The organism is Streptomyces sp. NPDC016845, from assembly GCF_044332585.1.
In the GTDB taxonomy this organism is placed as follows: domain Bacteria; phylum Actinomycetota; class Actinomycetes; order Streptomycetales; family Streptomycetaceae; genus Streptomyces.
In genome coordinates this window covers 24,287-79,362 of record NZ_JBIRPI010000023.1, presented here as the reverse complement: position 1 = coordinate 79,362, position 55,076 = coordinate 24,287, and the positions used below count along the sequence as shown (strand labels likewise).

At 72.0% G+C, this 55,076-nt stretch carries 54 protein-coding genes and 1 pseudogene (1 of these 55 cut by a window edge); 25 read left to right on the top strand and 30 right to left on the bottom strand.

Annotation, left to right across the window (positions count from 1 at the left end; translation table 11 throughout):
- Positions 1-545, top strand: partial view of a ParA family protein gene (locus ACH4RC_RS35115; RefSeq protein WP_398208073.1) — the 3' portion only. It extends 382 nt beyond the left edge of the window; 545 of the gene's 927 nt are visible here — the last part of the coding sequence; the start codon falls outside the window, past its left edge; the stop codon is at positions 543-545.
- On the top strand, positions 542-1,174 hold the full coding sequence (locus tag ACH4RC_RS35110; RefSeq protein WP_398208072.1) for a hypothetical protein: 633 nt from the start codon (positions 542-544) through the stop codon (positions 1,172-1,174). Before ACH4RC_RS35115 ends, ACH4RC_RS35110 begins: the two co-directional genes overlap by 4 nt.
- A gap of 31 nt (positions 1,175-1,205) precedes the next feature.
- Here ACH4RC_RS35110 and ACH4RC_RS35105 read toward each other — a convergent pair whose 3' ends face one another.
- Complete coding sequence (locus tag ACH4RC_RS35105) at positions 1,206-2,996, bottom strand: hypothetical protein (protein WP_398208071.1); 1,791 nt, start codon at positions 2,994-2,996, stop codon at positions 1,206-1,208.
- Between the two features lie 1,127 nt (positions 2,997-4,123).
- Between ACH4RC_RS35105 and ACH4RC_RS35100 the strand changes: the two genes are divergently transcribed.
- Both ACH4RC_RS35100 and ACH4RC_RS35095 read left to right on the top strand, forming a co-directional pair.
- The gene (locus tag ACH4RC_RS35100) at positions 4,124-5,755 is read left to right on the top strand and encodes a phage/plasmid primase, P4 family (protein WP_398208070.1); all 1,632 of its coding nucleotides are present in this window, start codon (positions 4,124-4,126) and stop codon (positions 5,753-5,755) included.
- Between the two features lie 148 nt (positions 5,756-5,903).
- Positions 5,904-6,293, top strand: coding sequence for a DUF6009 family protein (locus ACH4RC_RS35095; RefSeq protein WP_361075653.1), 390 nt, complete (start codon positions 5,904-5,906; stop codon positions 6,291-6,293).
- 312 nt (positions 6,294-6,605) lie between these two features.
- On the opposite strand, the gene ACH4RC_RS35090 is transcribed toward ACH4RC_RS35095, so the two are convergent.
- The 6 genes from ACH4RC_RS35090 to ACH4RC_RS35065 form a co-directional block, all read right to left on the bottom strand.
- On the bottom strand, positions 6,606-7,232 hold the full coding sequence (locus ACH4RC_RS35090; RefSeq protein ID WP_398208068.1) for a histidine phosphatase family protein: 627 nt from the start codon (positions 7,230-7,232) through the stop codon (positions 6,606-6,608).
- Positions 7,233-7,260: 28 nt separating this feature from the next.
- On the bottom strand, positions 7,261-8,184 hold the full coding sequence (locus ACH4RC_RS35085) for an alpha/beta fold hydrolase (protein ID WP_398208066.1): 924 nt from the start codon (positions 8,182-8,184) through the stop codon (positions 7,261-7,263).
- Between the two features lie 13 nt (positions 8,185-8,197).
- Positions 8,198-9,436, bottom strand: coding sequence for a beta-ketoacyl-[acyl-carrier-protein] synthase family protein (locus ACH4RC_RS35080; RefSeq protein ID WP_398208064.1), 1,239 nt, complete (start codon positions 9,434-9,436; stop codon positions 8,198-8,200).
- On the bottom strand, positions 9,436-9,678 hold the full coding sequence (locus ACH4RC_RS35075; protein WP_398208063.1) for a phosphopantetheine-binding protein: 243 nt from the start codon (positions 9,676-9,678) through the stop codon (positions 9,436-9,438). Before ACH4RC_RS35075 ends, ACH4RC_RS35080 begins: the two co-directional genes overlap by 1 nt.
- A gap of 54 nt (positions 9,679-9,732) precedes the next feature.
- Positions 9,733-10,311: a GtrA family protein gene (locus ACH4RC_RS35070; RefSeq protein WP_398208061.1), complete on the bottom strand. Its 579-nt coding sequence runs from the start codon at positions 10,309-10,311 to the stop codon at positions 9,733-9,735.
- 67 nt (positions 10,312-10,378) lie between these two features.
- Complete coding sequence (locus ACH4RC_RS35065; protein WP_398208059.1) at positions 10,379-11,047, bottom strand: DUF4097 family beta strand repeat-containing protein; 669 nt, start codon at positions 11,045-11,047, stop codon at positions 10,379-10,381.
- A gap of 329 nt (positions 11,048-11,376) precedes the next feature.
- Here ACH4RC_RS35065 and ACH4RC_RS35060 point away from each other — a divergent pair, with 329 nt between their 5' ends.
- The gene (locus tag ACH4RC_RS35060) at positions 11,377-11,856 is read left to right on the top strand and encodes a hypothetical protein (RefSeq protein WP_398208057.1); all 480 of its coding nucleotides are present in this window, start codon (positions 11,377-11,379) and stop codon (positions 11,854-11,856) included.
- A 10-nt stretch (positions 11,857-11,866) separates the two neighbouring features.
- Here the strand turns inward: ACH4RC_RS35060 and ACH4RC_RS35055 are convergent, their stop codons facing one another.
- Positions 11,867-12,313 (bottom strand): BON domain-containing protein, encoded by a 447-nt coding sequence (locus ACH4RC_RS35055; protein ID WP_398208056.1) that lies wholly within the window; start codon positions 12,311-12,313, stop codon positions 11,867-11,869.
- Between the two features lie 405 nt (positions 12,314-12,718).
- Positions 12,719-13,402, bottom strand: a complete 684-nt coding sequence (locus ACH4RC_RS35050; protein WP_398208054.1) for a ScbR family autoregulator-binding transcription factor — start codon at positions 13,400-13,402, stop codon at positions 12,719-12,721.
- A 163-nt stretch (positions 13,403-13,565) separates the two neighbouring features.
- Between ACH4RC_RS35050 and ACH4RC_RS35045 the strand changes: the two genes are divergently transcribed.
- The 6 genes from ACH4RC_RS35045 (at position 13,566) to ACH4RC_RS35020 (ending at position 19,490) form a co-directional block, all read left to right on the top strand.
- Positions 13,566-14,549 carry a ScbA/BarX family gamma-butyrolactone biosynthesis protein gene (locus tag ACH4RC_RS35045; protein WP_398208052.1) on the top strand — a complete coding sequence of 328 codons (984 nt, stop codon included), beginning with the start codon at positions 13,566-13,568 and terminating at the stop codon, positions 14,547-14,549.
- Positions 14,543-15,676 carry an acyl-CoA dehydrogenase family protein gene (locus tag ACH4RC_RS35040; protein ID WP_398208051.1) on the top strand — a complete coding sequence of 378 codons (1,134 nt, stop codon included), beginning with the start codon at positions 14,543-14,545 and terminating at the stop codon, positions 15,674-15,676. Before ACH4RC_RS35045 ends, ACH4RC_RS35040 begins: the two co-directional genes overlap by 7 nt.
- On the top strand, positions 15,673-16,356 hold the full coding sequence (locus ACH4RC_RS35035) for an HAD family hydrolase (RefSeq protein WP_398208049.1): 684 nt from the start codon (positions 15,673-15,675) through the stop codon (positions 16,354-16,356). The genes ACH4RC_RS35040 and ACH4RC_RS35035 overlap by 4 nt, the downstream gene beginning before the upstream one ends.
- A gap of 238 nt (positions 16,357-16,594) precedes the next feature.
- On the top strand, positions 16,595-17,149 hold the full coding sequence (locus tag ACH4RC_RS35030) for a TetR family transcriptional regulator (RefSeq protein ID WP_398208047.1): 555 nt from the start codon (positions 16,595-16,597) through the stop codon (positions 17,147-17,149).
- A 145-nt stretch (positions 17,150-17,294) separates the two neighbouring features.
- Positions 17,295-18,314, top strand: a complete 1,020-nt coding sequence (locus tag ACH4RC_RS35025) for a LuxR C-terminal-related transcriptional regulator (protein ID WP_398208046.1) — start codon at positions 17,295-17,297, stop codon at positions 18,312-18,314.
- A 159-nt stretch (positions 18,315-18,473) separates the two neighbouring features.
- Positions 18,474-19,490 (top strand): enolase C-terminal domain-like protein, encoded by a 1,017-nt coding sequence (locus tag ACH4RC_RS35020; RefSeq protein ID WP_398208044.1) that lies wholly within the window; start codon positions 18,474-18,476, stop codon positions 19,488-19,490.
- A gap of 19 nt (positions 19,491-19,509) precedes the next feature.
- Here the strand turns inward: ACH4RC_RS35020 and ACH4RC_RS35015 are convergent, their stop codons facing one another.
- A complete protein-coding gene (locus ACH4RC_RS35015) occupies positions 19,510-19,689 on the bottom strand; it encodes a hypothetical protein (protein WP_398208042.1) in 180 nt (59 codons plus the stop codon).
- Between the two features lie 304 nt (positions 19,690-19,993).
- On the opposite strand from ACH4RC_RS35015, the gene ACH4RC_RS35010 reads away from it, so the two are divergent.
- Together ACH4RC_RS35010 and ACH4RC_RS35005 are read left to right on the top strand one after the other, a co-directional pair.
- Positions 19,994-21,175: a LeuA family protein gene (locus tag ACH4RC_RS35010; RefSeq protein WP_398208040.1), complete on the top strand. Its 1,182-nt coding sequence runs from the start codon at positions 19,994-19,996 to the stop codon at positions 21,173-21,175.
- 83 nt (positions 21,176-21,258) lie between these two features.
- On the top strand, positions 21,259-21,999 hold the full coding sequence (locus tag ACH4RC_RS35005; protein WP_398208039.1) for a helix-turn-helix transcriptional regulator: 741 nt from the start codon (positions 21,259-21,261) through the stop codon (positions 21,997-21,999).
- A 75-nt stretch (positions 22,000-22,074) separates the two neighbouring features.
- Here the strand turns inward: ACH4RC_RS35005 and ACH4RC_RS35000 are convergent, their stop codons facing one another.
- Positions 22,075-23,082 carry a TauD/TfdA family dioxygenase gene (locus tag ACH4RC_RS35000; RefSeq protein ID WP_398208038.1) on the bottom strand — a complete coding sequence of 336 codons (1,008 nt, stop codon included), beginning with the start codon at positions 23,080-23,082 and terminating at the stop codon, positions 22,075-22,077.
- A 346-nt stretch (positions 23,083-23,428) separates the two neighbouring features.
- On the opposite strand from ACH4RC_RS35000, the pseudogene ACH4RC_RS34995 reads away from it, so the two are divergent.
- Positions 23,429-24,037, top strand: a pseudogene (locus tag ACH4RC_RS34995) (phage/plasmid primase, P4 family); the annotation flags it as partial.
- A gap of 138 nt (positions 24,038-24,175) precedes the next feature.
- Positions 24,176-24,547: a DUF6009 family protein gene (locus ACH4RC_RS34990; protein ID WP_398208168.1), complete on the top strand. Its 372-nt coding sequence runs from the start codon at positions 24,176-24,178 to the stop codon at positions 24,545-24,547.
- Positions 24,548-24,711: 164 nt separating this feature from the next.
- Here the strand turns inward: ACH4RC_RS34990 and ACH4RC_RS34985 are convergent, their stop codons facing one another.
- Positions 24,712-25,593, bottom strand: a complete 882-nt coding sequence (locus ACH4RC_RS34985) for an ArsR/SmtB family transcription factor (RefSeq protein ID WP_398208037.1) — start codon at positions 25,591-25,593, stop codon at positions 24,712-24,714.
- 64 nt (positions 25,594-25,657) lie between these two features.
- On the opposite strand from ACH4RC_RS34985, the gene ACH4RC_RS34980 reads away from it, so the two are divergent.
- Together ACH4RC_RS34980 and ACH4RC_RS34975 are read left to right on the top strand one after the other, a co-directional pair.
- On the top strand, positions 25,658-27,133 hold the full coding sequence (locus ACH4RC_RS34980; protein ID WP_398208035.1) for an MFS transporter: 1,476 nt from the start codon (positions 25,658-25,660) through the stop codon (positions 27,131-27,133).
- A gap of 57 nt (positions 27,134-27,190) precedes the next feature.
- Complete coding sequence (locus ACH4RC_RS34975; RefSeq protein WP_398208033.1) at positions 27,191-27,763, top strand: TetR/AcrR family transcriptional regulator; 573 nt, start codon at positions 27,191-27,193, stop codon at positions 27,761-27,763.
- A 241-nt stretch (positions 27,764-28,004) separates the two neighbouring features.
- Here ACH4RC_RS34975 and ACH4RC_RS34970 read toward each other — a convergent pair whose 3' ends face one another.
- Positions 28,005-29,186, bottom strand: a complete 1,182-nt coding sequence (locus tag ACH4RC_RS34970; RefSeq protein ID WP_398208032.1) for a pyridoxal phosphate-dependent aminotransferase — start codon at positions 29,184-29,186, stop codon at positions 28,005-28,007.
- A gap of 18 nt (positions 29,187-29,204) precedes the next feature.
- Positions 29,205-29,798, bottom strand: coding sequence for a cysteine hydrolase family protein (locus tag ACH4RC_RS34965; RefSeq protein WP_398208030.1), 594 nt, complete (start codon positions 29,796-29,798; stop codon positions 29,205-29,207).
- 154 nt (positions 29,799-29,952) lie between these two features.
- Between ACH4RC_RS34965 and ACH4RC_RS34960 the strand changes: the two genes are divergently transcribed.
- Positions 29,953-31,836 carry an FAD/NAD(P)-binding protein gene (locus ACH4RC_RS34960; protein WP_398208028.1) on the top strand — a complete coding sequence of 628 codons (1,884 nt, stop codon included), beginning with the start codon at positions 29,953-29,955 and terminating at the stop codon, positions 31,834-31,836.
- 204 nt (positions 31,837-32,040) lie between these two features.
- On the top strand, positions 32,041-32,451 hold the full coding sequence (locus ACH4RC_RS34955) for a cupin domain-containing protein (protein ID WP_398208027.1): 411 nt from the start codon (positions 32,041-32,043) through the stop codon (positions 32,449-32,451).
- Between the two features lie 16 nt (positions 32,452-32,467).
- Here the strand turns inward: ACH4RC_RS34955 and ACH4RC_RS34950 are convergent, their stop codons facing one another.
- From ACH4RC_RS34950 to ACH4RC_RS34900, 11 genes are all read right to left on the bottom strand, one after another.
- Positions 32,468-33,367: a LysR family transcriptional regulator gene (locus tag ACH4RC_RS34950; RefSeq protein WP_398208026.1), complete on the bottom strand. Its 900-nt coding sequence runs from the start codon at positions 33,365-33,367 to the stop codon at positions 32,468-32,470.
- Positions 33,364-33,987 (bottom strand): 3-isopropylmalate dehydratase small subunit, encoded by a 624-nt coding sequence (gene leuD / locus ACH4RC_RS34945; protein ID WP_398208024.1) that lies wholly within the window; start codon positions 33,985-33,987, stop codon positions 33,364-33,366. The genes ACH4RC_RS34950 and leuD overlap by 4 nt, the downstream gene beginning before the upstream one ends.
- 61 nt (positions 33,988-34,048) lie before the next feature.
- On the bottom strand, positions 34,049-35,449 hold the full coding sequence (gene leuC, locus ACH4RC_RS34940; protein ID WP_398208023.1) for a 3-isopropylmalate dehydratase large subunit: 1,401 nt from the start codon (positions 35,447-35,449) through the stop codon (positions 34,049-34,051).
- Positions 35,450-35,655: 206 nt separating this feature from the next.
- The gene (locus ACH4RC_RS34935) at positions 35,656-36,696 is read right to left on the bottom strand and encodes a TauD/TfdA family dioxygenase (protein ID WP_398208021.1); all 1,041 of its coding nucleotides are present in this window, start codon (positions 36,694-36,696) and stop codon (positions 35,656-35,658) included.
- A gap of 2 nt (positions 36,697-36,698) precedes the next feature.
- Positions 36,699-37,832 carry an aspartate kinase gene (locus tag ACH4RC_RS34930; protein WP_398208020.1) on the bottom strand — a complete coding sequence of 378 codons (1,134 nt, stop codon included), beginning with the start codon at positions 37,830-37,832 and terminating at the stop codon, positions 36,699-36,701.
- The gene (locus ACH4RC_RS34925; RefSeq protein ID WP_398208019.1) at positions 37,829-38,872 is read right to left on the bottom strand and encodes an aspartate-semialdehyde dehydrogenase; all 1,044 of its coding nucleotides are present in this window, start codon (positions 38,870-38,872) and stop codon (positions 37,829-37,831) included. Before ACH4RC_RS34925 ends, ACH4RC_RS34930 begins: the two co-directional genes overlap by 4 nt.
- Positions 38,869-39,876, bottom strand: a complete 1,008-nt coding sequence (locus tag ACH4RC_RS34920) for a DMT family transporter (RefSeq protein WP_398208017.1) — start codon at positions 39,874-39,876, stop codon at positions 38,869-38,871. The genes ACH4RC_RS34925 and ACH4RC_RS34920 overlap by 4 nt, the downstream gene beginning before the upstream one ends.
- A gap of 39 nt (positions 39,877-39,915) precedes the next feature.
- Positions 39,916-40,857, bottom strand: a complete 942-nt coding sequence (locus tag ACH4RC_RS34915) for a transporter substrate-binding domain-containing protein (protein WP_398208015.1) — start codon at positions 40,855-40,857, stop codon at positions 39,916-39,918.
- 78 nt (positions 40,858-40,935) lie between these two features.
- The gene (locus ACH4RC_RS34910; protein ID WP_398208013.1) at positions 40,936-42,288 is read right to left on the bottom strand and encodes a methylaspartate mutase; all 1,353 of its coding nucleotides are present in this window, start codon (positions 42,286-42,288) and stop codon (positions 40,936-40,938) included.
- On the bottom strand, positions 42,285-42,752 hold the full coding sequence (locus tag ACH4RC_RS34905; protein WP_398208011.1) for a cobalamin B12-binding domain-containing protein: 468 nt from the start codon (positions 42,750-42,752) through the stop codon (positions 42,285-42,287). The genes ACH4RC_RS34910 and ACH4RC_RS34905 overlap by 4 nt, the downstream gene beginning before the upstream one ends.
- Positions 42,753-42,934: 182 nt before the next feature.
- Positions 42,935-43,843: a LysR family transcriptional regulator gene (locus ACH4RC_RS34900; RefSeq protein WP_398208009.1), complete on the bottom strand. Its 909-nt coding sequence runs from the start codon at positions 43,841-43,843 to the stop codon at positions 42,935-42,937.
- A gap of 897 nt (positions 43,844-44,740) precedes the next feature.
- Between ACH4RC_RS34900 and ACH4RC_RS34895 the strand changes: the two genes are divergently transcribed.
- Positions 44,741-45,097, top strand: coding sequence for a hypothetical protein (locus tag ACH4RC_RS34895; protein ID WP_398208007.1), 357 nt, complete (start codon positions 44,741-44,743; stop codon positions 45,095-45,097).
- A gap of 32 nt (positions 45,098-45,129) precedes the next feature.
- Here the strand turns inward: ACH4RC_RS34895 and ACH4RC_RS34890 are convergent, their stop codons facing one another.
- On the bottom strand, positions 45,130-46,116 hold the full coding sequence (locus tag ACH4RC_RS34890) for a LuxR C-terminal-related transcriptional regulator (protein WP_398208005.1): 987 nt from the start codon (positions 46,114-46,116) through the stop codon (positions 45,130-45,132).
- A gap of 147 nt (positions 46,117-46,263) precedes the next feature.
- Here ACH4RC_RS34890 and ACH4RC_RS34885 point away from each other — a divergent pair, with 147 nt between their 5' ends.
- Entirely contained in the window at positions 46,264-46,788 is a 525-nt protein-coding gene (locus ACH4RC_RS34885) for a hypothetical protein (RefSeq protein WP_398208003.1), read from the top strand.
- Positions 46,789-46,812: 24 nt separating this feature from the next.
- Positions 46,813-47,418, top strand: coding sequence for a response regulator transcription factor (locus ACH4RC_RS34880; protein ID WP_398208001.1), 606 nt, complete (start codon positions 46,813-46,815; stop codon positions 47,416-47,418).
- A 77-nt stretch (positions 47,419-47,495) separates the two neighbouring features.
- Here ACH4RC_RS34880 and ACH4RC_RS34875 read toward each other — a convergent pair whose 3' ends face one another.
- The 4 genes from ACH4RC_RS34875 to ACH4RC_RS34860 form a co-directional block, all read right to left on the bottom strand.
- A complete protein-coding gene (locus tag ACH4RC_RS34875; protein WP_398207999.1) occupies positions 47,496-48,611 on the bottom strand; it encodes a 3-dehydroquinate synthase II family protein in 1,116 nt (371 codons plus the stop codon).
- On the bottom strand, positions 48,583-49,497 hold the full coding sequence (locus ACH4RC_RS34870) for a 2-amino-3,7-dideoxy-D-threo-hept-6-ulosonate synthase (protein ID WP_398207998.1): 915 nt from the start codon (positions 49,495-49,497) through the stop codon (positions 48,583-48,585). The genes ACH4RC_RS34875 and ACH4RC_RS34870 overlap by 29 nt, the downstream gene beginning before the upstream one ends.
- A complete protein-coding gene (locus ACH4RC_RS34865) occupies positions 49,394-51,160 on the bottom strand; it encodes an AMP-binding protein (protein WP_398207996.1) in 1,767 nt (588 codons plus the stop codon). Before ACH4RC_RS34865 ends, ACH4RC_RS34870 begins: the two co-directional genes overlap by 104 nt.
- Positions 51,161-51,261: 101 nt before the next feature.
- On the bottom strand, positions 51,262-52,752 hold the full coding sequence (locus ACH4RC_RS34860; RefSeq protein WP_398207994.1) for a multicopper oxidase family protein: 1,491 nt from the start codon (positions 52,750-52,752) through the stop codon (positions 51,262-51,264).
- A gap of 232 nt (positions 52,753-52,984) precedes the next feature.
- Between ACH4RC_RS34860 and ACH4RC_RS34855 the strand changes: the two genes are divergently transcribed.
- The 3 genes from ACH4RC_RS34855 to ACH4RC_RS34845 form a co-directional block, all read left to right on the top strand.
- A complete protein-coding gene (locus ACH4RC_RS34855) occupies positions 52,985-54,556 on the top strand; it encodes a SagB family peptide dehydrogenase (RefSeq protein ID WP_398207992.1) in 1,572 nt (523 codons plus the stop codon).
- A 189-nt stretch (positions 54,557-54,745) separates the two neighbouring features.
- Positions 54,746-54,916, top strand: coding sequence for a thiazolylpeptide-type bacteriocin (locus ACH4RC_RS34850; RefSeq protein ID WP_361075795.1), 171 nt, complete (start codon positions 54,746-54,748; stop codon positions 54,914-54,916).
- Between the two features lie 37 nt (positions 54,917-54,953).
- Positions 54,954-55,076: thiazolylpeptide-type bacteriocin (locus ACH4RC_RS34845; protein WP_398208167.1), on the top strand; the 123-nt coding region annotated here is incomplete at its 3' end.

Below are 55,076 nucleotides of genomic sequence, written 5' to 3'. Positions count from 1 at the left end.
AAGGCCCGCACGCCTACCTGCGGTTGCTGCACTGCCTGCTGCCGATCGCGCACCAGTACCAGATCATCATTCTCGACACCCCGCCGGAGAACCCGTCCCTGCAGCGGCTCGCCCTGTCGACCGCGCGCTGGCTGGTCATCCCGGTCAAGAGCGACGGCGGCGCGGAGGACGGTCTGGCCCAGATCGGCCTGGAGTTCTCGTACGTACGGTTCGTCAGCCAGCTCAACCCGCACCTGGAGCTGCTCGGCGTGCTGCTGTTCGACACCGGGCGGACGTACACCGGCATCCACGCCGACGTACGGCAGCAGGTGCGCAAGGTGCTCGGCGAGGACGCACACATGTTCAAGCACCTCATCGGACACACGGAGTCGGTGGCGAGGCTCGTCCGCAAGCGAGGGCTGCTCGTGCAGGAGCTGGCCGACCGGCGCAGGGGCGGGGACCGGTCCGTGCCGGAGACTGTCGAGGGCCTGACGGCCGACTATGAAGGATTCACCGAAGAGATGTTCGCTCGGGCTCTCGAGCTGAGGAAGGAAACCGCCGCATGACCCCGCCCAAGGGCAAGAAGCGCACTGACGAGGACGACGAGCAGAGCATGTCCGACCAGGGCGTCGGCAACCTGTTCAGCGGGGGAGGGGCGCCGTCCTCGGCCCTGGCCGGCTGGGCCACCCCGGCACCCGCCGCCGCGCCCGCACCCGTGGCCGCCCCCGTTCCGCAGGCCGTCGCCGCGCCCACCACCGTCATCCCGCAGCCCGCCCGGCAGAGCGCCCCGGAGCCCGCGCCCGAGCCGCTGAGCGACGCGGACACGGCCAAGCCGGTCGGCTTCTACGTCTCGCAGAACGTCGCCGCGCGCTTTCGCAAGTACCGCAAGCAGAACGACATCACGCACACCCAGATCGTGCTGCTCGCCGTCGAGGCGGCCGCCGAGAAGGGCATCGCGCAGGTCGTGCAGGACGCGCGCCGGGAGCCCAAGTTCCAGTCGAAGCTGTTCGCCGTGACGGTCAAGCCCGACGACTCCGATCTGCGCGGCCTCGGCCCGGTGCAGCTGCAGTACAAGCCGACCAGGGCGCAGAAGGGGATCATCGACCAGCTGGTCGCCGAGTCCGGGCTGCCGGACCACACCAAGTTCCTCGCGGCGGTCCTCGACCAGTACCTGCCGGGCCGCCGGGACGCGTGACTTCTCGCTTCTCGACGGATGGCGGGCCGCTCTACACCAGGGCCCCCAGCGGCAGCACCCTCTTGGAGAGTCTGCCGCGCAGTCGGCCCGCCGCCGCGTCGACCTCGGCCTCGGCGAGCCAGTCGGCGGTGACCAGCAGCTCGACGTGTTCGGCGACCTGGTCGGCGGTCAGGGCGCAGAACACGGCGGCCTGGTCCAGGGCCAGGCCGCCCGTCCCGCCGTCCCCGCTGCCGTCCCCGCCGTCGCAGTCCCCGCTGCCGCCGGGCCCGGGGTACGCCAGGCTTCCGTCGAACGAGCTGTGGGCCGCCGTGTAGAGGGCGAGCAGGCGGCACGTGGCGCCCAGCTTCTTCTTGCGGATCTTGCGGTCGCCCACCGTCCGCTGCGCCCACCCCGACAGCCGTGAGCGGGTCGACTTACCGAAGGTGAACGGGCGCGGCTCCGCGGGCAGCAGCGCCGGAACGGTGAAGGACGTCGGATCCTCCGGCCGTGACTCGAGCAGTTCCGCGACGGTCCCGGGCAGCCGCAGCCAGCCCACCTCCACCAGCCGCTCACACACCTGCTCCGCCTCGTCCTGGAGCCAGCCGGTGACGTCCTGCCCGGTGACGTTCCCGGTCCCCGCGCGCGCGGCCCGCAGGGTGAGCAGGAGCACCGCGAGGCGCGCCTCCGCGTCCGGGTGCGGCGAGTTGTCCCGTACGTAGGTGATGACGGACCGCGCCTGGACGGCCTGCCCCCGGGTCAGCAGTCGCTCCACGGCGGGCCCGCCCTCGTCGCCCGCGCCGTCGAAGGGGCGGCCGACCCGGTTCTCGTACATCTCGCGGGTGGTCTGCGCGGCGCTGCTGGCGCGCTCGGCCTCGGCGCGCAGCGACCTGTCGCCGGTGACGTCGGCCCAGGAGGCGAACGCGCGGGCCTTGCGCTCGTGCAGGTGTGCCAGGCGGGCGAGGTCGGGCTCGGCGCACTTCTGGTAGGCGCGGAAGGCGTCGCCGAGTTCGACGAGTTCCACGCGCAGGACGTCGGGCTGCAGGTCGTGCGGCACGGTGCGCTGGGCGATCTTCCCACCGCGCCGCGCGCGCCGGGGCATGCCGGCGGGGGTGGTGCCACGCGCGCGTGGCACGTCGGCGGCGGCTTCGGGGACCGGCGAGGGGGTGAGCGACGGGGTGAGCGAGGAGGTCGGCGAGCTGAACATCGCGGCAGCGGGCGCCGACGCGGCGGGGGAGGCGGGCCGGTGGTCCGAGAAGACGGCCGCCACGCCCTCCCGTGCCGCCTCAGGGCTCCCGGCACTCTCCCGGCCGGGCCCGGGCCCGCTCTGGGCGGTGCGGGCCGTGGGAGGGGCCGTGTCCAGGACCCGGCCGCCGGTCGCGGCGGCGCAGCGGGCGCACGTCTCCGCGATCCGCCACAGCCGCCCGGCCCGGTCCGCGTAGACCGACAGGACCATGGGGCCGCCGCACCGCATCGCCTGCGCGGCGGGCCGCGCTCCCTCCCGGCGGCCGGGTAGCGGACCCGGGTCGGGGGTGTGCCACGCGCAGTCGGCGGCGCGGCAGCCGCACAGGGCGTCGCCGCGCGGGCCGCCGTCGCCGCGGATGTGGGAGAGGTGCTGGTTGACGTGGTCGATCGCGGCCTTGCGGCCCGCCGCGGCGCTGGGCAGCCGCCGGTCGGGGCAGGCCGGACGCGAGCAGGAGAGCTTCACGGTCCCGGCGGCGGGACGGCCGTCGGGGTCCAGGCGCAGCACCCACACCCGCCCGGCGGCGCGGTCGTGCTCACGGTCCTGATCGCGGCCCCGGTCGTCGTCGCCGCGGTCGCGGTCTTGCTGCGTAGTGGCGTCCATCGCCATGTACCTACTCCGAGCTTTGAATGATCAGTTGCGCGGGCGGTCCTCATCATCAGGGACGCCGGTCGCTCCGCCCGCGCCCCTCGCACGGCGCGGGCCCGGCGCGGGGCGGACCCCGGTCGGGACCGCACGGCAGGTCACGCGTTCGAGGTGTACGCCCACGATCTCGGCCCCGTTGCGATATCCGCAGGTCAAGTGGTGCGTCGAGGGAGCTTGCGGGGCTGACGGGGCTGAAGCTCCAGGTTGCGGTGAGCACTGACCCGGCGGTGGCCCCGGGCGTATGCGCACCCGCGCCGATGTCATACGTACGTGGTAACCCGGCGCCACGCCCGCCCTGTCGCGGGGCTGAACGGGGCCGGAGCGGGGCCGAACTGTGCCGAGCCCTTTGGCCCCGCTTCAGCCCCGCCGTAAAACCGCAGGTCAGAGCGGTGCGCCCGCGAGGTGCGGGGCTGACGGGGCTGGAACCTGTAGTTATCAACTGCTCAGAGACTCTGCATATGCGCGCGCGTATATGAATGCTTGTATGACTCCTAATGTTCTGGTCATGCTCTGGTCATGTTCTAGCTGGCTGATAACTACGACCTTCAGCCCCGTCAGCCCCGCACTTCCTTGGGGCACCCCGTCTGACCTGCTACTTTTCCTTCCGGGGCTGAAGGGGCCGAGCCCCGCCCGCGGGCCTGGACGCGTTTCAGCCCCGCGGGTCCACGTGCGGGTGTGGGGCTGAAGGGGCTGAAGGTTCCGACACGCAAAGCCCCCTCCCGCGGGACGCCGCCACCGTGGGCTACGCTCGGGCCGTCAACTTGAAACCTGAGCCCCTTCAGCCCCGTTGATCCCGCAGGCACCCGCCCCGACCAGGACTTCCTTGCCGGGACAACGCCTCCTGTACGCCCCGAACAGCCCGACAAGGACGATCCATTGGCCCGCGAGTCCGCGACACCGGCAACGGTCCCGGACCCCTTCTCCGACGGGCCGACCTCCACGCGCGTCCGCTCCGGGCCAGGCGCTCCCGAACGGGGCGAGCGCGCGCCCACGGATGCGACCCGCACCGCACCCGGCACCGAGTTCGTCATCGAGTCCGCTCTGTCCGCAGGCGCCCAGCGCCCGTTCCACCCCCGAGGACGCTCATGAGCGCCGAGCAGCACATCCGCTTCGACGCCGAAACGGCCGCCGAACAGATCCGCCAGCAGGCGTTCGACTTCGACACGCCGGGCGCGCCCGAGCCCGGCGGCGGCCCGAGCCTGCCCGCCCAGCAGACGGAGGCCCGCCCCGCCACCGCGACCGCCACGCTCGAAGCGGCCCGCGTGGCCGCCGTGTCCGCCCCGGCGGCCGCCCCGGCCCCCGACGGCCTCCTCCCGGACTCCCTCTCCGACCGGGGCAACGCGAAACTCTTCGCCCGCCTCTACCGTGACCAGTTCCGCTATGTCATCGGCATGGGCTGGCACTCCTGGGACACCTACCGCTGGAAGCTCACCGGCGGCGACGAGGCCGCCGTCTGGGCCGCCGGGGACATGGCCGAGCAACTGGCCGAGCACGACCCGAGCGGCCGCTTCACCTCCAGCAAGCTGGCCGCCCACCGCCGCCACTCCGAGTCGACCACCGGCCTCAAGGCGCTGCTGTTCCAGGCCCAGGCCGCCCCGGGGCTGCGCCTGGACCCCGACGTCCTCGACGGCGACATCTACGCCCTGTGCACCCCCGCCGGCGTCGTCGACCTGCGCACCGGCACCCTGCGCAAGCCCGACCCGCTCACCGACATGCACTCGAGGGCAACCGCCGTCGCCCCGCAGAAGATGCCGATCCCGCGCTTCACCCGGTTCCTGACCGACACGTTCGGCGAGGACGACAAGGGCCAGGAAGTCATCCGCTTCCTGCACCTGCTGCTCGGCTACTCGATCACCGGCGACGTGGGCGCGCAGGTCATGCCCTTCCTCTACGGCTCCGGCGCCAACGGCAAGTCCGTGCTGCTCGAAGTGGCCATGCAGATCCTCGGCGACTACGCGAACGCCGCCCCGCTCGGCTTCCTCATGGAGAAGGGCAAGTTCACCGAGCACTCCACCGAGCTGACCGAGCTGCACGGCCGCCGCATCGTCGTGTGCAGCGAGCTCAAGCCCAACGACAAGTTCAACGAGGCCCGGGTCAAGCTGCTGACCGGCGGCGACACCATCACCGCCCGCCGCATGCGGCAGAACTTCTTCACCTTCACCCCGACCCACAAGCTCTGGCTGCTCGGCAACCACCGCCCCGAGGTCGGCACCGGCGGCCACGCCTTCTGGCGCCGCATGCGGATCATCCCGTTCGAGCGCCGCGTACCCAACGAACGTAAGATCGACAATCTCGCCGCCGAGCTCGTCGCCGACGAGGGGCCGGGCATCCTGCAGTGGATGATCGAGGGCGCCAGGCAGTACCTCGCGACCCGCGACCCGCTCACCGGGCCGACCTCCGTACGGATCGCGACCGCCGCCTACGAGACGACCGAGGACCACATCGGCCGCTTCATCAGCGAACGCTGCGTGAAGGGCGCCGACGCCGACCTGCGCGTGGAGCAGAAACTCCTCTACGAGACCTACGGCCGCTGGTGCTTCGAGGAGTCCATCCGGGCCTCCACGCCACGCGCCTTCGCCAGCCGCATCCGCCAGGAGCTCGGCCTGGCCTCACCCGCCGAGATGATCAAAAGCAACGCGTCCAAGCTCTACCCCGGCCTCGCCCTGCTTCCCGAGCTTCCTGACGAAAGCGACATTCAGGCGGGAAAGGCACTGTGAGCACCCCCGGCGCACTGGGAGCGCCCCCCGGCCGACCGTACGATGGAGAGCGCCGCCGTGACCGCGCGCGTCCCGCCCGCGCAGGTCAGAGCCGCTCGCACACCACAAGGACAGGCCGCCGCACGGCCGCCCGGACACAGGAGGCCCGATGAGCGCGATGCCGCAGGAAGGCGATCTCGCCCAGGAGGCCGAGGTCGTCTGGCTCGAGGACCCGGAAGATCTCGACTACGTACGCCAGGCCCTCGACAAGGTCAGGACCCGCAAGGGCAAGCCGCGCTACGAGCGCGACGGCCGCCTCATCGGCTACACCAACCTCACCCCGCGCGCCCCGCGCAGCTCCGACAGCGGCCTCTTCGCCCGCCGCACGTTCTACCTGCTGCCGCACGACCGGCCCAACTGCCCCGAGGACCCCGACTGCCCGTACATCGTCGGCGCGCCCCTCGAAGCGGTCGACCCGAGCACGATCGAGCCCGGCAAGGTCGGCGAGAAGACGGCCCGCTCACAGGGCACCGCGGACATAGTGCCCGCGGGCTCCTGAACCCCCGAATTCGGCCATATGCGGTGAACGCCACCGCCGAGACTGCCCGCGTACAGGGCTTCTCGTGAATCATTTCCCGCCGTCTGTGGGGAAGTCGGGTCGGGGAGGCGCCCATTCCCGGCTAGCGTGGACCTCGCTCAACGTCGCATCCCCCCGTGTGCGACGTTGAGCTTTTTTGCGCGTTACGGCGTCAGGGCGTCAGGGCGTCAGGGCGTCAGGGCGTCAGGGCGTCTCGCCCGGCGCCGCCACGCGGGCCCGGCCCGGCGCGACCGTGTGCAGCGCGGCATCGCCCCGTAGCTCGTCCACGGCCCGTCAGGGCGTGCGGAGCGGAGCGGGGACGCCGGTCCAGCGCAGGTCGTGGGGGAGGTGGCTCAGGTCGTTGTAGGTGAGGACGGCGGCGGGGCGGGCCTCGGAGTAACGGATCACGGTCAGCGCGGCGTTGGCGGGCGTGAAGCCCAGCCAGCGCCAGGCAGGCGCGTCCAGGGCGGCCCGGACCAGCCAGGCGACGAGGAACGCGTGCGTGACGACCAGTTCGTGCCGGGGCGCGTCCGCCTCGGAGCCGTCGACCGGCCCGGTGAAGTCGGCGAGGGCGCGCCGGGCCAGCTCCGCGCCGTGCGCCCGCTCCCGCTCCGTGACCGGGGCGAGGCGGGCCAGCAGGCCGTCGGCCGACCCGGGCGGCAGCTCGTCGCGCCCGGGGACGTGGGGCACGTAGTCCCCGGCCGCCTCGCGCGCGTGCAGCGGCACCCCGTCCAGTTGCCGGGCGACCAGGCGCGCCGTCTCCGCCGCGCGCGGCAGCGGCCCGTGGTGCACGGCCGTCAGCGGTACGCCGCGCAGCCGCCGCCCGAGCAGCCCGGCCTGGCGCCGCCCGGCCTCGGTGAGCCCGCCCTCCTCGGAGACGGCCGCACCGTGCCGGGCCAGATACAGGTAGCGATCTCGCATGCGGGCAGGGACGCCGCCCCGGTGGCCGTCAGTTCCCGGGCGGGCCGGGACGGGCCGGCGCGGCGCTGCGGCTTCGGCGGTCGCGTCGGGCGGTCCGTGGCACGGAGCTCAGCGCGTGCGCGGGGGCCGGAGTGTCGGTGATGAAGGAGGTGACCAGGGCGATGGCGGCGTCCGGGCGTTCCAGCATCATCATGTGGTCGCAGTCGGGGACCCGCAGGAAGTGACTGCCGTCGATCGCCGAGGCGAAGTCGCGCTGCTGCTCCAGGGTGGTGATGGTGTCGTGCTCGCCGCCGAAGACCAGCGCGGGCACGCCCGTGAGGCCGCCGACCGGGTTGCTGTGGGTCCCCAGGGCGTGGCCGAGGAGGTAGTCGCCGTGCGGGCGCCGGGCGACGCGCAGCAGGGAGCGCCGGAAGAAGCGCAGGGCCAGGTCGCGGCGGTGCACGTAGCGGCTCTCGTCCAGGCAGAACATCTCCGCCGCGATCCCGTCCGCGAACCCCTCCAGGTCCCCGGCGGCGACGAGCCGGCCCGCGTCCCGGCCCCGGGCGATCGCCGCGTCGGTCACGCGCGCGGGGACGCCGCCGAGCACGAGCCGCGCGCAGCGCTCGGGGTGGTGCTGCGCGAACCGGTAGGCGATGACCGAACCGTAGGAGTAGCCGTAGAGGTTGATGCGCTCCGCGCCCAGGTCGTCGACGACGGCTTCGAGCGCCGCGTCCAGGAGCTCCACGCCGTGCTCGGGCCGCAGCAGGTCGGAGTCGCCCGCGCCGGGCAGGTCGGTGGTGACCAGGTCCGCGACATCGGTGAGGGCGTCCTCCATCTGCGCCCAGTCGTACATGCCCTGGAACGCGCCGCCGAGCGCGACCAGGGGTTCGGCCGTCGCCGTGCCCGTCCGCACGGTCCGGTAGGCGTAGGACAGCCCGTCCACGGTCAGGGAGCGGACGGATTCCGTGAGCATGCGTTCCTTCACCTCAGGCACGGGCAAGCACGAGGGCTGCGTTGTGGCCCCCGAAACCGAGCGATGTGGACACCGCGCACTCCAGGCGCGCGGGGCGGGCGTTCTTGGCCACCACCTCTACGGGCACGGCCGGGTCCTGCACGTCCAGGTTGACCGTCGGCGGCACCAGCTGCGCCTCCAGGGCGAGCGCCGTCAGGGCCGCCTCGATACCGCCGGAGGCGCCCAGGGCGTGACCGGTCATGGCCTTGGTGGACGTGACGAGCGGGCCGTCACCGAGGACGCGGTGCAGGGCGGCGCTCTCGACGAGGTCGTTCATGACGGTCGAGGTGCCGTGCGCGTTGACGTGGCCGACGTCGGAGGCGGCGACGCCGGCGTCCGCGAGCGCGTCCCGCAGCGCCCGCTCGATGCCCCGCCCGTGCTCGTCCGGGGCGACGGCCGAGCAGGCGTCGTTGGAGGCCCCGTACCCGGCGAGCCTCGCCCGGACGGTGGCCCCGCGGGCGCGCGCGTGCTCGGGGTCCTCCAGGACGAGGAGCCCGGCCCCCTCGCCCACCACGAAGCCGTCCCGGCCGACGTCGAACGGGCGGCAGGCGGCGGCCGGGTCGTCCACGCGCGTGGAGAGGGCCTTCATCCGGCACGTACCGGCGAACACGAGGCGCGACGTGAGCGATTCGGCCCCGCCGGCCACGGCGATGTCGCAGCGCCCGGCGCGCAGCCAGTCGAGGGCGGTGCCGATCGCGTCGCTGCCCGAGGCGCAGGCCGTGCAGACCGCGAGGCTCGGCCCGCGCGCGCCGAGGTCCCGGCACACGCTGCCCGCCGCGTTGTTGGGAACGGTCACCGGGGCGACCTTGGGGGAGACCCGGCGGGGCCCGCGCCCGTCGAGCACGGCCTGCTGCTCGTCGTAGAACCGCAGACCGCCGTGGGCCGAACCGATCACCACGCCGACGCGGGCGCCGTCCCAGCTCTCCGGGGTGAGCCCGGCGTCGGCGACGGCCTCGCGCGCCGCGAGCACGGCCAGTTGGGCGAAGCGGTCCATGAGCCGGATCTCGCGCCCGAGCTCCGTCTCCGGCTCCAGGCCCCCGACCACGTACATGAAGTCGCACGGCAGGTCCCGCAGCGACTCCGGCCTGCGCACGCCCGCGGGCACGCGCGCGGAAGTGACCTCGTTCCAGGTCTCCTTGGCGTTGCGTCCCGCGGCGGTGACGAGGCCGATGCCCGTGACCGCGACGGCACCCGGCCCCCTCGCCCCGGCCATCACGCCACCGCCGCCTTCTCGCACACGACGTCGAGCAACTGCTGCACTGTGCTGCGGGACGTCAGATGCACGTCCTCCAGGTCACAGCCCAGCTCATCCTCCAGGATGAGCCGGAGCTCCTCCAGTTCGAGCGAATCGATGTGCAGCCGGTACAGCGGTACGTCAGGACGTACGTTCTCCGGCGCGAGCCGGAACATCCGCACCAGCAGGTCGATGACATGGTCGGCGGTCGTCTCCAGCAACTGCTGCTCCCTACTCGGCGCTGTAAAGGCTTCTGACTAACTCCCGCCCGCGCGTCAGGCAACGCCCACAAACTCCCGAGCGCCCTCAGGCCCCCGCAAGAACCCTTTCGAGCCACCAGGTTGCGCATGTTCTGGCGAACCGCTTCTCCACATTCGAGAGGGAGTACGGGTCCGGGCCCGGGTCCGCGTACCAGTCGCGAAGACGTAGAGCCGCAGCGTGAGGAACCGTCCGGCACCGGCGAGAGCGGAGGCGCCGAGGTAGACGGCCTGTTCGGTCAGCGCGCCGGGGGAGGGGTGCACGAGGTGCAGGAGGAGGACGGCGAGGCTGGTGGCCAGATAGGCCGCGCTCGCCGACCCGGCCGACTGCCAGTGCTCCCGCAGGCCGGCGCGGCGCCCCTTGGCGAAGGTGAAGCGGGCGTGCAGTTCGGTGCAGAGCAGGGTCGAGACGACGGTGACGGCGGCGTTGGCGACGGCCCAGGGCAGCGCCGCGGCCGCGGCCACCACCGGCACGGCCAGGCTGGCAAGGACCCCGACCCCGCCCCCGAGCCCCACGAACCGTACGAAGGAGGCGAACGCCCCGGGCCCGTCGGGCGCGGCCGCGCGTGCGGACGTCTGCGCTGTCGACGACTTCATGGCGGTGTCCTTCCGGGAACGGGGCGTGGGGAGTGACGGGGGGTGGGGAGTGGGGACGGTGCGGGGGTCAGAGGCTGCGGGCGGTGATGTCGCCGTACGAGGTGGTGGCGCGGACGGTCAGTCCGGGGGTGGCGTCGGCGTTCTTGAGCGAGTTGTGCACCCGGCCGTAGGAGGTACGGGCGTCGAGCGCGGCGGAGACCCCGGGGGCGGCGCCGACGGAGATCGCGCCGGACTCGGTGCGCAGGTCGACCGTGCCCCGTACGCCCTCGGTGACGGTGATGTCGCCGCTGCGCGTCCTTATCTCCGCCGACCCGTCAAGGCGGCCGACGACCACGTCACCCTGCATCAGACTCAGCCGGGCGCCCTCCACTTCTTCCAGGTGGACCGTGGCCCGCGCGCCCTCGAAGTCGACGTCGGCGAGGCGCCCCGCGCTCCGTACGTCGATGTCGGCGCCCCTCGCCCGGACCCGCGACCCGGCCGGCAGCTGGACGGTGACCGTGACGACCCCGCCCGGCCCGAGAAGCCGCTTCTTCGCCTCGGGCGCCTCGATGCGGAGGACTCCGTCGGCGTACTGGACGGTGATGTCCTGCGCCGCCTGCGTGTCGCGGCTCTTGGTCTTGTCCCCGGGCAGGACCCGCACGGCGGTGTCCGCGCGGTCGGCGGCGACGAACTCGACGCGGGCGGCGGGGAGGTCGAGGACGGTGAGGACGGGGGCGGGGGTGTCGAAGGTCTGCATGGCGGGCTCCTCTGCGATTGCGCGTTCCTTGTTTCTGATGATGGAAACGCTACGTTGCGTTCATAGGATTGGCAACGTGTTTATTGCACTTGAGAGCAGTAGCCGCAGGTGAGATGAGGGTTTTTGTTGCAACGAGGGCGGAGCTAACGCAACGACTTCATCGGGATAAGTTGCAATGACTGTGACTGAACGCCACGCGGGGGAAAGAGCAACGGACTTCACGGCCCGGCCACCGCCGTGTCACGAACGTGTCTTGAGCGCACGCACGACGCAACTGTGGTGATCATTTCGCCTGTCCGAGCAGACACGAAGCAACGAGAGGACACACCATGCGCACTCGTAAGATCTCGGCCCTGACCATGACCGCCGTCGCCCTCGGCCTGGCGCTGACGGCATGCGGCAACGGCGGTGCGGACCATGCCTCCGCCTCCGCTCCCTCTTCCGCGAGCAGCCCGGCGGCGGCCACGAGCACGCCGCCGTCCGAACCGACGCGGGCCGACCCGACGCAGGCCGGCACGGCGTCCACCGGCACGTCGCAGGGCACGTCCGCGCAAACCGGCTCCGCCGGTACGCCCGCCAAGGCGGACCTGAAGTGCACGGACCAGCTCGACTACGCGGGCGACCCGCGCTCCAACGCCGAGATCAACTCGATCGGCGCCGATACGGGCACGTGCCCGCCCGTGCGGAAGTCGCCGTCCGACATCAAGTGCACGGACCAGCTCGACTACGCCGGCGACCCGCGCTCCAACGCCGAGATCAACTCGATCGGCGCCGACACGGGCACGTGCCCCCCGGTGAAGCAGAAGTGACGCCTCCGCGTCAGGTCGCCGCCGGAGCGCGCACGACGAGGCCCGCGCAGATGTCGTCGGGGCCGGTCAGCACGGGGTGGTTGGCGGCCAGTAGCCGCCGGACGGCGTCGGGGGTGTCGTAGGCGCGGGCGGCGACGTCCTCGAGCGTCTCGCCGTCCCGGACCGTGAGGAAGCGCGCGGCGATGTCCTCCTGTCCCGCCTCGACCCGGTCCTCGACCTCGGTGACCCCTTCCGTGTTGCCCAGCGCGAGCACGATCCTCTCCTTCTGGTCCTGCATGGCGGAGTCCCCGACGACGACGACCGTGGCCTCCTCGACATACACCCGGAAATGATCGTGCGTCAGCTTCAGCTCCTCGAGTCGCTCCTTGAGCTGCGCGGCCGCCTTGTCCGGCTCGGTCGACAAAGGCACCTTGAGCCGGTGGCCCGCTTCCCGCGCGAACGAGTACATCGTCGTCATACGTTCTCCGTCCTGTGGCGCGGCCCCGTGACACGTGACACGACCGGGACCGCTCCTGCCGGTTCTTCCTCCCACGGCTACCCGGCGACAACGCGTTCTCGCCCCGGACCCTCCCGGAGCCCTCACCCGGGCGGCCGAACGCGGCCGTCGCCCCGCGGCGCGAACGCGCACACCCCGGCCCCGGGCGCCACCATCACCACCGGAACGACGAGCGCGGTGCGCTACGCGGCCAGGACCGCGCCCGGCGAACCGCCGGTCCCGGCCAGGCCCTGTTCGGCCTCGGACACGCCGTCGGTCGCGGCGATCGTGAGCGGTCCGTAGGCGACCGCGGCCCGCGAGGGACGGCGCCCACCGGCCCGTCGGCCGTCAGGTCAGCAGGCGCGCCGGGCCGCGTCCGTGCACGCGTCAGGCCCGCAGCGCGTAGAAGAGAAGCTCGCGGGTGTCGGCCCAGCGCCGCACCAGCTCCCCCCTGCGGTCGAGGCGGGAGGCGATGTGCTGGGTGCCGAAGAAGGTGGCGATCAGGGTGTTCGCCGCGGCGTCCGGCGTGACACCCTCGCGCAGTTCCCCGGCCTCCTGCGCCTCCGCGAGGAGCTGCCGCAGCAGTTCGATCCAGCCGACGTACGGCGTGGGGAGCGTGCCCTTGGGCAGCGGCTGTTCCATCTGGAGCCGTGCGCCGCCCCGGACGATCGGGTCGTCCTGGAAGGTGGCCGCCGTCTGGTCGAGCAGTTCGATCAGGGTGTCCAGCGGGCCGAGCCCCTTGCTCTGCGCGGCCTGGAGCAGAAGTGGCCAGCGGGCGTAGTGCGCCTCGACGACCGCGATGGTGAGCGCTTCCTTGGTGGGGTAGTGGAAGTAGACCGCCCCCTTGGTCATGCCCACTTCGTCCGCGACGTCCTTGATGGACGTGCCCGCGTAGCCGCGCTGGTCGAACAGGAGCGCCGCCGCCTCCAGGACCTGCAGACGGGTCTGGACGGCCCGCTCCTGGTGCAGTTCGGGGCTGCGTCCGGCCCGTGCGGTCTGCCCCTTGGGATGTTCGGGTTCCGGGAACACCGCCCGGCTGTTCCTGCGCTGGTTGTTGCCTGCTGCATTCACCGTTGAGCCTCCTCGCAGCTCTCGCGGACGGGGCGGGTCGATGCTGCCCGGCGCCGAACCGCCATTGCAATATACCTTCCCGTAGGTATATTTTCGACCCGTCAAGTGGTCGCTGACCGGGGGGAGTTCCAGGTCACCCACTTCTTCCAGGGAGGGGAAAGACGTGCTCGACCTTGCCTCACGACTCGGTTCCGTACCGCACCCCAAGGGTTCCACCGGGGTTCACGTCCCACGGACGATGGTCCACAAGACCGCGGACGACGAAGTGCTCCTCGCCTCCGCCGCCCGGATCACCGCGGACCGTTTCGCCGTACGGCTGCGCTGGCCCGACGAGCACCTGCTCCACCACCGCCGCGCCGACGGCACCCGGGATTCCCTGGTCGTCGCAGAAACGATGCGGCAGGCCGGGATCTACCTCTCGCACCGCTTCCACGACGTTCCCGCGGACTACGCGTTCGTCCTGCACCGCTTCGACTTCCGGCTGACCGAGCCGGTGCGCGACAGCGGGGCGGGCGCCGACGCCGTGCTCGACATCCAGGTGCAACGCGAGCCGGGCAACACCAGGCGGTTCCGGATGGAGTCCGTGGCGTGGCTCGTGATCGGCGGTCGCCGCGTCGGGCGGGCGACCATGAAGTGGGACGCGTTCGCGCCGCGGCAGTACGCCGTCATCCGTCACCGGGCGGGCGCCCCGGACCCCGGCCCCTCCGCCGCACCGGCCCCGGCCGGGCTGCGCGCACTGCCCGCCGCGCTCGTCGGCCGGGACCGGGCCGACGCCGTCCTGCTCGCCGAGGCCCCCGCCGCGCCGGGCAGCTGGTGGCTGCGCATGGACACAGGGCACCCCGCCCTGTTCGACCACGCCAGCGACCACACCCCCGGCATGGTCCTCGTCGAGGCGTTCCGGCAGGCCGTCCTCGCCCGGGTGGCCGGGCGGTCCGCCGCGGACTGGACCATCCGTCACCTCGACGTCTCCTTCCACGCGTTCGGGCAGCTCGGCGTGGCGGTCGAGATCGTCACCGAACCCGTCGGGCAGGACGCGTTCCAGGTCGTCGCCCGCCAGGGGACGCGGCCACTGGCCTCGGCCCGCGCCGCCGGGTGCGCCGACGCGACCGGCCCGGCGCCCGTCCTGGCGGGGGCCGCCGCATGCTGAGCGACCTGCACCGTACGCTGACCGCCGCCCGCGAGGACCAGGACCTTCTCGACGAGGGCCGCAGGCTGACCGACCGGGTCGCCGACGCCCTGGTCGCCGACGGCTTCGCGCGCCACTTCGTGCCCGAGCGGTGGGACGGCTGCGCGGGGACGTTCACCGCGCTGCTCGACGCGGTCTCCAGTGTCGCGGAGACCTGCGCGTCCACCGCGTGGTGCGCCGCCCTGTACGCCGCACACGGCCGCCTCGCCTCCTACCTGCCCGAAGAGGGACAGCGCGCCCTGTGGGGCCGCACCCCCGACGCGTGCGTGGCCGCCTCCGTCGTACCGCCGCAGGGCAGGGCCGAGCGGGTCGACGGCGGCTGGCGGGTGACCGGCGAGTGGACCATGGCCAGCGGCGTCGACCAGGCGGACTGGGTGCTGCTCGCCTCCCTGGCCGAGCAGTCCGCGGGGGCGGCGGGCCCGGCGCGCGAGAACCGCGTCTTCGCCGTCCCGCGCCCGGACGTCAAGGTGCGCGACACCTGGCACCCCATCGGCATGCGCGGCACCGGGAGCAACACGGTCGAGGCCGAGGTGTTCGTCCCCGAGCACCTCTCCTTCACCGTCCGCGACCTCGCCCGTGCCAAGCCGCACGCGGCGCGCTGCCACACGGTGCCGTTCCCGCTGGTCGCCGGGCTGGTCTTCGCCGCGCCCGTGCTCGGCGCCGCCGAGGGCATCCTGCGCCACTGGTGGAACCAGCAGTGCCTGCGGACGCGCCCCGACGGCGGCACGGCCGCCCAACAGCCCGCACAGCAGCGGGTCCTTGCCAAGGCGTCGGCGCAGATCCAGTCGGCCCGGCTGCTCCTGGAGCGGGCCGCGCGGCGCGCCGACACCGCGCCGATCACGCCGCTCCTCGTCGCCGAGAACCAGCGTGACGTCGCCGCGGCGGTGGAGCTGTGCGGCACGGCCGCCGACGACATGCTGCACGCGGCGGGCGCGCGGGCCCTGGACGACACCAGCCCGTTGCAGCGCGCCTGGCGGGACATCACCACGGCGCGCGCCCACGGCACCCTCGATCCGGAGAAGGCCGCGGCCGCCTACGCCCAGGCCCGGCTCGCCGCGCACACGGCGGACACCGAAGGAGCCCGATGACGCGGCGCGTGGCGTTCTTCGACGTGGACGAGACGCTCCTTGCCGAGAAGAGCATGCTCAGCTTCTGGCTCCACTGGAGCGCCCAACTCGCCCGTGAGGGGCGGGTGCCGGGCGACCTGCGCCTCGCCGGAGCCGACCGCGCGGCGCTGAACCGCGCCTACTTCGCGCACTTCGCGGGCGTCCACAGCTCGGTGCTCGAGGAGTCCGCCCGCCGCTGGTACGCCGGGTACCGGCGCGGCCCCCGCGCCTATCTGCCCGGCACACTGCGCCGCCTGCACGAACACCGCGCGTACGGTGACGAGATCGCCCTGGTCACCGGCGCCGGCCGGCTCCTCGTCCAGCCCGTCGCCGACGACCTCGGCGCCCACCACGTACTGGCCACCGAGCAGGTGACCGACGCGGACGGCAGGCTCACCGGCGAGGTGACCCGCTCCATGATCGGAGACGCCAAGGAGGAGGCGGTGGCCGCGCTGTTGCGGCGCCTCGGCGTCCGGGCCGAGGACTGTCACGCCTACGGCGACCACAGCAGCGACCTGTCGATGCTGAGCTCGGTCGGCCACCCCGTCGTGGTCGGCGACGACCCGGTGCTCACCGGCCACGGCCTGGCGCGCGGCTGGCGGTTCCTGAGACAAGTCCCGGGCCCGCGCGGGGCGGCCGCCGAGGTGGTGCCCGTCGGCTGACGGGTTCTGGCCTGGTTCCGGTGGTTCCGGTGGTTCCGACTGGTTCTGATCCGGCTCTGGCGCCCGATTTCGAACGGCTCTTGCGCCCGGGTTCGACCGGTTCTGGCCCGCAAGGCCCCCGTGGCCGCTGTGGGCCAGAACCATCCCCAGAAAAAATACCTTCGGGAGGGTATTTTGTTCTCATGCAGCTTTCACCGTGCCGGTGCGGCACAGCGGACACGGCGGCGGGACGTCCGCGATGAGCCAGCTCCGGGCCCGGCGCACGCGTCGCCGGCTCCTGCGCGCCGCGGCCCAGGAGTTCGCCAGGCTCGGCTACTCCGGGGCCCGGCTCACCGACGTGGTCGACCGGATCGGCATGACCAAGGGCGCCCTGTACGGGCACTTCACCTCCAAGCAGGAGCTGGCCGCCGCCGTCCGCGACGAGGCGCTGCACCGCTGGGAGACCCTCCGCGCGGACGTGGCCGCGACCCGTTCCGACGCGCTCGGACGGCTCCGGGCACTGGCTGAACGGCTGGTGCGCTGCATGGAACGCGACCCGCACGTCCGCGCCGCCGTCCGGTTCGCCGCCGACCGGCGGCCGGAACCGGGGGAGCGGGACCTGCTCGCCGCCGTCACCGCCCACGTGGCCGTCCTGGCGCAACAGGCGGAGGACGACGGACACCTCACGGCGGCCCTGCCCGCCCGCATCTTCACCGACCTGCTCATCACCACCGTCTTCGCGGGCGACCGGTCGGGCTCCGACCGGCGCACCCGGCTCAACGGGCTCTGGGACCTCCTGGACCACACCCGATGAGGCCACCTTTGACGAGGCCACACCCGATGAGGCCACCTTCGACGAGGTCACACCCGATGAGGCCACCTTCGACGAGCCAGGACAAACCCCCCACACCCGGCGACGACGCGCCCGAACCCCCCGGCGCGGAAAGGCGGCGGACGCCATGAGCGTGCCGACCCTAGGACCCCAGGCCCTGCGACTGTTCGAGTACGCCTCGACGCGCAGCGACTGGTCCCTGCGCAGCGCCTGCGAACAACTCGACGCCACCGCGGCCGAGCTGGAGCCGGCCCGGCAGGAACTGATCCGCCTCGGCCTGCTCATCGAGACCGCCGGCGACAGCGCCGACGGCGAACCGAGCGCGCGGGCCACCGCGCCCGAGGCCGCCCTCCTTCGCCTGCTCACCTCGCAGGAGACGGCCGCGGCCCGGTTGACCGAGGAGATCCGCTCCACCCGTCAGCAGATCGACGCGATGCGCGAGGCGTTCCTGCCCCTGCACGCCGCGCGCAGCAGCGGCCTCGACAGCGAGGTCGTCACCGACCCCGACCGGATCGCCCGCGTCCTCGGCGACACCGCCGACATCGCGACCTCCGAGATCCTCAGCATGCACCCCGGCCCGGTGATGGCGCCGGAGGCCCTGGCCGAGGGGCTGCGGCGCGATCAGCGCGTGCTCGAGCGCGGAGTCACCATGCGCAGCATCCATCTGCGGCCCATGACCCGCATCATCCACTCGATGAACCATCTGCAGGAGCTGCAGGCGGCGGGCGCGCGCGTGCGCATCGCCCATGTCGTGCCGTTCCGGTTCATCCTCGTCGACCGCGTCCAGGCGCTGGTGCCCGCCCTGCACACCAACTCCAGGAACGCGATGATGGTGCTGCGCGGCGAGGCCGTCACCGCGCTGCTGATCAAGGTGTTCGAGATGTGCTGGGCCTCCGCCGCCCCGCTCAGCGCCGCCGAGTCCGCCCCCGAGGCCGGGCTCACCTCCCAGCAGCTGTGGGTCCTGCGGCTGATGTCCACCGGCCGCAAGGACGAGGCGATAGCCCGCGAACTCGGCGTGTCCGTACGTACGCTGCGCCGGGTCATGGCCGATCTCATGACGCGGCTCGGCGTGGAGAGCCGGTTCCAGGCGGGCATCACCGCGGCGAAGATGGGGCTGCTCGACCAAGGGGACCAAGGCGCGAGGTGACCGAGGCGCGTCCGGCGGCCCGGGCCGGCGGTGTTGCCCGTACGGGCCGCGCTGACCGCAACCGGACACGCCGCAGGGTGCCGTGCCGATCGCCTGGCTACGAGGCCGGGCCACTGGCCATGATGAGGCTCCGCCACTCCGGCAGCCTCAGGAGCCCACGTGTTCGACCCCGCACTGCTTCGGTCCCTCACCGGGACACCGCTGCGCGTCGAGTGCGACATCCTGCCCGCACGGCCGCTGTACCCGGCATCGTGGCCCGGCGCCTGGTCCGTCGTACGGATCACCGCGCACAACGCGGGCAGCACGGGCCGCGGCGAGGCGACCCTGCGCCCCGGGACCGCCGCCCACCGGCCCACCGCCCTGCGCTCCCAGCTGGACCGGGCGCGCCCCGCGCTGCTGCACATGATCAGCCCGACCGAACTGCCCGCGCTGCTCCCGGCCGGACCGCTGCGCAGCGCGATGGACACCGCGCTGTGGGATCTGCTCGCCAAGCGCACGGGGCAGCCGGTGTGGGACCTGGTGGGCGCGGAGCGGCCCCGGCCCGTGCCGCTCGTCCACACCGTCGAGCGGGGCGGACCCGAGACGCTCGCGGGGGAGCTGGAGCGGAGCGCGGACTTCGACGCGCTGCGGGTCGAGCTCGGCGCCCGCGCCGTCGAGGACGACCTCGCCCGGCTCACCGCGGTGCGCAGGCGCCGCCCCGACGCCTGGCTGATGGCCGCCGCCGACGGGGCCTGGGACGTGGACCGGCTGCGCGTCATGCTGCCCGTCCTGCACGACCACGGCGTGCGGCTGCTCGAACAGCCCCTGCCGGAGGCCGAGTCCGGGGTGCTCAGCACCTTGCGCCGGCCCTTCCCGATCATCACCAGGACGGCGTACGGGGACGACCGCGACGTGGGCCCCCTGGTCTCCCGCTACGACGGGATACGGCTCACCCTCGACGCCGTCGGCGGGCTCACCACGGCTCTGCGCCTCATGGAACAAGCCGACCAGCTGGGCCTGCTCGTACTCCTCGGCTCGCCCCCGGCGACGCCGCGCTCCTGGGCCGCCGCGCTGCAGGCGGCGCCGGGCGCGCACTACGTGAACTACACGCCCGGCCTCACCCTGCGCGACGGCGCGGGACCGGTGCGGCCGACGGACGGCGCGCTGGCCCCGCTGCCCGCACCGCTGTGGGGCTGACTTCCCTGTTCGAGTCGGGTCAGCCCCAGATCAGGTCGCCAGGGGCGTTCGTCGCCGCGGTCGCGTGCGTCTGCCCGGCCGGGGCGGAGTGCGCGGCGGAGACCACGCCCGCCGACAGCGCGGCGGCGACGGCGCACACGGAAACGAGACGGGCCAGCTTCGCGGTGACGCCTGCGGTGCGGGGGCGGGGCATGCGCATGGGAACAGTCCTTCTTCCGGTACGGGGAAAAGAAAGGGGAGGCGGCGCCTTCGAGCGCATCGAACGCCTCGGGGAAAACTCTCGCATTCCACCTCCACCTTTGGGCAATGGGTTGATCTGACCCAACGGTGCCGTGGCCGCGACATGCCACCGAATCCGTTTCCCGCGGGCCCGCGACCGCTTCGGACCCAACAGGGACATGACCCTTCCCGGCCACGTCACCGCCGCCTTTAGCTGCTCAACCACGCATAGGTTCGGCGGAGTTGAGAGTCGCGCGAGCGGCGCCGTACAGGAAAGGGACACGATGTCAGGCACAGCGGAATCACGCCGGATCTCGATATTCGACACCACGCTCAGGGACGGCGAACAAGCCCCCGCGAACGCGATGAACCCGCACCAGAAACTCGACATGGCCCTGCGTGTGGAAGCGCTCGGCGCGGATTACATCGAGGCCGGATTTCCGGCCTCGTCGCCCAGCGAGTTCGAAGCCACCGAACTGATATCGAAGAAGTTGACGTCTGCGAGGTTCACCACCTTCTGCCGGGCGGTGCGCGCCGATGTGGACACCGCCGTGGCGGCCGGCGGCACCGACCGCCACCAGGTGCAGATCATGGCCACCGGCAGCGACATGCACCTGCGGCACAAGCGGGGCATCAGCCGCGCGCAGGCGGTCGAGGAGGTGGCCGGCACCGTCGCGCACGCCCGCTCCCTCGGCGTCGAGGAGGTGTCCGTGGGCATCGAGGACGCCAGCCGCGGCGAGGAGGAGCTGCTGCGAGCCCTCGTGGACGGCGCCGTCGAGGCGGGCGCCACCTGCTTCGCGGTCGCCGACACCGCCGGGTGCAACCTGCCGCAGGAGTACGCCGCGCTCATCGCCGCGTTCCGCTCCTGGCTGCCCGGCACGATCCGGATCGCCACCCACTGCCACGACGACTTCGGCCTGTCGTTGGCCAACGCCGTCGCCGGTCTCCAGGCGGGCGCCGACGAGGTGCAGGCGACCCTCGGCGGCATCGGCGAACGCGCGGGCAACACCCCCTTGGAGGAGCTGGCCGCGCTGCTCTCGTACAAGGGCGGTGTCCTCGGAATGCACACGGACATCGACGTCTCCGCCATGTACGAGGCGTACACCGCGCTGCGCGGCCACATCGGCCTGGCGGAGCCCCGCAACAAGGCGATCTTCGGGACGTACGCCTTCGGTACCGCCGCCGGCATCCACCAGCAGGGCATGCTGCGCAACCCGGCCACCTACGAGTACGTGGAGCCCGCCCGGTTCGGCCGCGAGCGCTCGCTCCTCATCGGCCGGCACTCGGGCCGGGCCGTGCTCCGCCACATCCTTGACGAGCTGCGCGTCGAGGTGAGCGAGGCGGAGCTGGCCGAGCTGTACCGCACCCACATCGCCGAACGTACCGGCGGGGACTGCGAGGACATCTCCGTACTCAGGAAGCGGCTGGCCCGGGAGCTGCCGGCCCAGCCGCTCGCGGCGGCCTGACCACGCCGGCGGCCGGACCCGCACCCGTACGGGACCGGCCGCCGCCGTGGCACCCATGCGCGAGGAACAACAGGAGAGCGGCAATGGAATGGACCGAGTGGACCGTACGCAACGCCGACGACGGGCAGTTCCTGCTGTGCGCGCCGGAACCGGCCGAGGTGTCCGTCCTCCTGGCGGACGCCGACCCTGTCTCCCGGCACGTCCTGGCCGGGGCCCTCGCGGGCGCCGACCGGATCACGGTCGCGGGCACGGCCGACAGCGCGCAGCCGCTGCACCGCTGGCCGCTGAGCGAGGCGGATGTCGTCGTGCTCGCGGGCCTGGCCGGGCCCCGCCCGGCGCCCGTCGTCACGGAGCTGCTGCACAAGGGGGCGCGGGTCGTGCTGCTCGACACCCGGTGGACGGGGCCGTCGCTCGCGGCCGCGCTGGCGGCGGGCTGCGCGGGCGCCCTGATCAAGAACCACGAGGTCGGCCGGCTCGCCGCGGCGGTGCGCGCGGTGGCGGCCGGGCACACGGTCGTCTCGCCGCAGTTGGTCGGCCTGTGGCCGGGTGCGCACCGGCCGCCGGAGCGGCCCTCGCGCCCGTCGCGCCCGGACCGCTCCGCCGGTCTGCGGCTGCGCGAGCTGACCGAGCGCGAACGCGCGGTCCTGACCTGTCTGGCCGAGGGTTTGTCGACGAAGGAGACGGCCGAGCGCCTGAAGGTCACGGCGGCCACGGTCAAGAGCCACGTCTCGCACGCGCTGGCGAAGCTGGGCGTCCGCAACCGTCTGGAGGCGGTCCTGCTCATGCGCCGCGCGCTGGACGAGGACCTGCCGCCCTGGCTGTAGAACGGTGTTCGTCGTGCGGTCCGGCCGGCGGCGGTCGGGGGAGGCACCGCCGGCCGGAGACCCGGGGGAAAGGGCTCAGTCGCCGACGCGGCCGCGCACCCCGTCGAGCCAGCGGTCCGCGTGCCGCTCGGCCGCCGCCTCGTCGCGGAAGGCGTACGTCTTCAGGAGCCAGCGCTGACGCGCCGCCGCCGCGTCGTTGATCTCCATCTTGTCGCGGCTGTGCAGGCCGTCCTGGTTGGCGAAGGTGAACAGGTCGCCGGTGCGGATGCGGTGGCGGGTCTTGTCCGCGCGGACGATGGCGTTCTTCAGCGCGAGCAGGGCGTCCTTCGCCGCGACGGGGGCGTCGGGCGCCGCGGTCGTGCAGGTGTCCAGGTAGCGGAAGCTGTGGTGGTTCTCCAGGATCGGGTGGACGTCGGAGACCGTCAGGGTCTTGTTGTTGTCCCGCGAGAAGACGTCGAACGGCGTGATGAACTGCGCCGTGCGCAACTCGGCCTGCTCCTCGGCGCTGAGGTGCGCGAGGAGGTCGCGCCCGTCCACGAACCCGGTGTAGATGAACTCGCCCTCGGGGCAGTGCATGCCGAGCAGCGCGATGAAGTCCGCGCGGACCGGGTGCGCGGTGCGGTCGTTGTGGTAGACGAGCTCGCTGTCGCTGAAGCCCGTCTGCATGCCGCTGTAGCGGTTGATGGCGACGACATCGGTGAAGAAGTCTCCGTTGAACCGGGTCGCGTAGGACAGCAGCGGGGTCCGCACCAGCTGCGCGAACAGTTCGAGGAACGCCTCGCCGACGAAGGTCTTCTTCTTCGCGTGCTTGTGCGCGACCGGGTCGTCGAGGTCGAGCAGCGGGATCTCCGCGTCCAGCGGGCAGTTGCGCAGCACGTGCGCGTCGCGGGCGCCGCTCGCGCGGTCCGCGTGGATGCGGGCGCAGAGGTCGCTGAAGAAGGCGGGCACCTCACCACGGGCGATGACGTCGCCGACGGCCCGGGAGAAGTCCTCGTAGTCCTCGTACGGGTTCTTGGCCACGGAGTCGAGCACGGCGGTCAGCTGCTCACGCTCGGGATCGGAGAGTACGTAGACGGGTTCCATGCCGCGATCCTCACGGCCGCCCGGCGCTCCGCGCATCGGCTGTCGGAGGAGCCGCCCGCGTCCTCGTACGCCATCGGCGACCGGCGCCTCCGCCAAAGTGGAGGCGCCAGGGACCCATGCACCCGACAGGGGCTGGCAAGGGGCTCGCGCGCTTACGGTCCCTGTGCAGTTCATAGGCTGAAGCTGCAGCTCACAGCCCTGCGATTCGTGCGGCAGGGACTGAAGGGACTGAACTTCGCAATTATGAGTGGAGTAAGAGATCGTGTCGTGTGCGTGCGCACATACACGACTCTCCACTGCTGGTCTCGCCATAATTAGGGACTTGAGTCCCTTCAGTCCCTGATCGAGCGACCTCAAGCTTCTGACCGGCGGCGACCGCATCAAGGCCCGGCGGATGCGCCAGGACTACTTCTCCTTCACCCCCACCCACCACCTGTGGCTGCTGGGCAACCACCGCCCCGAAGTGTCCACCGGGGGGTTCGCGTTCTGGCGCCGGATCCGCCTGTTGCCTTTCGAGCGGGTCGTCCCCGAGCACCGCAAGATCGATAATCTGGCCTTCGAACTCGTACGTGACGAAGGTCCCGGCATCCTGCAGTGGCTGATCGAAGGCGCCCGCCGCTACCTCACCACCCGCGACCCTCTCGAAGGCCCCGACCGGGTCCGCCTGGCCACCAGCGCCTACGCCTCCACCGAGGACCACATCGGCCGCTTCCTGTCCGAGTGCTGCACCCGCGGCAGCGCAGAGGCGGACAGCGCCGAACTCCGCGTGGAGCAGGGCCTGCTCCACACCGAGTACGGCGCCTGGTGCCACGCAGGCGAGGGCATCCGCCCCGCCACCGCACGCGTCTTCGCCAACCGGGTCCGCCAGGAACTCGGCCTCGTCTCACCCAACGACATGATCAAATCGAACGGCCGCAAGTTCTACCCCGGCCTCGCACTGGCCCACACCGAATGACCAAGGACCCCACCCGCCGATCCCGCCCCAGCGCCATGGCCGCCGTACGATGGCAGCACACGGCGTCCGACGTAACCGACTTCGCGTGCCACCGCCGCCACCCGCGCCCGCCGGGTTCGAACAGGAGAGGCTGCAGCCATTAGCTCGCTGCTGACACGGAGCGACCTCACACACGAATGCGACATCGTGTGGCTGGAAGACCCGACCCCGCTCGACTACGTGCGTCAGGCCTTGGACAAGACCAAGCGCCGAGGCAACAAGCCGCCCTACGGCCGTGACGGGCGCATGGTCGGCTATGCCGTCCTCGACGACACCGCCGAAGCGGACCCGGACAGCGGCCTGTACCGGCGTCGTGTCTTCTACCTCCTGCCGCACGACCGCGACAGCGCACCCGACGGGGTCTACACCGAAGGCGCGCCCGGCGAAGCCGTCGACCCCCGCACCATCACCATCAAGGACCCGGGGACCAAGACCGACCGCTCTCAGCAGGGCATGAGCACGCAGGCCTGAACAGGCGCCCCCACCCGGGTTCTTGGCCACGAGGTCGAGTACGGCGGTGCTTTCGGAGGGGCCACCAGGGCCCCCTGCGCCATCGGCGGTGATTGCGGGGCACTCCAGCGGCACACTCGATCCCGTCGAGTCCCCGGATCAGCAGAAGACCTTGGCCCAGGCGCTTATACCGCCAGCTCCAGGCCGAGCGCGTCGCGCAGCCCCGTCGCGCCCTCGTCCGTCAGGTGGACGACCCTGGGGGCCGCTCCCCAGCGCACCCAGCCCAGCGTGAACAGCCGGTCGGTCAGCGCCGCGCCGAGGCCGCCTGCCAGGTGGTGCTGCTGCTCGCTCCAGTCGACGCAGTACAGGACGGCGGGGCGGCGCGGTGGCAGCCGGTCCGTGTCGACGCCCAGCGCGGAGAGTTGGCGGTGGCCGTCGTCGGTGATCCGGTACCGGAGGTCGCGCCCGTAGGACGAGGGGCGGTCGCGTACCGCCTCCCGGGGGCGGTGGATGCCGTCGTGGCCGGCGAGGACGCCGCGTTCGAGCAGCGCCCGCATGACCGCGACGCCGAGCTGTCCGGCCAGATGGTCGTAGCAGGTGCGCGAGCGGTGCAGGGCGTTGGTGCGGCTGCTCTGCTTCAGGGAGGTGATGGGCAGCGGCGGGGCGATCAGGGCGAGGGACTCCAGGGCGGCGCTCACCTCGGGGCCGGCCAGCCGGTAGTAGCGGTGGCGGCCCTCCTGTTCGACGGTGACGAACTCGCCCTGCACCAGTTTGGCCAGGTGCACACTGGCCGTGGCCGCGCTGATCCCGGCCTCGCCCGCGAGCGCGCCCGCGGGCAGGGCGCGGCCGTCGGCCAGGCACTTGAGGATGCGGGCCCGCGAGGGGTCGGCGATCAGGGCGGCGGCCCGCGCGATGTCGGTCTGGTGCTTGAGCGGCTCGCCCTCCCGGTCGGCGGCACGGGAGGGGGCCGCCGGTCCACGGCTGGGGTCCGGCTCGGCGTGCGGCACGGGGTTCGGCATGGCGTTCGGCTCGGCGCGCGGCACGGGGTTCGGCATGGCGTTCGGCATGGCCACAGCCTACGACGACGACACTTCGTCGTGCATCTAAACAATGGGCGCCGAAGCTGAATCCATGACCACCACGGAGATCACCCCGAGCCCCGGGAGCCCCGGCACCACGGCCCCCGCCGCGCAGCAGACCGCCGCCCCCGCTTCCCCGAAGCCCGCCCTCGCCCTCGGCCCGCTGATCGCGCTCAGCCTCGGCTACTTCCTGGTGATGCTCGACGTGACCGTCGTCAACGTCGCCATCCCCGACATCCGCGCCTCGCTCGACACCGGCGCCTCCGCGATGCAGTGGATCGTCGACGGCTACAGCACCGTCTTCGCCGGGCTGCTGCTGCTCGGCGGCGGGCTCGCCGACCGGCTCGGACACCGCCGGATGTTCCTGACCGGCCTCGGCGTCTTCACCGCAGCCTCGCTGGCCTGCGGCTTCGCCGCCTCGCCCGGCGTGCTGATCGCCGGACGGCTCGGCCAGGGCGCGGGCGCCGCGCTGCTCGTGCCCGCGTCGCTCGCCCTGCTCCAGGTCACCTACCCCGACCGGGCGCTGCGTGCGCGGGCCATCGCCATCTGGGGCGCGGTCGCCTCCATCGCCTTCGGTGCGGGACCTGCCGTCGGCGGACTCCTTGTCTCCGGGTTCGACTGGCGCTCGGTGTTCTGGCTGAACCTGCCCGTCGGCGCCCTCGCCGTCTTCCTGACCCTGCGCCACGTCCCGGCCTCTCCCCGCAAGGCGAACCCCCGCCGCATGGACCCGCTGGGCCAGGTCCTCGGCATCGTCGGCCTCGTCGCGCTGGCCGGCGGGCTCAACGAGGCCGGCTCGCACGGCTGGACCTCCCCGCTCGTCCTGACCGCCTTCGGCCTCGGCGCCGCCGCGCTGACCGCCTTCGCCCTGGTCGAGCGCGGCCTCGAGACACGCGTGGCGACCGGCCGCACCGAGCGCGCCCCGCTGCTGCCGCCGTCCCTGTTCCGCTCCGGCGCCTTCACCTCGACCGCCGCCATCGGCCTGCTGATCAGCCTCGGCTACTACGGCATGCTCTTCCTGACCACCCTCTACTTCCAGCAGGAGCGCGGCTACAGCGTCCTCGCCACCGGCCTCGCGCTGCTGCCGTCGGTCTGCATGGGCCTCATCGCCGCCCCCCTCTTCAGCCGCGTCACCGCCCGCACCGGCCCCTACGTCCCGATGGCCGCGGGCCTCGCGCTCGGCACCACCGGCTTCCTCGGCTGGGTCATGGCCGGACCCCACACCTCCTACCCGGTCCTCCTCTTCGCCCTGATCGCCACCGGACTGGGCCAGACCATGACCGCCCTCGCCGCCACCGCCGCGATCATCGAGGCCGCGCCCGCCTCCGGCGCGGGTATCGCCTCCGCCGTCTTCAACGTCTCCCGGCAGGTCGGCAGCGCCGTCGGCGTGGCCCTGTTCGGCACCTTCGTCGCCGCTTCGGACACCTTCACCCAGGGCCTGCGCCTGTCGGCCGGGATCGCCGCCGCCGCCTTCGCCACCGGCACTCTCCTCGCCCTCTCGGTGCGGCGCCGGGCGCAGCGAAATGCCTGATGGGCACCATCGAAAACGCTGATCGGGCGCCCCGCGCAACGTGGATACAGTGCCGTCATGTCGAGTGCGGAACGCCTGATCGAAGCCACCCGGGAACTGCTGTGGGAGCGCGGCTACGCCGGCACCAGCCCCAAGGCCATCCAGGCGCGCTCCGGGGTCGGGGTCGGCAGCATGTACCACCACTTCGACGGCAAGGCGGGGCTCGCTCTCGCCGCCATGCGGCGCAGCGCCCACGACCTGAAGGAGACGGCCGAGGCACACTTCTCGGGGTCCGGCACGGCGGGGCGCCGCATCGCCTCCTACCTGCGGCGCGAACGCGACGTGCTCCGCGGCTGCCCCATCGGGCGCCTGACGATGGACGCCGACGTCATCGACAACGACGCCCTGCGGGCCCCGCTCGACGAAGTCTTCGCCTGGCTCCGGGGCCGCCTCGCCGACCTCGTCGCCGAGGGCCAGGAGAACGGCGAGTTCGCCCCGGACCTCGACCCGCAGGCGGTCGGCGCGATGCTCGCCGCGGTCGTGCAAGGCGGCTACGTGATGGCCCGCTCGGCGGACACCACGGAACCCTTCGACGCGGCCACCCGAGGCGCCCTGTGCCTCCTCGGCCTGCGCGTTCCACAGCACGCGTAGGGGCAGCCCCGAGCGGTCGCGCCGCACCTTCGCCCGTGCACCGCCGGCAACTTCTGGACGCACTCCCGGCAGGCGTACGGAGGGGTCTCGCCCCCCTCGCCCGTGATCTCACCGAAGCGGGTCGCCCGGGCCCCCTTGCGGAGGCACCGGAAGCGCGAGCGCGACTCGTACCCGTCGGCGGCTGTCAGGATGTCCAGGCGGTCCGTGGCGCACCACCCGGGACCCTCATCCACGCACCGCCCTACCCCCGTTCGGCCAGCGCCCGGCCCATCCGCTCCAACGCCGCCTCGAGAATCTCCGGCGATGTCGCGAACGACAGGCGGACGAAGCCCTCGCCGCCCGGGCCGAACGCCGAACCCGGCATCAGCGCGACACCGGCCCGCTCGAGAACGAAGCGCGCGAAGGACGCCGCGTCGGCGAAGCCCGTGGCGCGGATGTCGGCGAACGCGTAGAACGCCCCGTCCGGGGGAGAGCACCGAACGCCCGGCAGCGCGTTGAGGCCACGGACCGTCAGTTCGCGGCGGCGGGCGTACTGCTCGCGCATCTCCCGCACCGGTTCCTGCGGGCCCGTCAGAGCGGCGATCCCGCCCCGCTGCACGAACGAGCCGGTGCAGCCCACGGTGTGCTGGGCCACCTTGAGCATCTGCTCCATCAGGTCCGTCGGCCCGGCCGCGTAGCCGAGGCGCCAGCCTGTCATCGCGTAGCCCTTGGAGAAGCCGTTGATGGTGAGGGTGCGGTCGGCGCAGCACGGCAGGGCGCCCAGGCTGACGTGCTCACGGCCGTCGTAGAGGATCTTCTCGTAGATCTCGTCCGCGATGAGGAGGACGTCGTGCTCGGTCGCGAACCGGCTGATCGCGCGCGCCTCCTCGTGGGTCAGGCAGTGGCCCGTCGGGTTGTTCGGCGAGTTGACCAGGAGCGCCTTGGTGCGCGGTGACACGTGTGCCTCAAGGAGATCCCGGGTGATGCGGAAGCCGTTCGCCGCGTCCAGGCCGACCTGCACCGGGTGCGCCCCGATCAGGCGGGCCATCGCCGAGTAGCTGACCCAGCTCGGGGTCGGCACGAGAAGTTCGTCACCAGGGTCGAGCACTGTCACCAGCGCCGCGAACAGCGCGTGCTTGGCCGACGGGGTGACGACGATGTCGGTGGACGCGTCGACCGTGATGTTGTTGTCCTTGGCCAGCTTCTCGGCGATCGCGTCCAGAAGTTCCGGCAGTCCGCGGCTCGGCGTGTAGTGCGTGAAACCCTCCCGCAGCGCGCCGACCGCCTCGTCGACGACGTGCGCCGGGGTGTCGAAGTCGGGTTCGCCGCCGCCCAGGTCGAGCACCTCGACGCCCTGCGCGCGCAACTGCGCCACCATGTCGAACACCGCGTACGTCGCCGACTTGCCCACGCCGCCGAAGCGGGCCGCCGCCCGGTTGCCCATGTCGTCGCCTCCCCGCCGTCAGAGGGCCGCGGCCGGCGCGGGCAGGGCCTCGGCGACCGTGGTCACAGTCGCGATGTGGGACAGCACCTTCAGCGCCGCCTCGTGCACCTCGCTGTCGCCCGCGAGGGTCGCGTCCTCCAAAACCTCGACCCGGTAGTCCCGGTCGTGCGCCGCCTGCGCGGTGGTCAGGACGACCAGCTCCGTGGAGACGCCGGTGAGCAGCAGGGTGTCGATGCCCTGGGTGCGCAGCAGCACCTCCAGGCTCGTGCCGTGGAAGGGGCTGACGCGGTGCTTGGCGATCACCGGCTCGCCGGGCCGCGGTGCGAGCGCGTCGTGCACCTGGGTGGCCCAGCTGCCGAGCAGCAGACGCCCGTCGGGCTTGGCCTTCGTGAACACCGGTGAGCCCGCGGGCCACTCCGGATAGCCCTCGGTGAACCCGACCACGACGTAGATCACCGGTACGCCCGCCGCGCGGGCCCGCGCGACCGCGTCCGCCGCGTGCTCGATGACGCGCCGCTCGACCGCCTGCCGGTGGTAGCCCTCGGCCGCGTACTTGCCGTCCGGGTGCACGATCTCGTTGATGAGGTCGAGTACGAGGAGCGCCCTGCTCATTTCTCCGCCTTCCTGTTCCGTCGCTGTAACGACGGAAATCTATGAACAACTCTCATGCGAAGCATCAATAAAGCCGTCTTGAACAGTAGGTACAGCGGCTCCTATCTTTTTGCCTACAGCCCGCTCATACCGTTTCTGTCGAAAGGTGTCGGACATGAAGGTGGCCATAGTCGGTAGCGGCCCGCGGGGACTTTCGGTCCTGGAGCGCATGGCGGCCCGCATCGCGGAGCGGCCCCCCATAGAGGCCACCGACATCTACCTCATCGACGCGCACCAGGTCGGCAGTGGCCGCATATGGCGCACTGACCAGCCGAAATGGTTCCTGATGAACACTGTCGCCGACGAGGTCTCCGCCTTCTCGGGGCAGCCGGACGGCGGGCCCGCCAGACCCGGGGCGGGACCGTCCCTCGCCCAGTGGTGGCAGTCCGTGGACGCCGAATACCCGGGCCCGAACAGTTACGCGCCGCGCGCCCTGCACGGACGCTACATGCAATTCATCCTCAAAACAATTGAGGAAAGCCTCCCGGACGGCGTCCGGCTCATTCCGGTAAAGGCCACCGTCGATCAACTCGAACGCGTCGAAGAAGGCGGTTATCGGCTGGCCTTCCGGGAGAGCGCGCACCTCACCGTGGACCGTGTCGTCCTGACCACGGGCCACACCGTCCCCGAACCCACCGGGAACCAGCGCCGCCTCGCCGAGTACGCCGACGCCCACCCCGCCCTGCGCTACATCGCCGGTGACTCGGCCGCCGACATGCCGCTGGACGCCATCCCGGCCGGCACACCCGTCGGCGTGCTCGGCCTCGGCCTCTCGTTCTACGACGTGATGGCCGCCCTCACCGAGGGGCGCGGCGGACGCTACGAGGAGGACGGGCAAGGTGGCCTCGTCTACCGGCCGAGCGGCAGCGAACCCGTCCTCGTCGCCGGTTCGCGCAGCGCCATGCCGCTGCCGGCCCGCGGCCGCAACCAGAAGCACCACGATCACCGCTACGACCACATGCTGTTCACCACCGAGCGGATCCTCGCCCACCGCACCCACGGCGAGCTCTCCTTCGCCGAGGACGCGGTGCCGTGGCTGCTCGCCGAGGTCCAACTCGTCTACTACGCCACGACGCTGGACGCGCGCCACGGCCCGGGGAAGTCCGCCGCGTTCGTCGCCGAGGTGGTCGCCGCCGCCGAGGACGGGGTGCCCGACGTCGTCGCCATGGCCGCCGGGTACGGGCTCGCCGACGTACCCCCCGTCGACCTCGACGAGCAGGCCCGCCCGTTCGCGGGCCGCCACTTCGACAGCCCGGAGACCTTCGCCGCCGCCCTGACCGGGGCGCTCGCCGACGACCTGGCGCACGCCGGGACCGGCAACGTCGACGACCCGCTCAAGGCCGCCCTCGACGTCATCCGCGACTCCCGCGCCGTCATCCGCTCGCTCGTCGACTTCGCCGGGCTCACCCCCACCTCGCACCGCGAGGACTTCCTCGGCTGGTACGTGCCCCGCAGCTCCTTCCTCGCGGCAGGACCGCCCCGGATGCGCCTGCGCCAGGTCTTGGCGCTTCTGAGCTGCGGCCTTCTGCGGATCGCGGGGCCCGACACCCGCTTCCTGCCCGACCCCGACTCCGGCCGGTTCGCCGTGCACTCGCCGTACGTCGCCGGGTCCAGGGTGCTCGTCGACACCGTCCTCGACGCCCGCGTCCCCACGCCCGACGTACGCACCGACCCGCACCCGCTCACCCGCAACCTGGTCGCCCAGGGGATCTGGACCTCGTACGTCAACCGGGGCGCGGACGGCGACCGCTTCGACACCGGCGGCGTCGCCGTCACCGAGGCGCCCTTCCACCCGCTGGACAAGGACGGCCGGGCCGATCAGGGCCTGTACGTCCTGGGCATCCCCACCGAGCACACCCGGTGGTTCATGCAGGGCGGCAGCAGCCGCCCGGGTTTCTGGACGGACTTCGTACAGAACGCCGACGCCATCGCCGCCGACCTCGTCACCCCACCGCGCGCCGCCGTCCCCGCCCCGGCCGACGCCGCCCTCGCCCGCTGAGCGCTCCGCGGGAAGTGCCACGACAGGTGTGCGGCCGACCACGGCGCCGTCGTGGCCGGCCGCGCGGTTCCCCGCGCCCCTTCGGAGCGCTGCCGGACCGCGACGCACTTCGGCCGACCCGCTCGGTCCGACGCAGTCCTCACCCGCAAGCCGACCCCGCCCCGCCGACCCTCCGGCCCCGCCGCCGAGAAAGCGAGCCCCGCCATGTCCCTCGTCACCGCCCCGGCCGTTCCCACTGCCGACGTCCCGCCGCGCCCTGTCACCGTCGTACGCGACATCTTCGACCCCCTCGGACTCGACGCGCTGTCCTGGGAGAGCTGGGCCGAGCCCGGCCGGGCCGGTGTCGACGTGCACCGCCTCTACACCACCGACGACGCGGCGAACGGCGCGGCGATGATCACCAGAATGGCGCCGGGCGCCCACGGCGACCTGCACGAACACCTCGGCCACGAACTGATCGTCGTCCTGGACGGCGAACTGCTGAACAGCAACGGTGACCGCTACCGGCCCGGCGACCTGGTCATCGAGGAGCCCGGCAGCGTCCATCAGGTCAGCACCGAGACCGGCTGCACCGTGCTCGGCATCCGCCACGCCCCGACGCGCCCGGTGGCGTGAGCGGGCGCAGGTCCCCTCAGCGCACCGCAACGGGCCGCCTCCCCTGATCGCTGCGGAGCGCCAGCGGCCGGGCCGCGTCGACGAACGCCTCCACCGCCGGAGAGCCGTGCGAGCCGAGCCGCGTCCCGAGCCCCAAGTGCCGTACGACGGCGGGCGACAGCGGCACCAGCCGCACGTCGGGCAGGACCAGCGGCAGGGCGAGACGCGGCAGGACCGTCACGCCGAGGCCGGCGCCGACCATGGCGAGCAGCGCGTTGATGTCCCGCAGATGGTGGCCGACCTGCGGTTCGAGGCCGACGGTGCGGAACGCGGCCCGTACGAGCGTCTCGACCGCGCCGACCGGCATCAGGAACGGGTCCTTCGCCAGCTGGTCGATGCGCAGCCCGGGCCGCTCCGCCTCCGGGTGGCCGGGCGGCACCACCGCGACCAGCTCGTCCTGGAGCAGCGGGACCGTGGTCAGGCCCCGCTTGGGCAGGGTGACGATGCCGACGTCGACGCCGTTGCCGCGCAGCCACTGGGTGATCTGGGTGTCGCTGCCCTCGCGCAGCTCGATCTCCAGCCGCGGGCAGCGCAGGGACAGTTCGGACATCACCGCGGGGAGCAGACGGGCCGCGAAGCTCTGACTGGTGCCGATCCGCAGAGGTCCCTCGGGCCCGGCCCCGGAGGCGCGGACGGCCCGCCGTACCCGCTCGGCCTGCACCACCATCAGGCGCGCCGGTTCCAGGGCCCGCTGCCCGGCGTCGGTGAGCCGGACCCCGGAGCGGTCCCGCTCCATCAGGGTCACGCCCAGCTCCGCCTCCAGACCGGCGATGGCGTGGCTGATCGCGGACTGGCTGATCTCCAGGGCGCGGGCCGCGTTGGTGAACGACCCGGTGTCGGCGATGGCGACGAACGCGGCGCACTGCGTCAGCTTCATCGGTCCACCGGCACCGGCACCGGCACCGGTGTCCGCGTCACCGGCAGCGCCGGGCGCCTCTCCGCCTCGTAGCGGGCGATGTCCGCCGCGAAGCGCAGGGTGTCGTCGATGGCGTCCAGGCCGCCGAGCAGGCGGCGCCGCACGTCCTCGTCGAGGGTGAACGGCTGCACGAGGTAGCCGCAGCGCACCCGCTGCTCCTCCAGGTCGACGGTGATCCCGACCGACGGGTCGGCCTCCGTAAGGCGCCACAACCGCTCCACCACCGCGAGTGGTACGACGACGGTGAGCAGCCCGTTCATCAGCGAGTTGCCGCGGAAGATGTCGCCGAACCGGGGCGCGATCACGGCTCGGAACCCGTAGTCCTGGAGCGCCCAGACCGCGTACTCGCGCGAGGATCCGGTGCCGAAGTCGGTGCCCGCGACGAGGATGTCGGCGCCTCGGCGCTCCGGCCGGTTGAGGACGAAGTCCGGGTCCGCGGCGCGCCAGTCGGCGAACAGCGCGTCGGCGTGCCCGGAGCGTGAGGTGCTCGCGCAGAACCGCACCGGGATGATCTGGTCGGTGTCGACGTCGGTGCGGCGCAGCGGCACCGCACGGCCGGTGTGCCGGATGAACTTCTCCATGGTGTGGGGGCTCCGTCTCGCAGATGGCTCACTGATCGCTCACTGATGGCTCACTGATGTCTCACAGGTCGGCGGGCGAGGACAGGCGGCCGGTGACCGCCGTCGCGGCGGCCACGGCGGGCGAGACGATGTGGGTGCGCGACCCGCGGCCCTGGCGGCCCTCGAAGTTGCGGTTGCTGGTGGAGGCGGCGCGCTGGCCGGGGAGCAGCCGGTCCTCGTTGAGCGCCGCGCACATGGAGCAGCCCGCGCCCGCCCGGAAGTCGGCGCCCGCCTCGGCGAACACCCGGTCCAGGCCCTCCTCGACGGCGCGCAGGCGCACCCGCGCCGAGCCCGGCACGATCATCATGTGCAGCCCGTCCGCGACCTTGCGCCCGCGCAGCACGTCGGCGGCGGCCCGCAGGTCCTCGATGCGGCTGTTGGTGCACGAGCCGAGGAACACCGTGTCGACGGTGATGTCGCGCATCGCGGTGCCGGGCTTCAGGTCCATGTAGTCCAGGGCCCGTTCGGCGGCGGCGCGCTCCGCGTCCGTCGCGAAGTCCGCCGCCGCCGGGACGTGGCCGTCCAGCGGGATGCTCTGCGCCGGGTTGGTGCCCCAGGACACGTACGGGCTCAGGGCGGCGGCGTCGAGGAACACCTCCTTGTCGAAGCGGGCGTCCGCGTCGGTGGTCAGGGTGCGCCAGTACGCGACTTCGGCCTCCCACGCGGCGCCCTCGGGCATGCCGGGGCAGCCGGCCAGGTAGGCGAACGTCGTCTCGTCCGGGGCGACCATGCCCGCGCGGGACCCGGCCTCCACCGACATGTTGCACAGCGTCATCCGGGCCTCCATCGACAGCGCCCGCACACCCTCGCCGCGGTACTCGATGATGTGGCCCTGCCCGCCCGCCGTCCCGACCCGGGCGATCAGCGCGAGGACGAGGTCCTTGGCGCCGACCCCGTCGGGCAGCGTGCCCCGGACATTCACCGCCATGGTCCGCAGCGGCCGCATGGGCAGCGTCTGGGTGGCCAGGACGTGCTCGACCTGGCTGGCGCCGATGCCGAACGCGAGCGCGCCGAACGCGCCGAGCGTCGTGGTGTGCGAGTCGCAGCACACGATGGTCATGCCCGGCCGTACGAGGCCGAGTTCGGGCGCGATGACGTGGACGATGCCCTGGCCCGGGTCGCCGAACCGGTGCAGCGGGATGCCGAACCCGGCGCAGTTGGCCCGCATCAGCTCGGCCTGCCTGCGCCCCTCGCGGTCCTTGATGACCCGGTCCAGGGCGAGCGTCGGCGTGTTGTGGTCCTCGGTGCCGACGGTCAGGTCGGGGCGGCGCACCGTACGGCCGGCCGCCCGCAGCCGGTCGAACGCCTGCGGGGTGTTCACCTCGTGGAGCAGCTGCAGATCCACGTAGAGCAGATCGTCGCCGCCGCCCCCGCCGCGCACCACATGGGCGTCCCACGTCTTGTGCGCCAATGTCTCGCCCATGGTCTCCCTCACGTCGCTCCCGTGTGACTGCGGGTACGTAGATCATGGGTCGGCGGAGAGGTGAAGGGACGGGCTCGGCCCTGGCCCTCAGGGGCGTGACCGGTCGAGGCCACGGCAGGGCCGCACACACCAACGCCCCGCACCGGGCCAGGGAGTTCACCCGGGTCCGGCACGGGGCGGCCGCGCGGGGGAGGGACAGCGGCGGATCAGTAGTGCACCCGCCGGTTCTCGTCCGTGACGCGGTAGCGCACGTTCCACAGGCTGCGCCGTACGTAGGTGCGCTGCAGCCAGCGGTCCTGGCCGTCGTAGCGGGCGGTGAACGTCGAGCGGGCGTGCACCCCCTTGCGGTTGTTGATCAGCAGCGCCTGGCCGGGCCGCAGCCGGACGCTGTGCGCGACCTCCCCGCACACCTCCTGGAGGATGTCGAGCGCCTCGCGGGCGCCGCTGGTGAGCGGGTGCACACCGTTGGCGGAGATCGCGATCTCCGGGTACGAGGTGTGCCCGCTGATCATCGCCACCGGGTCGGAGAGGACCTCCTGGCCGTCGGCGACGTCCCGCACGTAGCTGCCCGGCGCGTTGAGCCGGAACAGCGGGGAGCGCAGCGTCTCCAGGACCGACGCGGGCAGCGCGGCGGAGATGTCGCGGGCGTCGGCGTAGAAGGTGCCGGCGATCCCGTCGTGGTCCGCGCGCAGGCAGCTGAGGACGAGGAAGTCCGGGTTGGCGACGTCGTAGCGGCCGATCAGGTCGTGCATGATGTCGCTGTGGAAGTTCAGGAAGACCTCTGACCCCTGGTTCGTCTGGGTCTTCGAGCCGCCCGGCACCGGCACCACGTCGTGGACGAGCCGGCCGGCCTTCTCCGTCAGCACACCCATCGGCTCCCCGAGCAGACCGCTCAGGCCGAGCAGCACCCCTTCGGCGACGAACGAGGTCTTCTCGGTGCTGGGGCCGCCGTCCGAGGGGGTGCCGGGCAGCACGGCGTCCACGGGCAGGTTGCTGACGAGGGCGACGCCCGGGGTGTCGACGTGCCGTCCGAAGTCCATCACCTGCTGGAGGAGGTCGGTCGGCAGCGTCGCGAAGATCTGGAGCAGCCTGGCCGTCGACCGGTCGATGTCGACGTTCGGATCAGGCAGCGCCGCGAGCTTTTCGTACAGGGCGTCACGGACGGCGTCGGAAAGGGCGATCTCGGCGAAGGTCGGCCCGGGGTGGGGGGCGGTGGCCGGGACGATGTGGTCGGTGGTCGCGGTCATGTTCAGACTCCTTGCATCTCGAGCAGGGGTGCGTGGGGGTCCGCGCTCGGGCGGTTCACATGGTCGTGCAGTCGTTGGGACAGGTGCAGGGCGTCCTCCTCGTCCCTGGCCAGCTGGGTCACCACCTCGCTGCCGCGGATCGCGGACACCGGCACCCCCGCGTACTCGCCGGGCGTGATGCCGTTGCGCCGCTGGAACTCGGGGAGGTCCACGAAGCCGCCGGTGACCGCCACGAGCGGGCCCGACGTCAGGCGCACCACGTCGATGTTGGCGCCGTGGAAGGCCGCGTACGCCTGGTCGGCGAACTCGTCGGTGGCGTAGCGCAGCGCGGCGGAGCGCTGGTTCAGGACGACGGCGGCCACCGTGGAACCGGCAGCGCCGATGACGGTCCCGATGGTGAACGGGTCCCGGTTGTAGCGGCACATGATCTCGATGCCGTGGCGCTGGGCGAGCCGCACCGACCGCCGGTGCAGCACCTTCGCGCCGTACAGGGACATCAGCGCCGCCGTGTTGTACGAGACCTGGCCGAGGAGTTGCGCACCGGTGATCAGGTGCGGGTCGCTGCTGTAGATGCCGTCGACATCGGAGTGGACCTCGCAGCGCGCCGCGCCGACGGCCGCCGCCACCGCGACCGCCGACAGGTCCGAGCTGTTCTTGCCGAGCCAGGTCGGCCGGCCCTCCTTGTCCGCGGCCTGGCCGCCGGGCACCACCACGACCTCGTTCTCGCTCAGCGCCGTGCGCAGCGGTTCGGGGTCCGTGTGCTCCAGGCGGGCCCACATGAAGGCCGAGTCGGTGGTCAGGCCCAGCTGGTGGCCCGCGAGCACGGTCGCGCTGCGGCCCGTACGGTGCAGCGCCGTCGCCAGGAGCTGCGCGCCCACGGTGTCGGCGAGCGTCAGCAGACCGGCGACCGTCTCGTCCTCCGGGTGCGCGTTGACCTGGCTGAGCCGCTCGCGGAACTGCTCGGTCTCGCCCGGCTGGCCGCTCACCACGACCACCAGGCGGGCGTTCTCCGCCTCCACCCTGCGCGACAGCGCCTCGGCGAGCTGCCCGTACGCGGCGAGCGTACGGAAGCTGGAGCCGCCGAACTTCAGAACGACGGGCGGCTTCACCTGCGCCGCGGGCGCGCCGGCCGTCACACCGTCCCCCGGGCTATGAGCTCCTCCGCGATCTGGATCGCGTTCAGGGCGGCGCCGATGGTGAGGTTGTCGGCGACCAGCCAGAGCCAGAAGGCGCGCGGGTTGCCGGGGTTGACCCGGACCCGGCCGACGTGGACCCGGTTCGGGTCGTCGATGGTGGCCGGCGTCGGGAACTGCCGCACCTCCTCACGGTCGTGGACGGTCACCTCGGGCAGCGCGGCGAGGACCTCGACCAGCTCGGCGCGGTCCACGACGCCCTGGGCCTCGATCCAGACGGCCTCCGAGTGGCCCGTGACGACGGGGACCCGGACACAGGTGGTGGTGACGTCCAGGTGCGGGATGGAGAGGATCTTCCGGGACTCCTGGAGCATCTTCTGCTCCTCGAGCGTGAACCCGGTGTCCAGGAAACGGTCGATCTTCGGGATGACGTTGAAGGCGAGGGAGGGGGTGAACTCCTTGCTGGGGTACGGCTCGCCGGGCCGCTCCAGGGCGGCGCGGCTCGCGTCCTTCAGCTCGTCCACGCCCGGGTGGCCCAGGCCCGACGCGGCCTGGTAGGTGCTGACGACGGCCTGCCGCACACCCCACCGCTCCTCGACGCCCTTCAGGAGCCGGACGAGCGGGATCGTCGAGCAGTTCGGGTTGGCGATGACGCCGGACTTCGGCCGCTGGTCCAGCTCGTGCGCGTTGACCTGCGGGACGACGAGCGGGGTGTCGGGGTCCATGCGGTAGGCGATGGTGTTGTCGATGACGACGGCACCGGCCGCGGTCGCCTTCGGCACCCACTGCTGACTGGCCTCCGTACCGGCCGAGAAGAACGCCAGGTCCACGGTGGAGAAGTCGAACTCGTCCACCGCCTGCACCGGGTACGCGACACCGTCGACGGTGAGTTCGGTACCGGCCGAGCGGGCCGAGGCGACCAGCTGGACCGACCGATAACGAAGGCCGCGCTGCTCGATCAGGTCGATGAGCGTGTTGCCGACGGCTCCGGTGGCTCCGACGATGGCGATGCGCGGGGCGCTGGAATCGGTGACGAGCGTCATCGGGTGCCTCCGGAGGTGATCTTGACCTGGTTGTCGGTGGTCGGGTCGGTGGTCGGGTCGGCGTTCGTGCCGGCGGCCGGCGCCGCCACCAGTGCCTTCTCCTGCCGCTTCTTGAAGGACCAGCCCAGGTTGATGCCGAGGCTCGCGGCGACGATCAGCGGAATGCCGAGGGCTTGCAGCAGGCTCACGCTGTGTCCGTACACCGCCCAGTCCATGAGCATCGCCACGGCCGGGTAGATGAAGGCGAGCACGGCGATCTTCGCCGTCGGCAGCTTCTGGTACGCCGAGTACATGAGCACGTACATCACACACGTGTGGATGAGGCCGAGGCCGACCAGCCAGCCCCAGTCGGCGCCGAGGCTCGACGTCTCGCCGAGCGACGTGAAGGGCAGCAGCAGGAAGATGCCGAGCACCAGCTGAACCAGCGCGACCAGGTGCGGACGCACGCCCGTGACCCGCTTGGTGATGACCGTGGAGATGGCGTAGAAGACGGCGGCGAGCAGCGCGTAGCCGAGACCGGCCAGGTAGGAGCTGTCACCGCTGCCCGTCAGGTCGGACGCGGAGACGCCCGCGACCAGGATCAGACCGATGAACGCGACGCCGAGCCAGCCGAACTTCGTCGCCGTGAGCTTGTCGCGGAACAACAGCGCGCCGAGCAGCACCACGTAGAACGGCTGTGTGTGGTAGACGACCGTCGCCACCGAGATGGACGTGCCCTCGTAACTCTCGAAGAGGAACGCCCAGTTGAAGACGATGAAGACGCCGCCGAGCGCGGCGAGACCCAGCTTCTTCGGCGTGAAGTTGTGGTTCTTGAAGAAGCCGCGCACCAGGCAGTACAGGCCGAGCGCGACGGTGCCGAACAGGCAGCGGAAGAAGACGACGTTGAAGGGGGACGCGCCCGATTCGATGACGAAGACGCCGAGGGTGCCCGAGAGCACCATGGCGAGGGTCAGCTCGGTCGCTCCCTTCTTCTCCGTGCCCGGGGCCCGGGTGTCGGTACTCATGAGGAAGCCTTTCGCAGCAGGAAGGAATCGGGGGTCGGGTCAGTGGAGGGGCACGGCGTACTGCAGGCCGCCGCGCGTGTACAGCTCGTTGAGGCCGCGCGGCACGGCCAGTCCCGAGGCCGCGCCGAGGTTGCGCTCGTAGACGTCCGCGTAGGTGCCGACCGCGTCGAGGACCCGCGCCGCCCAGTCCTCGTCGAGCCCGATCGCCGGGCCGTGCGCGCCCGCCGCCTCGGCCGCCTGCGCGAGGGCCTTCTCCCGCTCGCCCACCTCGTCGACGTGGAACTCGGCGGAGACGAGCAGTTGCAGCACCCAGCGGCACAGCCGGAACCAGGCGGCGTCGTCGTCGCGGACCGCGGCGGCCATCGGCTCGCGGGAGATGGCCGTGTCGAGGATGAGGTGGTCCGACGGGTCGGGGAGCGCCGCCCGCTCCCCGGCCAGCGCCACCCGGTCCAGGACGTAGGCCGCGCAGTCGCCGCTCGCGTAGCCGGCCAGCGTCGCCGCCGGGGTCGGGTGGGCGACCGGCTCCACCGCGAGGCCCCGGCCGCCGTACCAGGAGGCCAGGTTGGCGGCGCTGGTCGTGCCCGCCTGGACCGCGACCTTGCGCCCGTCCAGCTCCTCGGGGCGGGTGATGCCGCTGTCGGCGGGGACCAGGAAACCCTCGCCGTCGTAGCAGGTCACCCCGGCGAACAGCACCGGCAGCGACGCCTCGCGGCCGAGCGTCCAGCTGACGTTGGCCACGGTCAGCTCCGCGTCGCCGTCCGCCAGGTGGGAGAGCCGGTCCGCCGGATCGGACGGCACCCACTCGACGGCGTCCGCGTCACCGGCCGCCGCCGCGGCGACCGCCCGCGCCACATCGGCGTCGAGGCCCGACCAGCGGCCGTCGTCGCCGCGCAGCGACAGGCCGCGGATCCCACGGCTCACCGCCGCCCGTAGGGCGCCGCGACGGCGCACCGCGTCGAGGGTGGGTGTACGTGTACTCACGACAGGCTCCTCGGGGGTGGGAACGAGTGCAGGGGATGCAGGGAGTGCAGGGGGTGCAGGGGGTGTAGGGGGGACACCTCATGCCGGTTCCCGGGGGTGCGGACGGGCCGCGTACTGCACGCTGCGCAGATGGCCGTGGGTGAGCTGCTCGCCGTCGAAGCGCCGCTCGTTGAAGCCGAGCATGGTCAGCAGCCCCTTGGCGCTCACCGGCCGCGCGGACCCGCGCGCCACGTCCAGCGGCATCCGGCCCGGCTCCGCCCACCGCAGCATGCCGCCCGCGTCGACATAGGCCCGCGACTTGTTGGCGTTGTCCTGGTGCAGGCAGTACGGGACATCGAGCATGCCCCGCTCGAACGCCTTGACCAGCGCCCCGCCCACCGTCGGCGCCAGTTCGAGCGTGCTGTCGATGAGCAGCCGCGCCTCCTCGTAGATGCCCGAGTCGGTCGCCACGACGGCCTGCCCCGCACGCCCCGCCTCGTCACGGGCGATGGACTCCGCGAACTCGAGCGCGTCCACGTTCTCCGCGATCGTCGGAATGCGGTGCGCCTCCGCGGGCGTCTTCACGATCAACCGCTCGCTGCCGCTGCGGACCGCGAGCCGCACACTCTCCTCGAGGATCCGGTACGAGCCCGTGGGTGTCCGGGGGAAGACACCCATGAACGTGTAGAGCACGACGTGCCAGGTCGCCGCGGTAAGGCGTTCGCCGGCGAACCGGCGCAGCGCCGCGATGGCCTCCAGGTCCTGCCCCGGATGCGTCTGCTGCGCGTAGCTCAACGAGATGTCGCTCAGCCCGTGCTCCCGGAAGAACAGCGCCTCGAGCACGCTCAGCGCGACCAGCAGGCTCGGCGGGCACAACTGCCCCAGCATGCAGCCGCCGAAGCTCTCCAGGTGCATCGGCTCGGGCTGCTCGGCGATCAGCTCGCAGCACCGGGCCCACGCCTCGACCGCCCGGCTGATCGGGGCGCGGCTGTAGGGCAGGCAGTACGACACCGGGCCGCCCTCGGTGGCGTCGACGTCCGCCTCGACCATGGCCTGGAACAGCGGATACGGGAGCGCCGAACCGTGCCGCACCTGAACGGGGAACCGAGGCCCGGAGACGGAGTCGAGGAGCGCCCGGGTCGTGTCGGCGCCGTGGGCGACCAACGGGAACCCGTTCAGCTCGGCGCCCGTACGCAGCGCCTGACGCGCGGAGTCGTGGTCGTTGACCCGCGTGTAGCTGTCCAGGGTGATCGTGCCGATGGCCGAGGCGCCGGCGCGCCGGACTCCGAGCAGCCCCTCGCGCATCGTGGCCAGATCGGCGAAGCCCATGCGCGGCTGGACGACGAGCCGGCCCTGCGCGTGCATGGCGTGCACGTAGCGGGAAAAGCGCCCGCCATTGTTCTGCGTGCCCGCGACGGGTCCTGATTGGGACGCCTGCGTCAACTCGCTCATGCCGCCGCCTTCGAGGAAAGGAGAGCGGGCCGCGAGGAGGTGCTGTCGAGCGTGTCGAGGAATTCCTGGAAACCCTCGATACCGCCGTCCGCCTCGAACACCGCGTCATAGCCGCTGAGGGAGAGTTCTTCGGCGAACACAATGTTGTCGGCGCCGCGCACACCGAGTTTTCCTCCGATGACCACGCGCAGACCGGACAGTTCGGGGTGGTTCCGTATCCGGCGGATCAGCCGCAGCCCGTCGAGGTGCCCGTGCCCGTTGACCGTGCTGATGACCAGCACATCCGGCGTCGAACGCAGGCACTCCTCGATGATGAGATCGTCGGGGACGCAGGCCCCCAGATTCGTCACGTGGGCACCCTGTTCCTCGAGCAGCAGCTGCAGGAAAACGAGGTTCCACATGTGGGCGTCGGAGGACACGCTCGACACGACAAAGCGCTTGGACGGAAGCATGACCTGGGACATGTTGATTCCCTCTGGTGTGTAACTGGGACTCTAAAAGTCTCTGCGGCACCCGACAGAAAATCCAGGATTCCGGTTCGGGGAAACAGATGGCTTTCATCGCCTGAACCGATCGATGAAGCTAATCCATTCATGCGCAGCATGAAAAAGACTCATGCGTCGGTCAGGGTCCGGGAATTGCGGGATCAGGAATCCCGGCCCTCCTGGTACTCCCGGCTGAGGAAGTCGATGACCTTCTCCACGAACACCTGCCGCTCCCGGGAGAGTTGCGCCCCCTTGCGCCACGCCAGCTGCGTGTAGAGCACGAAGGGGACTTCCCAGGCGAGCGGTACGAGCACGCCGGAGGACAGCTCGTCGAGGACGGTCATACGGGGCAGGAGACTGACCCCGAGCCCGGCGCCGACCCCGCGCTTGATCGCCTCGATGTTGCCGAACTCCAGGAACGGCACGGGCTCGCCGGTGCCGTCGTTCAGCTCCGCCTCGAGGAGCTCCCGGTAGGCGCACCCGGCCTCCGGCGCGAGGACGGACTCCAGGCGCAGGTCGTCGGTGGCCACCTTCGCCTCGTGGGCGAGGCGGTGCCCCGGCGCGGCCACCACGACCATCTCCTCCGCGCCGAGCACCTCGCTGTGCACCCCGGAGTGCTGCGTCTCGGCCTCCATCAGGAAGCCGGCATCGAACACGCCCTGGCGCAGGGAGTGCAGGGTCTCGGCGCACAGGCTCGGGCGCAGCGCGATCTGCAGCCGCGGGTAGCGGTGGTGGAAGTACTCGAGCACCGCCGGCATCCGGTAGGAGGTGATGCTCTCCATCGTCCCGATCGTCAGCACCCCCTCCGGCTGGGCGTCGGGCGAGGCCGCCCCGCGCGCCTCGTCGGCCAGCGAGAGCATCTGCCCCGCGTAGGGCAGCAGCCGCGTACCGGCGGGCGTCAGCTTCACCTTCCCGCCCACCCGCTCGAAGAGATCACTGCCGAGCGACACCTCCAGGTTCTTGATCTGGGCCGTCACACTGGATTGCGCGTAGTTCAGCTCGGCGGCGGCGCGCGTGAAACTCCCCAGCACGGCCACGCGGTGGAACGTGCGAAGTTGACGGATGTCCATTGCTCTCTCCCGGTGCGCTGCGTGGACTTGACCCACGGTGGACGAGACCTCGAGCCTGCCGATCCGCCCGGCCCCCGCGAAAGAAGCGACGGTTGGCACACACTGCCCACGACACGTATGTGCCGGGGCCGACACCGGAAACCGCCGATGATCAGCATCGGACCGTCGGCATCATGAGGGCATGATCAAGGTGGCGTTCAGCAGGGCGCGCTCCGAACCCGGTGCTCTCGTACGCCGGGCCGCGCACGGCCGCAGTACGGCAAAAGTTGCGGGCATCGGCATGTATCGGGTCAACGGCATGAGGGCATGCGCAAGTTTGTGTCAGTAGGGGGCGACATCCAGGGGAGTCCTTGTTCATCATCCGTTCGCTGCCGGCCCGGTCCATACTCGGTCGGCGGCTGAGCAGGCTTCGCGTGCGGCACCGTCGGCGAGGTGACGGTGGTGGGCGGCGCCAGCGGCTCTGAGTCTCGGGTGGTGGCGACCGTGACGAATAAGCAAGGTGCCGTTCTGTGGCTGGTGAATCAAGTACTGCTTGAGTTTCGGTGCAATGGTGCGTCGAAAGTAAAGAACCAGTGGATTCCTGGCTGTGTCGGCGCTGTCTCAGTGACGCGCGGCGGCTCCGGAAGCCGGCGCGTCGGAAACCGGCCAGGCCCAGGACGCGAAGCGCCCCGCCATCAGACGGACGCGAACCTCGGCGGGGCGCCCTCCACCCCCGCTCAAGCCGGCCTCCGGCAGTTCCCTGCCAGGCAACTTCCTGACCTCGTGCGATGCGGACAAGGATGGGGGGCGGGTGGTTTTCTCTTCTCAGCGGCCGGAAAGCGCGGGGAACGCGGACCGGCCCGGGGGAGCTGAAGCACCACCGGCTCCATGCGCACTGTCGTGAACCAGATTGACCGCATGGAATGGAGACCTGTCGTGGCCCGTACCAACCGTTGTATCTCTGCCGTCGTCACCCTCGCCGCCGCCGGCGTGCTGGCCGGTGTCGCCGGCGCGGCGCCCGCCCAGGCGGCTGACGTGCTGGGGCGGACGCCGCAGGCCTCGACCCAGGACTTCACCTGGCCCACGCCGCCGTCGGGCCGCCCCGGCCCCGGCGGGATCCCGGACTTCCGGGACGTCCGGTCCACCCTGGCCTCCGCGTCCGACTTCACCTGGCCCATCGAGGGCAGCAGGACGCCGGGCGACTTCGTCCGGCCGACCGGGCCGCAGAACTCGCCCGACGACTTCGTCTGGCCCGCGCCGCCGGCCAAGCCGTGACACGCGCGACGGAGACGGCCCGGCGTCCGTCGTCAGATCCACTGGCGGCGGTTGGCCTGGACCCCCGCCTCGAACCGGCTGGACGCCCCGAGCCGCTCCATCAGCTCGGCCACGATGCGCCGCTCCGTGCGGACGCCGATGCCGAGCGCCCGTGCCACCGCCTCGTCGGTGAGGCCGGTGGCGAGGAGTTGGAGCAGCTTGCGCTCCTGCGGGGTGAGTTCGCTCGCCTGGTCGGCGGCGGACGGTTCCTGGTGGAAGGGCGACGCGTGCTCCCAGTACGCCTCGAACAGAGCGCGCATGGCGAGCACCACCGGCTGACTGCTGAAGACGAGCGCCGAGGGCCCCGCCTGGCCGGGCAGGCCGGCCACGACCGCCGCGGTCGTGTCGACGATCAGCAGCCGCATCGGAAGCGTCGGGGACGTGCGGATCTCGCTGTGGCGCTCCGCCATCCACTGCGCGTGCGCCCTGGTCACCCGGTCGTTGGTGACGCTGTCGAGGTAGATCGAGCGGAACCGGACGCCACGGGCGAGGGCTCGTTCGTTCAGCGGCCGGGCCGCCTCGATGGACTCCTCGGTCAGGCCGCCCACGGGATGGAACGCCAGCGACTCGTGGCGGCACGATTCGGCGAGCGCCTCCAGACGGGTCCGGATGTCGTCGACGTTGTCGAGCTCCTCGGTGCCGTCGGACCCGGGCCGGCTGGAGGTGGCGTACTCGGCGGCCAGCGCGGCGAGCGCGGCCCGGTTCTGCTCGATGCGCTGCTGCCGCCAGGCCAGTTCGTCCTGCTCGCGCTGGAGCAGGACCTTCAGGCCGAGCGAAGGGTCGACCGCGCGCATGGTTCCGGGCAAGTCCCGTGAGGGTGCCAGGAGCGACAGGTCGGACAGCCGGTCAAGGGCCGCCTTCACACAGCTGAGATCGATGTCGAGGAGCAGGGCGAGCCTGTCGGGATCGTGTTCCTTGTGGAACAGGATCGCCCGGTACACACCGAGCGTCTCCTGGTCCAGAGCTGATGACTCGGCCACGTGGTGTCCCCCTGAACCGCACGTACGGTGCCGGCCGTGCGCACTGGTCTGCGCGCGCGGCACGAACGACAGGCGTGGGGAATCGTCACGATCGACGCCCCCGTGATCGTTCACACATTCGTCACACTACCCCGTTCGGGAGTTCCGGTGCCCCATTCAACTACCTTCTCGTCCCCGCCCCTCGCCGCTGCTGTCGTCCTCGTCGTCGACGCGACCGCGGGTGTGGGCCGCCGCATCGCCACCCGGCTGTGCGCTGCGGGCGCGGCGGTGGCGGTGGTCGCCGCGGGGCACCCCGGGCGCGCGGACGACGCCGCCACGAACGCGGCGTTCCTCTGCAAGGAGCTGGCGGACATCGGCCTGGTCGCCCTGCCCTACCAGGTCGACACCGGACGGCCGGAGACCTTCCGGGCCCTGCCGGACCAGATCGCGGCGGACCTCGGCGCGGCCACCGCCTGTGTGGTGGTGATCCCGCCGGGTGGCGCGGCCGGGCCGTTACCGGCGGCGATGCGCGTCGCCTCCAAGGCGATCGCGGCGGGGCTGCCGCCCTCGGCCGTGCACCTGGAGGTCGAGGCGGTCGAGGACATGGAGGACCAGGAAAGGCTGGTCCAGGAGGTCATGGGGCGGCTGGCCGCCCGTAACAGCTCGCGGAGCAGTTCACGCCGGGAGTGCTGACGTCACGTCATGGGGGAATGCGCAATGTCCGTACGCCTGGTCGTCGCCGGCGACCACCAACTCGTCCTCGAGGCCTTCGCCGAGACGCTCAACAGCATCGACGGCCTGACCGTGGTCGGCCTCGCCACGTCCTGCGACGCGGTCCTGCCCGCCGTCGAACGGCACCGGCCCACCGTGCTGCTGCTCGGTGAGCCCACCCTGGGCGGCAAGGCGCTCCAGGTCGCCATGGAGGTGCGCAGCCTCCACCCCAAGTGCGGGGTCGCGCTGATGGTGGGGGCGGCGACCCCGTCGGTGGTGGACCGGGCGGTCGCCGCGGGCGCGCTGGGCGTCGTACCGAAGAACGCCCGGCTGCCGCAGCTCGTCACGACGCTGATGGGGGTCGCGGGAGGGTGCCTGACCGTCGATCCGTCGCTGCTGCGGCCGGCCGACGCCGGGGAGTCCTCCCTCAGTACGCGGGAGACGGACGTCCTGCGGCTGACCGCGGGCGGGGCGACGGTGAAGGAGATAGCGGGCGAGCTGTTCCTCGCGGCGGGCACCGTACGCAACCTCACCTCGGCCGCGATCAAGAAGCTCGGGGGACGCAACCGGTTCGACGCGGCCCGCATCGCGGGGGAGCACGGCCTCCTGTGACACCGGCCCGGGCCGCACATGCGCCGGCCCCGGCACGAGGCGTGCCGGGGCTGGGCGGAACACTGCGAACGCTGTACTCACTTCTCCAGGCAGAACTCCTGGATCGGGTAGCCGACATGGCGGTCCGCGGTCGGCAGGTGGCCGAGGATGCGGTCGCCCGGCTTCAGCTCCGTGGAGTTGAGCACCGCGCTGCCCGGGCCGAGAACACGCACGTGCCAGTCGTCCTGGAGGATGAGGTTGACGCTCTGACCGCTGGGAGCCACCGCGTCGATCGAGATCAGCGGCCGGGTCTCGATCTTGACCCGGCCGACGGAGACGGGCCGGGTGCGGCCCTCGACGTCGACGGCGAGCACCTTGCTGCCCGCGTGGAGCTCGCTGAGGTAGTTCGTACGCCCCTCCTCGGAGACGGTGTACGAGTGCAGGGCCCCGGCGTTGACCCGGAACGGGCGGGTCGGCATGTACGGCAGCGGGTGGGTCTCGCTGACGCACAGGACCATGCCCTTGGAGTGCGAGCCGACGAGGATGCCCTCGTCCTTGCGGAAGTGCGTCGTGGTGTCGACGCAGGCCCGCTCGCCCATGCCGATGTGGGTGGTGGCGGTGACGGTCAGCTCCACCAGGTCGACCTTGCCGGCGCGGGCGGTCGCCGCCTTGCGCAGCGCGGTGGCGTCGCCGACGGTGGTGCCCCGCATCAGCACGCCGTCGGAGCCGAGTTCGAGGACGCCGTAGACGATCTCGGCCTCGTCGGTGTCGGCCGCGGTGGTGATGATCGAGCCCGGGGCGCCCGAGGCCGCCGCGATCACGATCTCCAGCGGGATCTTGGTCGGGTCGCGGAAGTCGAGGACGGCCCACGGCTCCAGGCGGGCCGCGAGGCAGGCGTCCTCCAGGGTGTCGGCGTCGACGATCTCGACGTACCGCCCGAACTGGACGTCCGGGTGCGCCTTCTCGAGCGCGGCCCGCTCGTCCTTGCCGCCCTTGACGACGACCAGGTCGGCGGCGCCGAGGTCGGCGGGGACGGCGTCGGGTCCGGCCTCGTACAGCAGGACCTTGCGGACGGTGGGCGGCAGGTCGGCGAAGGCGGCCGGGTCGGCGGCGACGATGCCGTCGATCCGCTGGTGCATGGCCTCTTCGAGGACGGCGGCGGTGGCGTCGCCGGCGTCGCGGATGTCAAGCCAGCACAGTTTGGCGTCCGTCATGATGCGGGTCTCCTGTCAGGTGGGGCAGCTCGGGCAGGTGGTCGGGGGTCAGTCGCACGGTCGGGTCGGCGTCGGCGGCCGGGAAGCCGACGGTGCCGAAGTGCTGTTCGGGGAAGTGGTGGATCAGGCGGGCCACCTGGGCGGCGAGCCGCCGGGGGTCCGCGGCCTGGAAGATGTTGCGGCCCATCGCCACCCCGCCCGCGCCGCCCGCGAGGGCGCCCTGGACATAGGCGAGGACGTCCCGTTCGGTGTCCATCGCGGGGCCGCCCGCGACGAGTACCGGCACCGGGCAGGCCGCGGTGAGGTCGAGCATCTCCGCGGTGGAGCCGAGGAAGACGGTCTTGACCAGGTCCGCGCCGAGGTCGGCGGCGACGGTGACGGCGTGCGCCACCATGCCGGGATCGCGCGGGTCGGTGACGCGCGGGCCACGGGCGTAGACCATGGCGAGCAGCGGCAGGTTCCACCGGTCGCAGGCGTCGGCGATCCGTCCGAGGTCGCCGATCTGCTGCCGCTCGTCGTCCGAGCCCACGTTGACGTGGACGCTGACCGCGTCCGCGCCGAGCCGCAGGGCCTCCTCGACCTGCGTGACCATGTACTTGGCGTCGGGGTCGAGCGCCTGGCTCGTGGAGGCGTTGAGGTGGATGATCAGCGACATCGCGGCGAACCGCTCCGGGCTGATGTGGCGGACGCTGCCCTTGTGCACGACGACCGCGTCCGCGCCGCCGGCGGCAAGCTGCCCGGCGAGCTCGTCGAGGGTCGTGCCCTTGGGGACCACGGGCCCGTCACTGATCGAGTGGTCGAGAGGGGTGATCATCAGGCCGGCCGTGCTGTGGCGGTAGAGCCGCCGCAACCGCAGGGACCGGGCGAAGTGGCCGTATCCGGTCATGGAGCGCCCTTTCTGTTGCACGGGTCGGTGCGCCGGTCGGCGCACCGCGTCCCGGGGAACCGTCGCGTCCCGGGGGACCGTCGCGTCCCAAGGAGCCGTCACGCGCCGCCGCCGGCCGGGTCCGCACGGGGACGGCCATGGAGCGCAGCCGCGCGCGGTCCGGTTTGCCGGACGGGGTGAGCGGCAGCCGCGGCCATACGGACACGGCGACCGGGGCGTGCTCGGGCGTGAGCGTCGCCGCGACGTAGTCCCGCAGGTCGCAGGAGGTGTGGGCGGCGCCCGAGTACAGTTCGACGGCGGCGTGGACCTGCTCCACGAACTGCTCGTCGCGCACCCCGAACACCGTCGCCTGCCGCACCTGCGGATGTCGCATCAGCGCCGCCTCGATGGCCGCCGGGTCGAGCTTCAGACCGCCGTGCTTGATCACGTCCCCGACCCGGCCGTCCAGGCGCAGATAGCCGTAGCGGTCCCAGTGCCCGAGGTCGCCGGTGCGCAGCCAGCCGTCCCGGTACGTGGACTCCGTCAGCTCCGTGTCGCCCAGGTAACCGGCCGAGACGGTGGGGGAGTCGACCCAGATCTCGCCGCTCTGCCCCCGCCCGAGCGGGGTTCCGGTGCCGGGCGCCCGGATCTCGACGCGCACCCAGGGGAAGGGGCGCCCCGCCGAGCCGAGCAGTTCGGGCTCCCGGTGGTCCAGCGGGTTCAGGCTGCTGATGCCGCCCGCCTCCGTGGTCCCGTACACCTGGATCAGTACGTCGCCGAAGACCTCGACCGCCTGCCGGACCCGGTCGGGGGCGGCCGGGGTGCCGCTGTAGGTGATGCGGCGCAGCGACGACAGGTCGTAGGACGTGATGAGCGGGTGGTCGAGGAGCCGGTACAGGTGGGGGACGGCCAGGTACACGTCCGTCACGCCCAGTCCGGCGATCGCCTCCAGGGTGGCGTCGGCGTCGAACTCGTCGTGCAGGACCACGCTCCCGCCGCCGCACAGCACCGCGTCGGCCATCGGCGCCGTGGTGTGGCTGATGGGTGTGACGGACAGGAGCGTCGCCGGTCCGGCCGCGTCGAGACCGTCGGCGAGCCGGGCGACGAGGTGCTCACGCGTCCGGTAGCGCTGCCCCACCATCTTGGGCCGGCCGGTGCTGCCGCTGGTGAAGTCGACGACCGCGAGGTCGTCGGGGCGCGGCGGCCGCGTGTCGGGCACGGTGTCGGAGCCGCCGGCCGTGCGGGGGATCGCCAGGACGGTGAGGCCCGGGCGGCGCAGCGTCAGCCATCTGCCGCGCGCCGCGCTGTCCTCGTCGGTGTCGTCCACGAGCAGCAGCGGCACGTCCAGGTCGGCGAGCACCTCGGCCTGCGTGGACAGGGAGAAGGTCTCCGTGTCCGTGCGCGGGTTCATCGAGCGGATGTAGACCGAGGTCGCGCCGAGCAGGTGCGCGGCGTAGCGGGAGCTGAGCATCGACGGATGGTTGGGGCCGGTCAGGATGGCGACGGTGGTGCCGGGCCCGACACCGTGGGAGCGCAGCAGGGCGGCGCTGCCCAGGACGGACGCGCGCAGCTCGGCCGCCGTCACCGCCGTGCCGGGGCGGCGCAGGACGATCCGCTCGGGGTCGCGTCCGAGAGCGGCGAGAACGCGGCGGGTGTAAGGGCGGGAAACGGGCGGGGAGTTCATGGTCCTCCTTTCTGGGAATCGCGGATCACGGATCACGGATCACGGATCACGGATCGTGGACCGTCGGTCGGGCGGTCGGGCGGTCGGGCGATGCGGATCGGTCAGGCGATTTTGAGCTGCGCCATCATTCCCATGGCGCTGTGGTCGATCATGTGGCAGTGGTACGGATAGACACCGCGGTGCGAATCGAAGGTGAGCTGGAGTTTCGCGGTCTGCCCCGGGAACAGCAGCACCGTGTCCTTCAACCCGGCCTCGGCCGGATAAGGCGGCTGTCCGTCCCGCTCGATGATGCGGAACTGCACCAGGTGCATATGGAAGTTGTGCGGGATGGTGGCGCTCTTGTTGGTGACCGTCCACACCTCGGTGGTGCCCCACTCGATATGGGTGTCGATGCGGTCGGGGTCGAAGGTCTTCCCGTTGATGTACGCCTGGTGGCCGGTGCCCGGCTCGTCCATGGTGAGGTCGAAGGAGCGCTCCACGGTCGGCGCGGGCAGCGCGGGCAGCGTGGCGAGCTCGGCCGGGACGCGGCTTACGTCGGGGGTGCGTTCCCCGACGTCGAACCGCATGACCTGGCCGACGAGGTCCGTCGGGCCCGGCCCCAGCATGTTGGCGAGGACGAGCTGCGTACCCGGCGCGTACTGCGCGAAGTCGACGACGAAGTCGATGCGTTCACCGGGGGAGAGGACCAGGACGGGCGTCTCGGCGGGGGCAGCCAGGAGGCCGCCGTCCGAGCCGATCTGCTGCACGGGGTGCTGGGTGGTGCTGCCGTCGGAGAGGGCGAGGACGAAGATCCGCAGGTTGCACGAGTTGACGAGCCGGAAGCGGTACTTGCGGCCCTCGACCTTCAGGTACGGCCACGGTCTGCCGTTGACCAGCAGGGTCGTACGGTTCTCGGAGTCGTCCATCGTGTAGACCATGGCGGCGTTCTCGTCGAACCGTGCGTCCCGCAGGACGAGCGGGATGTCGTACTTCCCCGACGGCAGGCCGAGCCGGTCCTCGGCGGCGTCGCTGAGCAGGTAGAGACCGGAAAGGCCCCGGTAGACGTGCTCGGACTCCATGTGGTGGGCGTGGTCGTGCGTCCACAGGGTGGCGGCCGGCTGCTCGTTCTCGTAGACGTAGGTGCGCCGGCGGCCCGGCGCGATGGTGTCCATCATGCCGCCGTCGTGCTCCACCGGGTTGTTGCCGCCGTGCAGGTGCACCGATGTCGGCATGGAGAGCGCGTTGACCTGCTCGACGACCGCCGTCCTGCCGCGCCGGGCGCGGATCGTCGGGCCCGGGAACGAGCCGTTGTACGTGAGGACGTCGGTGCGGGTGCCCGGCAGGATCTCCTTGCTCGCGCGCCGCATCGTGACCCGGTAGTGGTCGGCGCGGGCGGTCCTGCGGTACGGGGCGAGGACCGGCGGCACCGTCAGCGGCACGGAGAACGGGGCGACGGCCGGTGCCGCCGCCGCTGTCGGAACCGCGCCGGACGCCGCTGCCGCCGCGGCCGGCTGCCCCGAGGTGAGGGTCTGGAAGACGCCGCCCGCGGCGCCGACCGCCCCGACGGCACCGGTGGTGAGACCGAGGCGTATCGCGTGACGACGAGTGAACACGGCTGTCTTCCTTGTCCGTTGGCAGGGATGGCCCGGGCCCTGTCCTTGGGGACGGCCCGGTTGAATTCGTGTTCCGAGCTTGCGCCGCGGACTCCGGATCTCCGAGCGAAAGAACACCGTCCCTGGCATGTGTCACGTGCTTTCATGACCCGGGTCACGTGCGGGAATGGTGACTGTCATTTCGTGCGTACGGGACCGGAGCCGCCGGTGTAGCGGACGTCAGAGTGGCTTCATGAATTCCGTACCTGTATCCACACCACCTGTTTCCGCACCCGCGGGAAATCCACTGGGCCGGTCGGCGGCCCGGGCGCTGCGCACCGACGTACAGGTCGTCCATGACGAGGCCACGGACACCACCGTCCTGCGCGCGCCCGTCAACTCGCTGGTGCTGCGCCCGGTACGCGGCGCGCTGCGTACGGTCCTGGACCGGCTCGCCGCGGGACCGCTGCCGTACGAGGAGCTCTGCGAGGGCCTCGACGACGCGGGCCGCAGGCGCGCCGACGCGCTCCTCGAGCGGGCCGACCACCTGCTGGCCCACAGCGTCCTCACGCATCAACCACCGGCCGTCAGGGCGGAGTTGTTGCGTCTCGAGCCGACGGCGCGGGACGCCCGTCGGCGGGTCGCGTCCATCGCGGCCGACGCGCGGGTCCGCCTGTCCCGGTTCGCCCTGTGCCGTACGCGCGAGGACGTCCTCGTCCTGGAGTCACCGCTGGCGAAGTTCCGCGCCGTCCTGGCCGGCCCCGCCGCACGGCAGCTCGTGGCGGCGCTCGGGCAGCCGGGTGTCGCCGCCCGGGCCGGTGACGGTACGGGCCTGAGCGGACCGGAGACGCTGGACGTGCTCGCCCATCTCGTCGGCGCGGACCTCGTCGAGGTCGCAGGGCCCGACGGGGCGTTCGCCTCCGACAGCGAACCGGTGCTGCGGCAGTGGGACTTCCACGACCTTCTCTTCCACTCCCGGATCCGCTCCGGCCGCTTCGACGAGGCGTTCGGCGCCCTGTACCCCTACCGCGGCGAGATCGACCCGCAGCCCGCCGTGAAGCCGCCGCCCGCCGGCCGCCCGATCGACCTGTTCCGGCCGCGCCGCGCCGACCTGGACGCCAGGGACCCGTCGCTGACCGCCGCCCTCGAGACCCGCAGATCACATCGCACGTTCGGCGAACGCCCTCTGAACGAACGCGAGTTGGGGGAGTTCCTGTACCGGGTGCAGCGCATCCGCGTCCACCACACGCCGCCCGACGTGAGCGACCGCGACGAAGTCGTCTCCCGCCCCTACCCGAGCGGCGGCTCGCTCTACGAGCTGGAGCTGTACGTCACGGTGGTGCGCTGCGAGGGCCTGACACCCGGCATCTACCACTACGACTCGTACGCGCACCGCCTCGTCCTCCTCAACGAGTCGCCGGACGACCGGAGCTCCCTGCTCGGCGTGGCCTCGCGTTCGGTCGGCTTCGACGTCCACCCCGACGTGCTGTTCACGGTGACCTCGCGGTTCCAGCGCATGGCGTGGAAGTACCGCGCGATGGCCTACGCGACGACGCTGCGCCACACCGGTGTGCTCTACCAGACCATGTACCTGGTGGCCACGGCGATGGGCCTGGCGCCCTGCGGCCTCGGCAACGGGGACGCCGACCTGTCCGCCCGCGTCCTCGGCCTGGACTACCTCCAGGAGTCGTCGGTGGGGGACTTCCTCCTCGGCACCCCCGGCCCGGACGCCGGCATACCCGAGCGGCCCGGCAGCGAATGGCACATGGTGAACAGCCCGGAATGGGCGCTGCCGGCCGCAGGTAATACGTCACCCGGCGCGTGATAAATGTCAGCCGGAAGCCAATGGGTCTGGTGCGGCGGTGACGGTTCGAGCAAGATGAATTCCAGAGCCGGACGGGAAAAGAAAAAACCGGCAGAAAATTCCGGCGGGTAACCCCGGTGCGGATTTTCTGAATTCCCGGCAGTATCGCAGTCGCATTCTGAGCGAAAACCCGACCCAAGGAGAAGTCACATGACCGCCAAGGACATCAAGAACGCCGACGAGCAGGCCTTCGACGGCTTCGACGCGGACGAGCTGGAGACCCTCGAGGTCGCCGACGGCGTCGCGCTGCCCGAGATGGGCGCGTCCAGCGGCTCGATCGGCACGTCGTCCTCGTCCTCCAGCACCTGCTCGGCCTGCTGACCCACCCCCTTCACGGATCCCTGAAAGGACCACAGACATGACCGCCAAGGACATCAAGAACGCTGACGAGCAGGCCTTCGACGGCTTCGACGCGGACGAGCTGGAGACCCTCGAGGTCGCCGACGGCGTCGCGCTGCCCGAGATGGGCGCGTCCAGCGGC

Bases quoted from the DNA above. Each gene is read 5' to 3' on its own strand.
- ACH4RC_RS35105 (WP_398208071.1), bottom strand. From the start codon at position 2,996: ATGGACGCCACTACGCAGCAAGACCGCGACCGCGGCGACGACGACCGG.
- ACH4RC_RS34920 (WP_398208017.1), bottom strand. From the start codon at position 39,876: ATGAGTACCGACACCCGGGCCCCGGGCACGGAGAAGAAGGGAGCGACC.
- ACH4RC_RS34925 (WP_398208019.1), bottom strand. From the start codon at position 38,872: ATGACGCTCGTCACCGATTCCAGCGCCCCGCGCATCGCCATCGTCGGA.
- ACH4RC_RS35095 (WP_361075653.1), top strand. From the start codon at position 5,904: ATGAGCGCGATGCCGCAGGAAGGCGATCTCGCCCAGGAGGCCGAGGTC.
- ACH4RC_RS35060 (WP_398208057.1), top strand. From the start codon at position 11,377: ATGCGCACTCGTAAGATCTCGGCCCTGACCATGACCGCCGTCGCCCTC.
- ACH4RC_RS35015 (WP_398208042.1), bottom strand. From the start codon at position 19,689: ATGCGCATGCCCCGCCCCCGCACCGCAGGCGTCACCGCGAAGCTGGCC.
- ACH4RC_RS34950 (WP_398208026.1), bottom strand. From the start codon at position 33,367: ATGAAGCTGACGCAGTGCGCCGCGTTCGTCGCCATCGCCGACACCGGG.
- ACH4RC_RS35055 (WP_398208056.1), bottom strand. From the start codon at position 12,313: ATGACGACGATGTACTCGTTCGCGCGGGAAGCGGGCCACCGGCTCAAG.
- ACH4RC_RS35040 (WP_398208051.1), top strand. From the start codon at position 14,543: ATGCTGAGCGACCTGCACCGTACGCTGACCGCCGCCCGCGAGGACCAG.
- ACH4RC_RS35080 (WP_398208064.1), bottom strand. From the start codon at position 9,436: ATGGCCGGGGCGAGGGGGCCGGGTGCCGTCGCGGTCACGGGCATCGGC.
- ACH4RC_RS35030 (WP_398208047.1), top strand. From the start codon at position 16,595: ATGAGCCAGCTCCGGGCCCGGCGCACGCGTCGCCGGCTCCTGCGCGCC.
- ACH4RC_RS34955 (WP_398208027.1), top strand. From the start codon at position 32,041: ATGTCCCTCGTCACCGCCCCGGCCGTTCCCACTGCCGACGTCCCGCCG.
- leuC (WP_398208023.1), bottom strand. From the start codon at position 35,449: ATGGGCGAGACATTGGCGCACAAGACGTGGGACGCCCATGTGGTGCGC.
- ACH4RC_RS35090 (WP_398208068.1), bottom strand. From the start codon at position 7,232: ATGCGAGATCGCTACCTGTATCTGGCCCGGCACGGTGCGGCCGTCTCC.
- ACH4RC_RS35000 (WP_398208038.1), bottom strand. From the start codon at position 23,082: ATGGAACCCGTCTACGTACTCTCCGATCCCGAGCGTGAGCAGCTGACC.
- ACH4RC_RS35010 (WP_398208040.1), top strand. From the start codon at position 19,994: ATGTCAGGCACAGCGGAATCACGCCGGATCTCGATATTCGACACCACG.
- ACH4RC_RS34875 (WP_398207999.1), bottom strand. From the start codon at position 48,611: ATGACGGACGCCAAACTGTGCTGGCTTGACATCCGCGACGCCGGCGAC.
- ACH4RC_RS35085 (WP_398208066.1), bottom strand. From the start codon at position 8,184: ATGCTCACGGAATCCGTCCGCTCCCTGACCGTGGACGGGCTGTCCTAC.
- ACH4RC_RS35065 (WP_398208059.1), bottom strand. From the start codon at position 11,047: ATGCAGACCTTCGACACCCCCGCCCCCGTCCTCACCGTCCTCGACCTC.
- ACH4RC_RS35025 (WP_398208046.1), top strand. From the start codon at position 17,295: ATGAGCGTGCCGACCCTAGGACCCCAGGCCCTGCGACTGTTCGAGTAC.
- ACH4RC_RS34985 (WP_398208037.1), bottom strand. From the start codon at position 25,593: ATGCCGAACGCCATGCCGAACCCCGTGCCGCGCGCCGAGCCGAACGCC.
- ACH4RC_RS35110 (WP_398208072.1), top strand. From the start codon at position 542: ATGACCCCGCCCAAGGGCAAGAAGCGCACTGACGAGGACGACGAGCAG.
- ACH4RC_RS34850 (WP_361075795.1), top strand. From the start codon at position 54,746: ATGACCGCCAAGGACATCAAGAACGCCGACGAGCAGGCCTTCGACGGC.
- ACH4RC_RS34865 (WP_398207996.1), bottom strand. From the start codon at position 51,160: ATGAACTCCCCGCCCGTTTCCCGCCCTTACACCCGCCGCGTTCTCGCC.
- ACH4RC_RS34910 (WP_398208013.1), bottom strand. From the start codon at position 42,288: ATGAGCGAGTTGACGCAGGCGTCCCAATCAGGACCCGTCGCGGGCACG.
- ACH4RC_RS34970 (WP_398208032.1), bottom strand. From the start codon at position 29,186: ATGGGCAACCGGGCGGCGGCCCGCTTCGGCGGCGTGGGCAAGTCGGCG.
- ACH4RC_RS35005 (WP_398208039.1), top strand. From the start codon at position 21,259: ATGGAATGGACCGAGTGGACCGTACGCAACGCCGACGACGGGCAGTTC.
- ACH4RC_RS34965 (WP_398208030.1), bottom strand. From the start codon at position 29,798: ATGAGCAGGGCGCTCCTCGTACTCGACCTCATCAACGAGATCGTGCAC.
- leuD (WP_398208024.1), bottom strand. From the start codon at position 33,987: ATGGAGAAGTTCATCCGGCACACCGGCCGTGCGGTGCCGCTGCGCCGC.
- ACH4RC_RS34980 (WP_398208035.1), top strand. From the start codon at position 25,658: ATGACCACCACGGAGATCACCCCGAGCCCCGGGAGCCCCGGCACCACG.
- ACH4RC_RS35035 (WP_398208049.1), top strand. From the start codon at position 15,673: ATGACGCGGCGCGTGGCGTTCTTCGACGTGGACGAGACGCTCCTTGCC.
- ACH4RC_RS34905 (WP_398208011.1), bottom strand. From the start codon at position 42,752: ATGTCCCAGGTCATGCTTCCGTCCAAGCGCTTTGTCGTGTCGAGCGTG.
- ACH4RC_RS34935 (WP_398208021.1), bottom strand. From the start codon at position 36,696: ATGACCGCGACCACCGACCACATCGTCCCGGCCACCGCCCCCCACCCC.
- ACH4RC_RS34880 (WP_398208001.1), top strand. From the start codon at position 46,813: ATGTCCGTACGCCTGGTCGTCGCCGGCGACCACCAACTCGTCCTCGAG.
- ACH4RC_RS34975 (WP_398208033.1), top strand. From the start codon at position 27,191: ATGTCGAGTGCGGAACGCCTGATCGAAGCCACCCGGGAACTGCTGTGG.
- ACH4RC_RS35100 (WP_398208070.1), top strand. From the start codon at position 4,124: ATGAGCGCCGAGCAGCACATCCGCTTCGACGCCGAAACGGCCGCCGAA.
- ACH4RC_RS34895 (WP_398208007.1), top strand. From the start codon at position 44,741: ATGGAATGGAGACCTGTCGTGGCCCGTACCAACCGTTGTATCTCTGCC.
- ACH4RC_RS35070 (WP_398208061.1), bottom strand. From the start codon at position 10,311: ATGAAGTCGTCGACAGCGCAGACGTCCGCACGCGCGGCCGCGCCCGAC.
- ACH4RC_RS34855 (WP_398207992.1), top strand. From the start codon at position 52,985: ATGAATTCCGTACCTGTATCCACACCACCTGTTTCCGCACCCGCGGGA.
- ACH4RC_RS34900 (WP_398208009.1), bottom strand. From the start codon at position 43,843: ATGGACATCCGTCAACTTCGCACGTTCCACCGCGTGGCCGTGCTGGGG.
- ACH4RC_RS34960 (WP_398208028.1), top strand. From the start codon at position 29,953: ATGAAGGTGGCCATAGTCGGTAGCGGCCCGCGGGGACTTTCGGTCCTG.
- ACH4RC_RS34870 (WP_398207998.1), bottom strand. From the start codon at position 49,497: ATGACCGGATACGGCCACTTCGCCCGGTCCCTGCGGTTGCGGCGGCTC.